This is a genomic window from Buttiauxella sp. B2 (assembly GCF_006376615.1).
Classification (GTDB): Bacteria; Pseudomonadota; Gammaproteobacteria; order Enterobacterales; family Enterobacteriaceae; genus Buttiauxella.
Genome location: NZ_VEXQ01000027.1, coordinates 1 through 41291, shown reverse-complemented (window position 1 = coordinate 41291; position 41291 = coordinate 1). Strand labels below are relative to the sequence as shown.

The 41291-nt window shown below is 51.1% G+C and carries 56 protein-coding genes and 1 pseudogene; 45 read left to right on the top strand and 12 right to left on the bottom strand.

The window, feature by feature from the left end; translation table 11 throughout:
- Positions 1 to 983 (top strand): DUF3732 domain-containing protein (locus FH968_RS20705; RefSeq protein WP_139882874.1); only part of this gene is annotated, 983 nt, incomplete at its 5' end.
- Positions 984 to 1430: 447 nt separating this feature from the next.
- Here the strand turns inward: FH968_RS20705 and FH968_RS20700 are convergent.
- The 11 genes from FH968_RS20700 to FH968_RS20650 form a co-directional block, all read right to left on the bottom strand.
- Entirely contained in the window at positions 1431 to 2672 is a 1242-nt protein-coding gene (locus FH968_RS20700; RefSeq protein ID WP_139882872.1) for an integrase, read from the bottom strand.
- Positions 2673 to 2981: 309 nt separating this feature from the next.
- Entirely contained in the window at positions 2982 to 4160 is a 1179-nt protein-coding gene (locus FH968_RS20695; protein WP_139882869.1) for an Arm DNA-binding domain-containing protein, read from the bottom strand.
- On the bottom strand, positions 4121 to 4327 hold the full coding sequence (locus tag FH968_RS20690; protein WP_139882867.1) for an excisionase: 207 nt from the start codon (positions 4325 to 4327) through the stop codon (positions 4121 to 4123). The genes FH968_RS20695 and FH968_RS20690 overlap by 40 nt, the downstream gene beginning before the upstream one ends.
- Positions 4328 to 4595: 268 nt before the next feature.
- On the bottom strand, positions 4596 to 4856 hold the full coding sequence (locus FH968_RS20685; protein ID WP_139882865.1) for a hypothetical protein: 261 nt from the start codon (positions 4854 to 4856) through the stop codon (positions 4596 to 4598).
- A gap of 205 nt (positions 4857 to 5061) precedes the next feature.
- On the bottom strand, positions 5062 to 5643 hold the full coding sequence (locus FH968_RS20680; protein ID WP_223271353.1) for an ead/Ea22-like family protein: 582 nt from the start codon (positions 5641 to 5643) through the stop codon (positions 5062 to 5064).
- Positions 5640 to 5825 carry a hypothetical protein gene (locus FH968_RS20675; RefSeq protein WP_139882863.1) on the bottom strand — a complete coding sequence of 62 codons (186 nt, stop codon included), beginning with the start codon at positions 5823 to 5825 and terminating at the stop codon, positions 5640 to 5642. The genes FH968_RS20680 and FH968_RS20675 overlap by 4 nt, the downstream gene beginning before the upstream one ends.
- A complete protein-coding gene (locus FH968_RS20670; RefSeq protein WP_139882860.1) occupies positions 5822 to 6232 on the bottom strand; it encodes a hypothetical protein in 411 nt (136 codons plus the stop codon). Before FH968_RS20670 ends, FH968_RS20675 begins: the two co-directional genes overlap by 4 nt.
- Positions 6220 to 6756, bottom strand: coding sequence for an HD family hydrolase (locus FH968_RS20665; RefSeq protein WP_139882858.1), 537 nt, complete (start codon positions 6754 to 6756; stop codon positions 6220 to 6222). Before FH968_RS20665 ends, FH968_RS20670 begins: the two co-directional genes overlap by 13 nt.
- A 134-nt stretch (positions 6757 to 6890) precedes the next feature.
- Positions 6891 to 7715 (bottom strand): YfdQ family protein, encoded by an 825-nt coding sequence (locus tag FH968_RS20660; protein ID WP_139882856.1) that lies wholly within the window; start codon positions 7713 to 7715, stop codon positions 6891 to 6893.
- A gap of 47 nt (positions 7716 to 7762) precedes the next feature.
- Positions 7763 to 8131 carry a hypothetical protein gene (locus FH968_RS20655; RefSeq protein WP_139882854.1) on the bottom strand — a complete coding sequence of 123 codons (369 nt, stop codon included), beginning with the start codon at positions 8129 to 8131 and terminating at the stop codon, positions 7763 to 7765.
- A gap of 550 nt (positions 8132 to 8681) precedes the next feature.
- Positions 8682 to 9395 carry a LexA family transcriptional regulator gene (locus FH968_RS20650; protein ID WP_139882852.1) on the bottom strand — a complete coding sequence of 238 codons (714 nt, stop codon included), beginning with the start codon at positions 9393 to 9395 and terminating at the stop codon, positions 8682 to 8684.
- A gap of 103 nt (positions 9396 to 9498) precedes the next feature.
- On the opposite strand from FH968_RS20650, the gene FH968_RS20645 reads away from it, so the two are divergent.
- The 18 genes from FH968_RS20645 to FH968_RS23955 all read left to right on the top strand — a co-directional run bounded on the left by FH968_RS20645 (position 9499) and on the right by FH968_RS23955 (position 20934).
- A complete protein-coding gene (locus tag FH968_RS20645; protein WP_139882850.1) occupies positions 9499 to 9729 on the top strand; it encodes a Cro/CI family transcriptional regulator in 231 nt (76 codons plus the stop codon).
- A 19-nt stretch (positions 9730 to 9748) separates the two neighbouring features.
- Positions 9749 to 10210 carry a YmfL family putative regulatory protein gene (locus tag FH968_RS20640; RefSeq protein ID WP_139882848.1) on the top strand — a complete coding sequence of 154 codons (462 nt, stop codon included), beginning with the start codon at positions 9749 to 9751 and terminating at the stop codon, positions 10208 to 10210.
- 239 nt (positions 10211 to 10449) lie between these two features.
- On the top strand, positions 10450 to 10617 hold the full coding sequence (locus FH968_RS20635; RefSeq protein ID WP_139882880.1) for a DUF4222 domain-containing protein: 168 nt from the start codon (positions 10450 to 10452) through the stop codon (positions 10615 to 10617).
- Positions 10614 to 11726, top strand: a complete 1113-nt coding sequence (locus FH968_RS20630) for a hypothetical protein (protein WP_139882846.1) — start codon at positions 10614 to 10616, stop codon at positions 11724 to 11726. Before FH968_RS20635 ends, FH968_RS20630 begins: the two co-directional genes overlap by 4 nt.
- Positions 11723 to 12607 (top strand): phage N-6-adenine-methyltransferase, encoded by an 885-nt coding sequence (locus FH968_RS20625; RefSeq protein WP_139882844.1) that lies wholly within the window; start codon positions 11723 to 11725, stop codon positions 12605 to 12607. The genes FH968_RS20630 and FH968_RS20625 overlap by 4 nt, the downstream gene beginning before the upstream one ends.
- Positions 12604 to 14367: a DNA cytosine methyltransferase gene (locus FH968_RS20620; RefSeq protein WP_139882843.1), complete on the top strand. Its 1764-nt coding sequence runs from the start codon at positions 12604 to 12606 to the stop codon at positions 14365 to 14367. The genes FH968_RS20625 and FH968_RS20620 overlap by 4 nt, the downstream gene beginning before the upstream one ends.
- Entirely contained in the window at positions 14364 to 14705 is a 342-nt protein-coding gene (locus FH968_RS20615; protein ID WP_139882841.1) for a LexA family transcriptional regulator, read from the top strand. The genes FH968_RS20620 and FH968_RS20615 overlap by 4 nt, the downstream gene beginning before the upstream one ends.
- Positions 14702 to 15103: a RusA family crossover junction endodeoxyribonuclease gene (locus tag FH968_RS20610; protein ID WP_139882839.1), complete on the top strand. Its 402-nt coding sequence runs from the start codon at positions 14702 to 14704 to the stop codon at positions 15101 to 15103. Before FH968_RS20615 ends, FH968_RS20610 begins: the two co-directional genes overlap by 4 nt.
- 80 nt (positions 15104 to 15183) lie before the next feature.
- Positions 15184 to 15837: a phage antirepressor KilAC domain-containing protein gene (locus FH968_RS20605; protein WP_139882878.1), complete on the top strand. Its 654-nt coding sequence runs from the start codon at positions 15184 to 15186 to the stop codon at positions 15835 to 15837.
- On the top strand, positions 15834 to 16823 hold the full coding sequence (locus tag FH968_RS20600; RefSeq protein WP_139882837.1) for a DUF968 domain-containing protein: 990 nt from the start codon (positions 15834 to 15836) through the stop codon (positions 16821 to 16823). Before FH968_RS20605 ends, FH968_RS20600 begins: the two co-directional genes overlap by 4 nt.
- A 17-nt stretch (positions 16824 to 16840) precedes the next feature.
- Positions 16841 to 17599 carry an antitermination protein gene (locus tag FH968_RS20595; RefSeq protein WP_139882835.1) on the top strand — a complete coding sequence of 253 codons (759 nt, stop codon included), beginning with the start codon at positions 16841 to 16843 and terminating at the stop codon, positions 17597 to 17599.
- 233 nt (positions 17600 to 17832) lie between these two features.
- Positions 17833 to 18033 (top strand): hypothetical protein, encoded by a 201-nt coding sequence (locus tag FH968_RS20590; RefSeq protein ID WP_139882833.1) that lies wholly within the window; start codon positions 17833 to 17835, stop codon positions 18031 to 18033.
- 149 nt (positions 18034 to 18182) lie between these two features.
- A complete protein-coding gene (locus FH968_RS20585) occupies positions 18183 to 19238 on the top strand; it encodes a site-specific DNA-methyltransferase (protein ID WP_139882831.1) in 1056 nt (351 codons plus the stop codon).
- Between the two features lie 79 nt (positions 19239 to 19317).
- Positions 19318 to 19722, top strand: a complete 405-nt coding sequence (locus FH968_RS20580) for a phage holin family protein (protein WP_139882828.1) — start codon at positions 19318 to 19320, stop codon at positions 19720 to 19722.
- Positions 19709 to 19990 carry a phage holin family protein gene (locus FH968_RS20575; RefSeq protein ID WP_139882826.1) on the top strand — a complete coding sequence of 94 codons (282 nt, stop codon included), beginning with the start codon at positions 19709 to 19711 and terminating at the stop codon, positions 19988 to 19990. The genes FH968_RS20580 and FH968_RS20575 overlap by 14 nt, the downstream gene beginning before the upstream one ends.
- Positions 19990 to 20532 (top strand): glycoside hydrolase family 108 protein, encoded by a 543-nt coding sequence (locus FH968_RS20570; protein WP_139882824.1) that lies wholly within the window; start codon positions 19990 to 19992, stop codon positions 20530 to 20532. The genes FH968_RS20575 and FH968_RS20570 overlap by 1 nt, the downstream gene beginning before the upstream one ends.
- On the top strand, positions 20529 to 20798 hold the full coding sequence (locus FH968_RS20565) for a hypothetical protein (RefSeq protein WP_139882822.1): 270 nt from the start codon (positions 20529 to 20531) through the stop codon (positions 20796 to 20798). Before FH968_RS20570 ends, FH968_RS20565 begins: the two co-directional genes overlap by 4 nt.
- Positions 20755 to 20934 carry a hypothetical protein gene (locus FH968_RS23955; RefSeq protein WP_139882876.1) on the top strand — a complete coding sequence of 60 codons (180 nt, stop codon included), beginning with the start codon at positions 20755 to 20757 and terminating at the stop codon, positions 20932 to 20934. The genes FH968_RS20565 and FH968_RS23955 overlap by 44 nt, the downstream gene beginning before the upstream one ends.
- 38 nt (positions 20935 to 20972) lie before the next feature.
- Here FH968_RS23955 and FH968_RS20555 read toward each other — a convergent pair whose 3' ends face one another.
- Positions 20973 to 21233: a hypothetical protein gene (locus FH968_RS20555; protein WP_139882820.1), complete on the bottom strand. Its 261-nt coding sequence runs from the start codon at positions 21231 to 21233 to the stop codon at positions 20973 to 20975.
- Positions 21234 to 21362: 129 nt separating this feature from the next.
- Between FH968_RS20555 and FH968_RS20550 the strand changes: the two genes are divergently transcribed.
- From FH968_RS20550 to FH968_RS23950, 26 genes and pseudogenes are all read left to right on the top strand, one after another.
- Positions 21363 to 21902 (top strand): hypothetical protein, encoded by a 540-nt coding sequence (locus tag FH968_RS20550; RefSeq protein WP_139882818.1) that lies wholly within the window; start codon positions 21363 to 21365, stop codon positions 21900 to 21902.
- Positions 21903 to 21914: 12 nt separating this feature from the next.
- Positions 21915 to 22778: a glycosyltransferase family 9 protein gene (locus FH968_RS20545; RefSeq protein WP_139882816.1), complete on the top strand. Its 864-nt coding sequence runs from the start codon at positions 21915 to 21917 to the stop codon at positions 22776 to 22778.
- Complete coding sequence (locus FH968_RS20540; RefSeq protein WP_139882814.1) at positions 22762 to 23376, top strand: methyltransferase domain-containing protein; 615 nt, start codon at positions 22762 to 22764, stop codon at positions 23374 to 23376. The genes FH968_RS20545 and FH968_RS20540 overlap by 17 nt, the downstream gene beginning before the upstream one ends.
- A 2-nt stretch (positions 23377 to 23378) precedes the next feature.
- Entirely contained in the window at positions 23379 to 23747 is a 369-nt protein-coding gene (locus tag FH968_RS20535) for an HNH endonuclease (protein WP_139882812.1), read from the top strand.
- A 105-nt stretch (positions 23748 to 23852) separates the two neighbouring features.
- Positions 23853 to 24287 (top strand): phage terminase small subunit P27 family, encoded by a 435-nt coding sequence (locus FH968_RS20530; protein WP_139882809.1) that lies wholly within the window; start codon positions 23853 to 23855, stop codon positions 24285 to 24287.
- Entirely contained in the window at positions 24287 to 26017 is a 1731-nt protein-coding gene (locus FH968_RS20525) for a terminase large subunit (RefSeq protein ID WP_139882807.1), read from the top strand. The genes FH968_RS20530 and FH968_RS20525 overlap by 1 nt, the downstream gene beginning before the upstream one ends.
- Positions 26014 to 26175, top strand: a complete 162-nt coding sequence (locus FH968_RS23730; RefSeq protein WP_189389271.1) for a hypothetical protein — start codon at positions 26014 to 26016, stop codon at positions 26173 to 26175. Before FH968_RS20525 ends, FH968_RS23730 begins: the two co-directional genes overlap by 4 nt.
- Complete coding sequence (locus tag FH968_RS20520; RefSeq protein WP_139882804.1) at positions 26165 to 27382, top strand: phage portal protein; 1218 nt, start codon at positions 26165 to 26167, stop codon at positions 27380 to 27382. The genes FH968_RS23730 and FH968_RS20520 overlap by 11 nt, the downstream gene beginning before the upstream one ends.
- Positions 27375 to 27974 carry an HK97 family phage prohead protease gene (locus tag FH968_RS20515; protein ID WP_139882802.1) on the top strand — a complete coding sequence of 200 codons (600 nt, stop codon included), beginning with the start codon at positions 27375 to 27377 and terminating at the stop codon, positions 27972 to 27974. Before FH968_RS20520 ends, FH968_RS20515 begins: the two co-directional genes overlap by 8 nt.
- A gap of 9 nt (positions 27975 to 27983) precedes the next feature.
- Positions 27984 to 29213: a phage major capsid protein gene (locus FH968_RS20510; protein ID WP_139882800.1), complete on the top strand. Its 1230-nt coding sequence runs from the start codon at positions 27984 to 27986 to the stop codon at positions 29211 to 29213.
- Positions 29214 to 29291: 78 nt separating this feature from the next.
- Positions 29292 to 29615 (top strand): head-tail connector protein, encoded by a 324-nt coding sequence (locus FH968_RS20505; RefSeq protein ID WP_139882798.1) that lies wholly within the window; start codon positions 29292 to 29294, stop codon positions 29613 to 29615.
- Complete coding sequence (locus FH968_RS20500; RefSeq protein WP_139882796.1) at positions 29612 to 30016, top strand: phage head closure protein; 405 nt, start codon at positions 29612 to 29614, stop codon at positions 30014 to 30016. Before FH968_RS20505 ends, FH968_RS20500 begins: the two co-directional genes overlap by 4 nt.
- On the top strand, positions 29988 to 30497 hold the full coding sequence (locus FH968_RS20495) for a hypothetical protein (protein WP_139882793.1): 510 nt from the start codon (positions 29988 to 29990) through the stop codon (positions 30495 to 30497). The genes FH968_RS20500 and FH968_RS20495 overlap by 29 nt, the downstream gene beginning before the upstream one ends.
- Positions 30497 to 31057, top strand: a complete 561-nt coding sequence (locus FH968_RS20490) for a hypothetical protein (RefSeq protein WP_139882791.1) — start codon at positions 30497 to 30499, stop codon at positions 31055 to 31057. Before FH968_RS20495 ends, FH968_RS20490 begins: the two co-directional genes overlap by 1 nt.
- A gap of 3 nt (positions 31058 to 31060) precedes the next feature.
- A complete protein-coding gene (locus tag FH968_RS20485) occupies positions 31061 to 31228 on the top strand; it encodes a DUF2635 domain-containing protein (RefSeq protein ID WP_139882789.1) in 168 nt (55 codons plus the stop codon).
- On the top strand, positions 31225 to 32739 hold the full coding sequence (locus FH968_RS20480) for a phage tail sheath subtilisin-like domain-containing protein (RefSeq protein WP_139882787.1): 1515 nt from the start codon (positions 31225 to 31227) through the stop codon (positions 32737 to 32739). The genes FH968_RS20485 and FH968_RS20480 overlap by 4 nt, the downstream gene beginning before the upstream one ends.
- Positions 32739 to 33095 (top strand): phage tail tube protein, encoded by a 357-nt coding sequence (locus tag FH968_RS20475; RefSeq protein WP_139882785.1) that lies wholly within the window; start codon positions 32739 to 32741, stop codon positions 33093 to 33095. Before FH968_RS20480 ends, FH968_RS20475 begins: the two co-directional genes overlap by 1 nt.
- Positions 33092 to 33412 (top strand): phage tail assembly protein, encoded by a 321-nt coding sequence (locus tag FH968_RS20470; RefSeq protein ID WP_139882783.1) that lies wholly within the window; start codon positions 33092 to 33094, stop codon positions 33410 to 33412. Before FH968_RS20475 ends, FH968_RS20470 begins: the two co-directional genes overlap by 4 nt.
- Before the next feature lie 84 nt (positions 33413 to 33496).
- Positions 33497 to 35428 carry a phage tail tape measure protein gene (locus FH968_RS20465; protein WP_139882781.1) on the top strand — a complete coding sequence of 644 codons (1932 nt, stop codon included), beginning with the start codon at positions 33497 to 33499 and terminating at the stop codon, positions 35426 to 35428.
- 35 nt (positions 35429 to 35463) lie between these two features.
- Entirely contained in the window at positions 35464 to 36819 is a 1356-nt protein-coding gene (locus FH968_RS20460) for a DNA circularization protein (protein ID WP_139882779.1), read from the top strand.
- The gene (locus tag FH968_RS20455; protein ID WP_139882776.1) at positions 36816 to 37880 is read left to right on the top strand and encodes a phage baseplate assembly protein; all 1065 of its coding nucleotides are present in this window, start codon (positions 36816 to 36818) and stop codon (positions 37878 to 37880) included. Before FH968_RS20460 ends, FH968_RS20455 begins: the two co-directional genes overlap by 4 nt.
- Entirely contained in the window at positions 37880 to 38419 is a 540-nt protein-coding gene (locus FH968_RS20450; RefSeq protein ID WP_139882774.1) for a phage baseplate assembly protein V, read from the top strand. Before FH968_RS20455 ends, FH968_RS20450 begins: the two co-directional genes overlap by 1 nt.
- Positions 38420 to 38423: 4 nt before the next feature.
- The gene (locus tag FH968_RS20445; RefSeq protein ID WP_139882772.1) at positions 38424 to 38837 is read left to right on the top strand and encodes a phage GP46 family protein; all 414 of its coding nucleotides are present in this window, start codon (positions 38424 to 38426) and stop codon (positions 38835 to 38837) included.
- Positions 38830 to 39912, top strand: coding sequence for a baseplate J/gp47 family protein (locus FH968_RS20440; RefSeq protein WP_139882770.1), 1083 nt, complete (start codon positions 38830 to 38832; stop codon positions 39910 to 39912). The genes FH968_RS20445 and FH968_RS20440 overlap by 8 nt, the downstream gene beginning before the upstream one ends.
- Positions 39912 to 40499, top strand: a complete 588-nt coding sequence (locus FH968_RS20435) for a YmfQ family protein (protein WP_139882768.1) — start codon at positions 39912 to 39914, stop codon at positions 40497 to 40499. The genes FH968_RS20440 and FH968_RS20435 overlap by 1 nt, the downstream gene beginning before the upstream one ends.
- Positions 40486 to 41291: pseudogene (locus FH968_RS23950) on the top strand (hypothetical protein); the annotation flags it as partial. The gene FH968_RS20435 and the pseudogene FH968_RS23950, both read left to right, overlap by 14 nt.

Genomic DNA, 41291 nt, shown 5'->3' with positions numbered 1-41291 from the left:
GTTCCACGAGCTTTGATCACACGTTCTGCCCCGTTTGTGAGTCGCACTCCGACATTCCCGAAGATCAGGCGAACAAACTCACTCAGGCGATTGAGTGGCTCAACACCGAGTTGAGGCTTTCCTCCTACGCCCGAGAGAGCTTGGGGCAGGAGAGTCGTGATCTGAGAAAGGAGATCAAGGAAATTCGGCTTAAGCTGAAGAGCGTTCAAACCTCGCTCAAACCTTTCGAGGAGCATGATAGGCGGGTTGCAGAAGCAAACTCGCTCGAAGATGCGCCGAAAAAGGCCAAGCTGTTGCTTGAGATCGCTATTGATGAGTTCATCGAGAATCCGCCATCTGACCTCAAGAAGATGAAGTCGTATTGGGCAGAGCAGGTCAAGAAGTACAAAGAGCTTCTGGATAAGTATGACGTTGATATCGAGCTGGATCGGTTATCTCGGGATATCAACAAAAAAATGAAGGAGATCGGTCAGCGGTTCCATTTCGAGGAGACCTACAGGAAGGGCTCCCTGCGATTTGATGTTAACACTTTTGACTTGTGGCACGAGAAAGAGGCGCACAAGAAAGTGTTTCTCCGCTCGATGGGCAGTGGTGCCAACTGGGTGTACTCACACCTCACCCTGTTCATGGCGCTACATTACCAGTTCGCTGCTTGGGGGGACAAATGTGCAATCCCCCCCATCCTATTTCTGGATCAACCCACTCAGGTGTACTTCCCATCCAAGGATGAGGGGGAGGAGTTCGAGGCCGAGAATTTGCGGGCCGAGGACACTCAGGGTGTAGAACTGCATGATGACATCGATGCTGTGTCGAACATGTTCACGCAGATGGCGAAGTTCTGTGATGATACAGCGCGTGAGACGGGCGTGATGCCACAGATCATCGTCTGCGATCACGCCGATGGGCTCAATCTCGGCCAGGACTACAACTTCAAGGATTTCGTGCGGGCGAAATGGCGCCACCGTGGGTTCATTGCGGACTGACTGATCGCTATGGAGCTAATCGGTGGCTATGGAAGGTAGCCGAAAGCTCCTGATCAAGAGAACAGCGTTACGTCCCGGTCCTGAGCCAGTCTGTATTTCTGGCTTTCGGATTCAGAGTGGTAGTGTGCACTGCTCATCGTCCAGAAATCAGCCCGGTATTAAGCGCATTAGGTTACACGGTAAAGTCTGCGGATGGTTTTTTCCCGGCGATGGCGAGCCGGTTTTCGAATAAGTAAAAACGGGTCGTCCTTCGACCCATTTTACTGTCTAACAACCTGATTTCAGAAACGATAACTGAATCTGGATAGCCACGGGTTTAGCAGGCATATCAATAAGCGTCTTTCAACTTGGCAAAAAATACCAACTTCCGTTTTTGGCACTTACGGGGATGAAATTTAAAGCCTCATTTAACACAGTATTAAAGCAGGAACTGTTATTAGTTATCCATCACCCTACTAACCTCATTCCTTTCATACCGCCCTCAATCATACTTCCACAATCAGCTGCCATCACAAAATCAGCCCACCACTGCATCATTGGCCGTCGCTGCTCAAGGTAATCGCTGCGGTTATAAGCACGGCGAACCTCATTCTTATCCACGTGGGCCAATGCAGTCTCAATCACATCTGGCGGAAAACCTTGCTCGTTGAGAGCTGTACTGGCAATAGATCGCAAACCGTGTGAAACGAGCACCCCACCAAAACCTGCGCGTTTCAGCGATGCGTTAACGGTTTGACTGTTCATCGGCTGGTTTGGCTTGATGCGGCTGGGAAAGATAAATTCTCGATTTCCACTTAACGGCTTCATCATCTCCAGTATCGCAATTGCTTCATCTGACAATGGAACAGTATGGTCGCGGTTCATTTTCATGCGTGATGCAGGAATCTTCCACTCTCGCGCTTCTATGTCTACCTCTTCCCAGCGAGCTTCAGCCGCTTCGGCAGGGCGGGTAATAGTAAGAAGTTGCCACATGAACAGGCAGCGTGTGGAAAGGCTAATGCTGGCTGTTCGCATTGTCTGCATCAGTTGAGGTAGCTGATCCGGTCGAATGCTGGGCATGTTCTTTTTCTGAGGCTTCTCGAAGGCTTTACCGATATTAACGCTGGGAACAGCATCAATCAGCCCTGTGTTTTGGGCATAGATCATGACCTCATTAATGCGTTGGCACAGGCGACGAACGGTTTCCAGTGCTCCTCTGGCCTGAACCGGTTGGACGGCCTGAACCAGTGTGTGAGCTTTAATATCTGTAACGCTAACGTCGCCAATTGCAGGAAAGACATCTCTTTCAAGAGAGCGCCAGATATCGTCGGCATAGTCCTCTGTCACGCTGGCTTTCTTCACATTCCACCAACGTTCAGCAACGAGCTGGAAAGTATTGGTTTTAGCTTCCAGCGAACTGCGAAGTTGTTCTTGCTGATGTTCCTGAGGGTCGATTTGTTTCGCCAGAAGAGAACGAGACTCTGCGCGATAGTTTCTGGCATCGGCAAGCGTAACTGACGGGTAGGGGCCTATGCTCTTCTTCGCACGTTTCTTGGTGACAGGGCGAATGTAGCGAAACTGCCAGATTTTACTCCCGCTGGATTTCATCAGTAGCTCAAGGCCATCGCCATCATAGAGAACGTAGTCCGCTTCCTTGGGTTTAGCAGATTCGATTTCTTTAACGGATAGAGGTTTGGTTTGTCTTGCCATTGCCGGGTTTCCATAGTTTTAGGCACCTCAAAAACAATAAAGCTTTATGAGGTGCCTAACAAGGTGCCTAAAAGGTTCGGATTTAATTAGTTGGCATCAGACTTCGCGGGACAAATTGAGGGCACAAAAAAGCCCGCAGGGCTTGTGCCATGCGGGCTCTTTAGACTTTATCGGATGACTCTGGTAATCATCGATTGAAGATTTTGGTGGAGCTGGCGGGAGTTGAACCCGTGTCCGAAACTCTTTAACCACATGATAAATAAAAGTATATTTCGCTATTATTTTCCTGCGGCTCCTTTGCGGCTCTTTTCACGTCCCACCACTGACCTGTTTGGGTCTTTTCTCCGTGTTCCCGTCATACTCTTTTAAGTACGATCCGTAGTGGCGGAAAAGCATCTCCGGCCCTTTATGTCCCATTTGCCCGGCCAGCCAAAAGAGGTTTGCCCCCTGGCTGATATGCCTGGTCGCGAACGTGTGCCTGGTCTGGTACGGATTGCGGTATCGGATCCCCGCTTTCTTTAACGCTGGTACCCACGCTTTCTTTCTGATTGCATCAGCACTAGCCCACGGCTTGTTAGTTTTAGGGTCTTCAAATATCGTATCATCCTTCAAGAACGTGAAAGGTTTCTGTTCTGCAAGCGCGGCCATTGCTTCAGCATCTAGTTCAACCTTACGCGTACCTGCCTTCGTTTTTGTTCCCTTAATCACGCCAACAACACTTGCGTTCTGAACGTGCGCCGTCTTACCAATGAAATCTATATCTCGCCAACGTAGGGCGCACAATTCCGAACTACGCATGCCGGTATGAATGGCGAATGCAAAAAGGTTTTCCCATTGCTTATAAACAGTCGCTGTTAAAAGGGCGCTTGTCTCAGCTGGTGAAAGCGGATCAACAATGTATTCGCTTTCACTGGTGGTTTTATCACTCTGGTATCTTGATGCTGTAACCAGTGAAACCGGGTTCAACTGCAAAATACCGTCAGTCACTGCTTCATCAAGAGCAGAACGCAGAAAAGAAAGCTGATTTCGAATCGTCTTAAGCGTTGTTGATTGCTCTTGGATCCATGTTTTTAGCGCCGCCGGGGTAAGTTCACTGGCGGGAAGTTTGTGCAATAAAGAAAGAGCACTACGGCATTTTTTGTAACCGCCAATAGTTGATGGCGATAACTTCCTTGTTTCGCAAATTATCAGATATTCATCCAGGTAATTTTGAACCGTCTTGCCGGCGGCTGCATTACCAAATAGTTTTAAACGAGAAGAACGCGGGAAATACTCAGAATAATTGAACATACCTCTTTCAATTTTATTATGAATTTCACCCAGAATACGCTCAGCATATTTTAGATTTTTTGTACTAACATCAAGATTAGAAAGGGGTTCACGGCATTTGACCCCTTTAAAAGTAAAAGTGATGTTTATGGTTTCACCCTGTCGGTGTATCCTGACGGTTACGCCGCGCGGTAGTTTAGACGGTTCTGCCTTGCCCATTTAGCAACCTCACTAAGATCAATCCATCTTTCTTTTACGCCTTCCACTTTGAGAACCTGCACACCGTCCTGCCATATACCGCGCTGAAGACGCTTGTTGATGGCTTCGGTGGTTTCACCTGTTTCTTTGCAATAAGACGAGATGGGAACACAATCGAGGTTCAGCATATTTTTCTCCACTAAAAGCCCGCTGCACACGGGCATAATGATTTAAATTTACTCGCTTGCTGGTGGAGCGAGGTGCTTCTGAATTGCAGAAACACAACTAGCCTGCAGCTTTGCGTTTATTCCCTATGATTTCTATATCAATCATTAAATAGCTCATAAAAAGACTTTTATTGATATTATTTTATATATTGGCTCACATGTAACCCATAATTCATTTTTTGGTTTATAAAAGATCTCCATTTGTAATAAATGACAGTATTCGGTTCGTTTATGGTCTATTTGGTACTACAGGAAGCTGAGGGGCTGCGAATAGTGGGCCAGGTGAAACATCGAAGCGTCGCCAGCGAATATCACATTTGCGCTCTTCGGTCGGGTGGCTCCATGCAACTACATCAGCCACAGCCTCACTACTGGCCTTGCGGTATGCAAGTAGTTCGCGAGCCATCTCCATTTGTTCACCACGGCTCAGGCCGTTATCCATAGGTTGGTTTACGAATAACTCCAGGCGCTCAGTGCTTAGGTTGGTCATACTCCACGCTCCCACATCACCATTTGATTTAAACGTCTCTTAGCTGCACGGTTTTGAGATGCGCTTGGTGATGAGTGATTAACAAACTCAACGTCAAATCTTCGCATTGCCAAAACTTTCCTGTTGCTAATACGAACTTCCATTCTCTGCATTAAAACAGCCATAGTTCTGCTGGCAGCTCTATTGCTTGTGCGATTAGCCATCTTCACTCACTCCCTTCAACGGATCCGCCAGCAGCGTGGATTTCATGGATTGCATTGTCATTGCCAGCGCACCAACCTTCAGCGTAGTCACGGCTAAATCCGCTCATATGCATAACTTCACCGACGCTGCGCTTATGTAGCTTCACGGGTTGCTTGCTGGTTTCCAGTTCTGCTATTTGGTCTACCGCCGCTACTAGGCTTTCCTCTGTTCCTCGGAGTGATTTTTCCAGTTCTGCTATGCGCTTATCTGCATCTTCAAGAATTGAGCGCTCAAGCTTGAGGCGCTTACGAAACTCTTCGCGCTCGGCCTGCGACTGCTCCAGCGCCGCTATCAGCGTCTGTACATTAACTGGATTAGCGGCAGCGATGAATTTCGCTAATTTAAGGTCGTCCAACTCATTACCTGAGTAGTCCGAAATCGACACATCTACAAATGCGCAAAGCTCACCATCGCCATTGAGCGTTCCGGCACGAGCAACTCCCAGACCTGGCACATCCTCAACACCCCATACATACTGGTAGCCGTTCACAATTGGCTCGATTACTGATTTCATGCTGGCGATCAGCGCTTCTAAGCTATTCATTTGGTCTCCTGGGCAACAAAGCGAGATGGCGACCAGTCACAGTAGGTATCAGATTCCGTATGACCGAAAATAGCTTTGCAACGGTGAATGTGGCGACAATCTCCGCAGCTCACCTTGGCTGGAAGCTTCATTTTGTCCGGGTCTGCCGGATCATAATTCAGTGCTTCGATGTTATTGCTCATTTGGCCTCCTTGCGCAGCTGTGCGGCTTCTTCCAATAGCTTTCTACCCGCAGCTTTAAGTAATTCAGCTTTTGCGGGACCATATTGTTTGGCAAAGTCACCCAGGCGATGAGCCGCACTTTCTAACCCTGATGCTTTTAATCCAGTCACTTGCCCTGAAATACTATCTACATCGCTGGTGCCGACTAGTTCCATTATTTGACCAATGGTCTGCATTGCACTGACGTGTTCCAGATTCAACTCATCATGTTCTTTAATTGCCTGGATAACTGCTGTGGTATTAGCAGACAACCGGGTAGCCAGTTCTTTCACCATTTCTGAATAGATGCCGATTTCCGTGATGCTCGATGCATAGTTCCGAGCCAATGAAACCAGTTCGCTGGTGGACATATCGATTAAGCGTTGCATGTGACCCCCGTTAGTTCTTCAAAGCGAGCCATGAAGAGTGCGTAGGCTTGTCCTGGACGCAGAGGATTGATAGGAAATAGATCTGTTGGCGGAATGCCTTCAAGGATGGGCCACGGTGTGCCGTCATCCAGTTCAAGTTCCTGCCTCTCAGTAGCCAACATAACGAGGTCGGCATATTTAACGCATGAGCTCGCCGCCGCCGGCAGCTCAAATTTATTGCGGATCGCGGAGTCCACGTATTCCTCAATGATCTGGTAATCCGGCAGCAATGCTTTCAGCGGAGAAGGGATGTCCTGACAATAAGCTTCTGCCGCGTCATGAAGTAGTGCCTCGAGGGCGAACTCAGGACGAACCAATCGACTGGCAAGAACGGAGTGCTGAGCCACGCTGTAGAACTCTGGCAAATGGCCGGCGAAACGGCAGATATTTGAAAGGGCGTTGGCAATATCCTCGATGCAAATATCTTCATGACGGACGTTACGATAATCGAAATGCTTTCCGGTGTAGGTTCTAATCCACGACATTTAGTTCTCCACTTAAATAATGCGCCACTGCACCGGCGCTGAATTTTGGTTGCACGAATCCCTTGCCCGAAGGCAACAATAAAAAGGATTACGCTTCACTAAGTACCCCCGAGAGGGCACTTAAGGCTGAGTAATCAGGCGTTGAACACACCGATAAAGGTTTCAACCTGGCTGTCTTTAAACTTCTCTACCAGTAGGTCGCGGAACTCGGTGGCCATAGCTTCTTGTGCGGCTTCCAACTGTGCAACGCGTAGAACCAGAACAGGACGATCGCCAGTGATAATGCTCAGGCGTAATTTGAATGGGCGATCTTGCAGACCTTCAAACGGTACGCAGCTGAATTCAAAAGCTACTGGCATAATATCTTTGGTTTTTGCTTCAACCGATTCCATCAATGAGCGCTTGCCGCTGAAATCGTTATCTTCGAAATCGGCAGACTGGTTCGATTCAATGGTGATTTTGCGTAATGCGGCCGCTGCTTTTTTTGCAGGAATAACTTCACCGTTAGCATCAAAACCCATCAGGAAATCAGCGTAGTCTTCGACCCATTCAGCCAATTCTTTCTGGCTTTTTCTGTCGCCATTAATTTCCAGGAGTGCGGCATAAGGTGCAGTTTTCTTTAATTGAACTGTTGCCGTGTTATCAGCGTGGCCTGGTTCCCCGAGTGTGCCGAGGTTCAGAACGGTCACAGCCTTCATATTGTCAGCATCAATAAAGCAGCGGGTACCAACCGTTGCAAAGCCGGTTGAATATCGGGTGAAGTCTTCAATGCTGGTTGTTTTCAGCGCGCCACGGAAGCGGTAACGACCGAGGTTAAGATTTTCAAGGCTATGAATGCTAAGGTCGTGAGGAATGGCAACTGCATCACATGGTTGATGAGACAATACAGAATTAACTTCTTGCCCCTGGACAAGATCACGAATTTGATTGATTGCAGTAGCGTCTACGGTTTGAGACATAATGTGAAATTCCTTAATAAGTTAATCGTCGGGTAAATTAATGGTTTTTACTTAGCGCGAAGCTTGCCGTCTGGTTCACCGGCCAAAGTTAATAGCTGGCCCTGATCTTCCTGCAGAATGGTTAGCTTGCCGCCGCGGTTCACGTACATTGGCGTTTCGGTGGTGTCTTCTTCAGAAGATTTACCGCGTGGAGTTGGTCGGACGTAAGCCAGTTTGTGCTTGATCATCACTCGCTTTTCGTCGACAGAGTTGCTCATACGATCTAATTCTAGGGTCAGCGTTACTTTTCCCTTCTGCCCGTTGTTAAGCACACCGAAAGCAACTTCACTGAGCGCCATAGAAATCTTGTTTTCGAAGACTCCGCCATCCAGTTCGCCGATAAAGTCCGGCACGTTAGTAGCTCGTTCACTGCTCATAGGTAATTCCTCATTTAAGCGGCTGCACCCGCCGCGGGTTAGTTCTCCACATAAAATGCTGCTGTGGTGCCGGGTGCCTCCCGGTGCTGTCTGGCGGCAAACCATTCAGCGATGACCTATACCGATAATGACTTGATATTTTGCCTTTCATCGCGAGCGCTGAGCCGCATTCACCACAACGAAGAGAGCACTGCCGGTGTCCGAGTTGAACGGACCTTTTCCCTGCCCAACCCTCCCAACTAAATGGGACTGTCTGGAATTGAACCAGCACTTATGCCTTGCTCGTCAATACTCTCATCGTTGTGCCCTGAAAAAGCTGGCGGTTACCGCGACATTAACGGGAAACAAACGGGCCGCCAGAACAGGGATGTAAGGCATTTTGTTTTCGATTGCGATGATGGTCGCCTTCGATGAAATTAGTATCACCAATAGTGATTATTCAGTCAACACCTGAGGTGATAAAAATATTACTGTAAGTGATAAGTGGCTGAGTTTAGAGGGGATTTAATTTTGGGGGATAGAAAAGAAAAAGGCCCGAAAGGGCCTCTTTTTAATGAAATATCTCTTCAGGCCATTGGGCCTTAACTACTTTGCCTATAACCCTGCAGTTTTCATTACATTCAATGCTTTGATATCGAGGATTTGGATTCAGTGGCTCTAGCCACGGCTTACCATCCTCTCGAACAAATCGTTTAAACGTCACTTCAGAATCATTGAATATGCCAGCCACACAAAAATCGCCGGGTTCAACATCTTCATCCGGATCAACCAGAATAAGCATTCCCTCAGGGAAGCTGGGTTTACTACCCGGTGGCGCTGTCATTGAATGACCGGCAACCTCAAGCCAGAAGGCATTGTTGCTGGCTTTAACAGTTGTAGCTACCCAATCTTTAGCATCTCTTTCAGTAAAGCAATTTACTGTTGAAAAAGCACCTGCCTGTACTTCAGTAAGCAAAGGATATTCAAACCTTCTCACTGCGGTATTGCTTATGGATATTGCATCGTACATAGACGATATCTCAGCAGCTAATGAGGGGCTGAAATCGTCAACTTTTACACCAAGAATTTTGGCGAACTGTGCTGCATGAGTGGCGTTAATAGCATTGGCGCCATTTAGTAATTGCGCTACCCCGCTTTGCCCCATCCCCATTTGCTCAGCAAGCAACTCTTGGGATAAACCAAGTTGTTTCTTTTTAGATTCAAAAATGGCTTTAAGCCTTACGGCGTCAGCCAATTGTTCTGATGTGAGAGGCTTCTTTTTCATACTGCTAATTTATCACCGCAAGGAATAATACCCAATCACCACTAGTGTTGACTTATTTATCACTAGAGGTGATACTTTCATTACCAATAACGAGGGGAAAGATATGCAGAAAGTTCCTTTATCTGATTACGTGCTTGCTAATGGCCAGTCGAAAACAGCAGCCGAGCTCGGGATGTATCAGAGCGCAATTAGCAAAGCGATTAAGCATGGCCGAAAGGTGAATGTTCTAATTCATGACAATGGGGAAATTGAAGCGGAGGAAATTCGCCCATTCCCTAGTTCAAGCAAACGTTCTGATTCCAGGAAAGATACAGACGTTTTAATTCAACAATAACTACCAAAGGGAAAACAAGATGGTAGAGCAAAGCCTTAAAGAAGTAGTGAAAGCAATGTGTAAAGCAATTCCTGGCGGACGTGAATCTATGGCTGGCGCACTTGGCATGACCATGACTCAGTTCAACAACAACCTGTATGAGAAGAACGGCTGTCGCTTTTTCGAAGTAGTAGAGCTGGAAGCGATGGAAGACATTTCAGGTACATCTGCCCTGGCGGATTACTTTGCCAAACGTCGCGGTGCGCTGCTGGTGGATGTTCCGAACCTAGAAGATCTGGATCGCGTTGATCTGTTCACCAAAGCAATGCGTACAGCAGCAGCCCGTGGACAGGTTGACCAGATTATTGAACAGGCATTGGAAGATGGAGTGATTGAAAAACATGAAGCTGAAGAAATTCTGGTGCATCACCGCCGCCATCTGGCAGCACGTGAAGAAGAGATCCGCGCCATTGTCGCGCTGTTTGGTCGCAAAAAGAAGTGACGCCCGCGAGTGTGCAGCTCCGGGCGTCTTGGCGTGTCGATTCGTGGAGAACTTTAACGCATGAACAGTTTAACCAGAAATCAGGGAACACCGCAAATCCGTTGCCGTTCAATAACTGGCGGTCGTGATGTTGCCCCGTTCTTGTATGAAGCCAATTTACTGGGTGAGTGGGTCGCCATCAACTACCAGTTCGCAGCGTGGTTGGTAGAAGACATGCGGATTAAACATGAGGCTGAGCAATGCAAGAGCTTGACCGTAAGTACCGTGACTGGCGAGGAAACATTGTCCTCGTTACAGGATACGACCGGGAAAAGCAGCAAGTCATATTCAGACGTGCAGGCTATGAGCATGAGTGTATGCAGCCAGTTGAGCGATTCAGGGAAAAGTTTAAGAGGGTCGACGGATGACTACCAGTAGCCGGATATTCGATGTTGTTCAGGCCATGTCAGGCCAGAAGAACGTCATCATTATCCCGCGCCCGTACCTGCAGTTTTTTGGTGAAGACCAGCAGGCTTACCAGCTTGCAGCTGTGTTGAATCAACTAGTGTTCTGGTCCGGGTGTGGCAGTCGTGAAGATGGCTGGTTCTATAAAACGCATGAAGAGCTTGGAGAAGAAATCGAGCTGAGCAAAGACCAGGTGCGCCGCATCGTGGGTAAGCTGGAAAGCAAATATTTGGCTGGTGTTCTTGATACTGCTACACGTCGTCTGAACAACGGTGATTCAGTAAAACACTATCGCCTTGATGGTAATCGGCTGGTTGAACTGCTTTTTCCTGCGGCTAATAACGCTGAATCTTCGCCATTCGGGAACGGCGAAGGTGCCGTTCCCGAACAGCATATGCGCCACTCGGGAATGGCAGAAGCGCCGTTTGATAGGAACGGCGGAAGTGCCGTTCCTATTCTCTATACAGATCTTAACTCAGATCATAACTCACAGATCATAAAACCTATTGGTCAACCGCAAGCGGCAGACCCACAGCAAGTTGATTCTCTGAAAATTGACTACAACGCCGTGCTTGAAGCATTCCACGCCACGCTGCCGGAAATGCCTGCGGTTCTCAAAATGACCGATAGCCGCCGTAAAACCCTGCGCAATCTCTGGAAAGACTACGACCTGACGATTGAAAAGTGGGGGGCATACCTGCGCTACATCGCTAAACATTGCCGCTGGATGCTGGAAGACCGCCCGGACAATAGCGCTGGCAAGACATGGCGCAAAAAGCACTTCGATTACCTGATCACCGAGAAATGCTACCTGTCCGTGAAAGAGTTCCGTGCTAACGATTTGCCGAAAGTAGCCCGAGTGGACAATACCGAGCGTGATACCGCATTTGTCCGTCTGGTTGCCCAGGGTAAAAAACCGAATGGTCGTATCGAAGAGCTGGCGAAAGCCTCAGCGGGTAAGGCGGGTCTGGGTCGTATGAGTGAGGTTATGGCGCGCGCATCGTGGAAATCAATCTGGATGCAGGCAGTAACACAGGCAAGCGAAGAAGACCTGGCGAGGATTGCATCATGACAGAGACAACTTCTCAAACCCCATACTGCCAGGCTCTGGCAGAGCTGCGTAACCGCAACGCTCATGAACTGAAAGAAGTCGGTGATCAGTGGCGTACTCCGGACAACATTTTCTGGGGTATCAATGCGATGTTTGGCCCGTTAGTCCTCGACTTGTTTAGTGATGGCGAGAACGCGAAGTGCAACGCTTTCTATACCGCAGAAGACAATGCGTTAACGCAGGACTGGTCAGAACGGCTGAAGGAACTTAACGGTGCAGCATTCGCCAATCCACCTTATAGCCGGGCGACAAAGTTCGATGATCAGTACATTACCGGCATGCGTTACATCATGGAGCATGTCAGTGCCATGCGTGAAAAGGGTGGGCGCTATGTGTTTCTGATTAAAGCGGCGACAAGTGAAGTCTGGTGGCCAGAAGATGCCGATCACATTGCGTTTATCCGTGGACGTATTGGTTTTGATCTGCCGGAGTGGTTTATCCCAGCTGATGAAAAACAGGTTCCCTCGGGAGCGTTCTTTGCTGGTGCAGTGGCCGTGTTCGATAAGAATTGGCGCGGACCTGCGATGAGTTACATCAGCCGTAAGGATTTGGAGGCACAGGGTGATGCATTTCTTGCGCAGATCCGTCGCGAAGCCATCCGCCTGGTACCACAAAGCCAACAACAAAATATTCCAGAAATTATTTCTGAGCAGATCGTTAGCGTTTGGCCTGCAGAAGTTGGGATGGTGTTTGAGCAGATTGATTTAGCTTCGAAATTACCAGCTGCCCACCAGCAAAAGTTAAAACAGCACATCAACAGAATGTGGCTTGAGCAAATGCCAGTGCCATCAATTATCACAGCTGCTCGTTCACTGGTCTTATCCATGGAGAAACACGCGTGAAAGAAATCATCGTAGATAACTTTGCTGGTGGTGGTGGGGCGAGCACCGGAATTGAGATGGCAATTGGTCGGAGTGTAGATATTGCAATCAACCATGACGTGAACGCAGTGGCAATGCACACCACCAACCATCCCGACACGCTGCACTATTGCGAATCTGTGTTCGATATCGATCCAAAGCAAGCAACCGCCGGCAATCCGGTTGGCCTGGCATGGTTCTCACCTGACTGCCGTCATTTCAGCAAGGCGAAAGGTTCAAAACCAGTAGCGAGAGAAATTCGTGGTCTTGCCTGGATTGTGCTTCGCTGGGCGCTGGCGGTTCGCCCTCGAGTGATGATGCTTGAGAACGTCGAAGAGTTCAAAACGTGGGGACCATTATTGGTTGATGAGAATGGCGACCAGCGTCCGGATCCTAAGCGCGCTGGGGAAACATTTTCAGCGTTCGTCGGAATGCTCGGTGCTGGCATTGATGCAGGACATCCAGCACTGAATGAAGCTTGTGACTTTCTCGGGATTGAGCCAAGCAGCAGCGATGCACTTCGCTTGATCAACGGTCTTGGGTATGAAGTAGATTCGCGTGAAATGCGTGCATGCGACTACGGTGCACCAACAATTCGAAAGCGCTTCTTCATGGTGATGCGTTGCGACGGGCAGTCGGTTACATGGCCTGAGCCATCACACGGTGACCCTAAATCACTGGGAGTGCTAAACGGTGTACTGAAACCATGGCGCACAGCTGCCGAATGTATCGACTGGTCACTTGATTGCCCGAGCATCTTTGAGCGCAAGCGACCGCTGGCTACGAATACGTTAAAAAGAATTGCCCGGGGCATTCAGCGCTTCGTTATCGATAATCCGTCACCGTTTATTGTGAAGTGCAACCACACCAGCACGCGGACAAAGTACGACTGCTTCCGTGGACAATCACTTGCCGAACCGATGCAGACAATCACCAAAACCCACGGATATGCCATTGCTGTTCCGAAGGTGGCACCCTTTGTAGCCCGACAGTTTGGCGCAAGCGTAGGGCATCGAGCCGATGAGCCGAGCGCTACTATAACAGCTGGTGGTGGTGGAAAAAGCCAACTCTGTGCTGCGACTCTAATCCAGATGGGATACGGAGAACGTCCAGGGCAGTCTCCTCGAGTGCTCCAGCTTGAAAAGCCGTTGGGGACAATAACCGCAGGTGGTGGAAAATTTGCTGTTGTTGCCGCAAACCTCGTTAAGCATTTTGGTGGCAATTATACCGGGCCGGGCGTGGCAATGGATGAGCCGGTGCATTCGGTAACGACAGTAGACCACCACGCACTTGTGACATCCCATCTCGTTATGTTGCGGGGAACGTGTAAAGACGGGCGAGTAGTTGACGCTCCGGCACCAGGTTTAACGGCTGGCGGTCTGCATGTTGGTAACGTCGAGACGTATCTGGCCGTTGATGAATATGATGAGCAGCGCGCAGAACAGGTATCTGCTTTCTTGCGCGAATACTGTGGCGATGATTATCGTGAGTTTGTGACCGTCGAAGGTGTTACTTATCGGATAGTCGACATTGGCATGCGCATGCTGCAGCCGCATGAACTCTACCGCGCTCAGGGCTTCCCTGATTGGTACATCATCGACCAGGATTACCGCGGTGTGAAATATGCGAAGGACAAGCAAGTCGCCCGCTGTGGCAATGCGGTACCGCCGCCATTTGCAGAAGCGCTGGTTCGGGCAAACCTTCCTGAAATGTGCATTTTCAAAGAGGAGATTGCAGCATGAAGCAACTCACACCACGCCAGCAAGAAGTGCTCGCTTTTATTACCAACCATCAAAACAGCATTGGCTTTCCTCCGACTAATAGTGAGATTGCCTATGCCATGGAGTTCCATTCTCCTAACGCCGCGACATTCCACCTGAAAGCCCTACAGCGCAAGGGCTATATCACCATGATCCCGGGCAAGGCCAGGGGTATCCAGCTAAATGGAACCCAAAGCCCGGTTGCCCAGCGTGATGAAGCACTGACGGTATTGCGTGAATTACTGGCCTGTTCTGTAGATTCAGCTGAACGTGCTGCAGCGTTGTTAAAACGCTACGACTTAAAGGAAGAGACGGTATGAAGCTGACACTGCCATTCCCACCGAGTGTAAACACCTACTGGCGTTCTCCGAACTCCGGTCCGCTGGCAGGTCGCCACCTGATTAGTGCCAAAGGTCGCCAGTACCGAAGCGATACAACGGCTGCGGTCATAGAGCAATTACGCAAAATCCCGAAGCCATTCAGCGCGGAGCTATCCGTAAATGTCGTTTTGTATCCGCCCGAAAACCGTCGTCGGGATCTGGATAATTATCTGAAGGCACTCTTTGACTCGCTGACACACGCAAATGTCTGGGAGGACGACAGTCAGATAAAACACATGGAAGTGAGCTGGGGGCCATTAATACCAAAGGGCAGTACAGAAATAACAATTCGTGAATTTATCAATGAAACCGTAACGGGTGCAGCCGCCGGTCAATGAATAGTGGAGAACGTATGCAACAGTTAATGAATGTTGTTCAGGTATGTCCGAAGGATCATGCTGCGATGATGGGAACGCTGATGTCATCGCGTGAGGTTGCGAAGCTAGTTCAAAGTAAGCATGGGGATGTAAAACGCTCAGCTGAACGCCTGGCTGCTGGTGGCGTTTTAAGCGCGCCGTTGGCGCACACCCCCTACCAGCATGAACAAAACGGTCAGTGGTACGAGGAATACTGGTTTAAAAAGCGTGATTGCCTTGTGCTGGTAGCCCGCTTATCTCCTGAATTTACCGCCGCAGTGGTAGACCGTTGGCAGGAACTGGAACAGGGAAGTGTTATTCCTCAGTCTTTGCCGGAAGCATTACGCCTTGCCGCGGATCTCGCTGAGCAAAAGCAGCAACTGGAAAATCAGCTTCTCATTGCAGCCCCAAAGGTTGAATTTGTCGATCAGTATGTAGAGGCCAAAGGCTCGATGACATTCCGGCAGGTAGCAAAGCTGCTTAATGCAAAAGAAGCTCAATTCCGCCTCTTTCTGCTCGATAAGCACATCATGTATCGCCTGAATAACATGCTTTCACCGCATCATCGCCATACTGAGGCGGGCCGCTTCGAAATAAAGACCGGCACAACCAACGCAAACCGCTATGCATTCACTCAGGCTCGTTTTACGGCAAAAGGCGTCAAATGGGTGGCCGGCTTGTGGGCTGAGCACCTGCAAAATGGCGCATCAATATGAGAGCGCTGCTGAAACCCGTGGTTGTTAGCGAACTGGGCATGGTGATATTCAGGCCGGGCACTGAATTGCTGTCCCTGTTCGGAGGTCGGGTCATTATCGATCTCGCCCCGGAATATCTTTCAGATGTGGCATCCGGAGAACTACCCGCAGCGCGTCAGGCGCTCGGTGATGATCCGGTACTGCTGCCATTTTTCACTAACGAGAAAGTGGTTGATGTTGCTGGTGGTCTGGATGGTCTTGAAGCCTGGCTGATGCGGCAGGGCAAACAATGTCAGTGGCCACACTCCGATTATCACCATCACGAACGGGTTACGACGCGATTCCATCCGGGCGCATTACGCCTTTGTTGGGGTTGTGATAACCAGCTGCGTGACCACTACACCGAGCAACTTTCCTCTATGGCAACCGCTAACGTTGTGGCGTGGATAATTGACAGAGCACGCGCAACGCTTGGCTTTGACGAAAGTCATGTGCTGACTCTGCCAGAACTGTGCTGGTGGGCGACGAAGATGGATGTTGTTGACTCGCTACCAGAAGGCATGGCTCGTCGTGCGCTCCGTATGCCACAAGATGTTATTCCATCAGTGAGCCGTGAATGCGACATCGTCCATGAGTTGCCGGCCACCAGCATTGTGCAGGAAAAGGCGAAGCGAGTGCTGGCGCTCAAAGTTGATCCTGAAAGCCCCGAGTCTTTCATGCTTCGACCTAAACGCCGCCGCTGGGAGTCAATGAAGTACACCCGGTGGGCGAAATCAGAGAAGTGCGCCTGCTGTGACAATCCTGCGGACGATCCGCATCACCTGATAGGGTATGGGCAGGGTGGCATGGCTACTAAAGCGCATGACTTGTTTGTGATCCCTTTGTGCAGAAGGCATCACGACGAGCTACATGCGGACGTAAGTGCATTTGAAAAAAAATACGGTACGCAGCCTGAGCTGGTACTGAAAACCTTAGATCGTGCGCTGGCAATTGGCGTGCTGGCGTAAGTGGAGTGGAGATCGCAATGAACCTTGAATCATTACCTAAATTTTATTCCCCAAAATCACCAAAGCTGAATGATGTTTCCCCAGCCACTGGTGGTGATGCACTGAATATCACTGATGTTATGGCCGCACAAGGGATGGTGCAGTCAAAAGCGCCATTGGGCTTTGATCTGTTCCTGGCGAAGATGGGGATTCAGCCGCCAGATGCAGCCGTTAATGCACTGAAGAAATACGCCATGGCGTTAAATAATCCTGCATTGAAAAAGCTGAGTGACGATTCCCGTCAGGAAATAATTTCTTGCCTGGTGCAGTTTGCGTTTGCTGATTACTCGCGATCAGCAGCAAGTAAAGTGGTATGCGTGCACTGTTCTGGCGCTGGAGTTCGCCGCGTCGTACAGGATGTGATTAAACACCCTGGAGTGAAGGGTGTCGCTGCCAATATCAAACGGGAAGATGTAGATGAGTTATGCCTTCACTGCAATGGCAAAGGCGAGGTAAGCACTGCGTGCCGTGGTTGTAAAGGAAAGGGTACCGTTCTTGATGAGAAGCGAACCCGACTTCATGGTGTGCCTGTAGTGAAAATTTGCGGACGTTGTAATGGCAATCGATACAGCCGGGTGCCGACAACACTGGCGCGTGCAGCTGTGAATAAAATCGTCCCCGACCTGACTGACTATCAATGGTATAGCGGCTATGCCGACATCATAAATCGCCTGGTGACAAAATGCTGGCAGGAAGAGGCTTTTGCAGAAACGCAATTGCGTAATGTCACAAGATAGCAACGTAGTTATGAATTATGTCGACACGATACTTGCAAAGTTCAAAAAAACTGGTTAGGATTTACCTAACGATGGGCTTTGTATGTCTAACGTTAATAAACCCGCTTCGGCGGGTTTTTTTATGTGCCGAGTTTATTAATTACCCTCCCAGCACGACTAACAAACCTTTCTTCTTGCTGCTTTATCGAACCAGAGTTATCTGTGTGTCACGCTAATAAACAAGGGTAAAAGACATGCTAAATCAGCAGGATATGACATATACCGCAAAAATTCTTTATAGCTGCCTGAGTAACAAAAACTGGAAGTCGGTTGAATACCTGGCAAACCTGATGCGTATAAGCGTGGGGCGCTGTCAATTGATACTGACGCAGTTGGTTATGGCGGGGTTAGCGGTAGAGGGTGCTGGTGGTGAGAACTTCAAACGCTGCCATTAATTGGCACTTCTGGCTGTGAAAATGGGCGGCTGGTGGGTGTTGATAGCACTCACCAGCCATTCGCTCATGCTGAAAGGTCACAAGCGAACCATGGCCCACTGCTTTTGCGCAAAGCCCAGTGAGCCTATCAGAGTCCAGCTTAACGATCTATGAAAAATACTGTAAATTTAAACAGTGTTGATTTATACAACGCTGATTGCCTTCACGTTCTTCCTTCTCTTCCTGATAATTCCATTGATCTGATAGTGACGGATCCGCCTTACTTCAAGGTGAAACCTGACGGCTGGGACAACCAGTGGCGGGGTGATGCGGATTATCTGGCATGGCTTGATAAGTGCCTGGCTGAGTTCTGGCGCGTGCTGAAACCTAACGGGAGTATTTATCTGTTCAGTGGTCACCGGCTGGCTGCTGACATTGAGCTGCTGATGCGAAATCGCTTCAACATCCTGAACCATATTATCTGGGCAAAACCCAGTGGGCGTTGGAACGGATGCCATAAAGAGGATTTGCGCAGTTACTTTCCGGCAACTGAACGCGTGCTGTTCGCTGAGCATTATCCCGGACCATACCGCGGGAAGGATGATGGATATTCGGCAAAGTGCGACGATTTAAAACGCCACATTATGACGCCGCTTATCCATTATTTCCGCGATGCGCGAGAAGCCCTCGGGATAACGTCAAAACAGATAGCGGATGCCACGGGTAAGAAAAACATGGTTTCGCACTGGTTTGGTGCCAGCCAGTGGCAATTACCCGGTGAGGACGATTACCGTAAGTTGCAGGCACTGTTTGATGATGTTGCACGGGGAGCATGCCTGAAAGCTGGGCTGGATACGCCGCGCCACCAGCTCAAAGAGAACTACCAGACACTAAATCGTCAATACCTGGAACTGGCCGAAGAGTTTAAAAACTTGCGGCGTCCATTCTCTGTGTCGGCTGCTGTGCCGTATACCGATGTCTGGACACACAAGCCCGTTCAGTTTTATCCGGGAAAACATCCGTGTGAAAAACCCGCAGAGATGCTGCAGCAGGTTATCAACGCAAGCAGCAGACCGGGTGATGTTGTTGCTGATTTCTTTATGGGGTCGGGTTCGACAATTAAGGCTGCCATGCAACTGGGGCGGCGCACCATTGGTGTGGAGCTTGAAGAAGAGCGCTTTAACCAGACCGTAGAAGAAATTAAGGGAATGGAAGTTAAAACATAAACGCACATGGGCTCGCTTCGGCGGGCCTTTTTAATTTCCCCTCAATACTGAGAGGATTCACAGCATAAGAGGGGGCTTAATGTCCGATCCTGTAACTGTAACCGGAACGGGTTATGTCATTGGCGGCGGGCTTTTCAGCGCTACGCTGTATGGAATACTGACGCAAACTGATTTTGGCGTGGTGTTTGGGGCGTTTGCGGGTGCCGTGTTTTACGTGGCCACGACGGCTGATTTAACACGTACCCGCCTGGCTGCATATTTCCTGACTTCGTTTATCGTCGGGGTATTAGGGGCTGGCTTGCTAGGTACAAAGCTTGCAGGTTGGCTGGGATACTCTGACCGGCCACTCGACGCACTCGGTGCAGTCCTGATTTCTGCGCTAATTATCAAAGTGCTCACGTTCCTCAACAGCCAGGATCTGAACAGCCTGTTTGGCATGCTTTCCCGATTCCGTGGAGGAGGGACAAACAATGGTAATAAGTGATCCGACTGCCCTGGTTAATGCGGTCATCTGTGCGGTGATTGTTGTTGTCCTGATGTTTTACCGCCGTGCAGGCTCTCGTCACCGTCCGATAGTGTCAGCCATGGCGTACCTGGTCGTGTTGGTTTATGCCAGCATCCCCTTCCGGTTTGCTTTTGGCCTCTATAGCGAATCGCACTGGTTGGTGGTCATTGTCAACGTAACAATCTGCGCTGCCGTGCTATGGGCTCGGGGTAATGTGGCGCGCCTGGTAGATATTCTGAGGCACTGATGAATAAAGACGAAATCTTTAATGCCATTCTTGGCAAAGAGGGTGGCTACGTTAATCATCCTGATGATAAAGGCGGCCCGACGTGTTGGGGTATTACGCAGGTGGTGGCCCGGGCACATGGTTATACCGGCAGTATGAAAGATTTACCACGCGAAACGGCGCTAGCGATCCTGACTGCTGACTACTGGACTGGCCCGCGCTTTGACTTAATTGCGGAACTCTCTCCGATTATTGCCGCTGAGTTGTGCGATACCGGCGTGAATATGGGGCCATCAGTACAGAGCAAATGGTTTCAGCGCTGGCTTAACGCATACAACCAGCAAGGCAAACTCTATCCAGACCTGATTGCAGACGGGCAAATCGGCCCGCGTACTTTCAGTGCTTTGAAATCTTTCCTTGGGGCGCGTAGTAAAGAAGGAGAGCTGGTTATGTTGAAATCTCTCAATTGCAGCCAAGGTCAGCGGTATCTGGAACTGACGGAACAACGTGCAGCGAACGAATCGTTCATTTACGGTTGGATGAAAGAAAGGGTGAGTTTATGAGTATGGAAATGATTCTTGGCGCTATAGGTCTGTTGGTTGCAGCCATTGCCGGTGCATTTGGTCTTGGTCACTCTCGCGGTACCACTAAGGCAGAATCGGCAGCTGATAAACAGCGAACTGAAGAAGTCGTAGCGGCAACTAATGCGGTGGCAGAACGCCGGGTAGAAGCAACAAAAGGAGCCAGTGATGTACAACAGAATATTAGCCATATGCCTGGCAACGTTGTTGATCGCGAGCTGCGGAACAACTGGACCCGTAAAACCTGAAGTTATCGATACGGCCTGTGACTGGGTTCGCCCCATTTATCTGAATGCCCATGATATTGACGTTATGGACATGCAGACGAAACGCGCAGTACTGGTGCATAACCAGACATGGCAGAATAATTGCCAAAAACTGTAAAATAATTGAGAGCCACAACCGATAGTGGCTCGGCATAATTAATTTTGTTTTGATAACAGAGCAAGTACCTTTGCATTCAATTTGGTTTCGTAATCCTTCTCGACCGGAAAATCAAACTGCATGGGACCTGATAAAGCCATTCCATCTTCAATAACTTCGGCAAGATGCCCCGGCTTTCCTGAAATACTATTTAAAGCGCTGGACAAAACTGTGATTGCAATGCGAGAGGCGTGTGCATCTAACTGCAATTCTTTTATGCATAACTGAAGTTCATCGATTTTTTGTTCAAGTCCTGACATGATTATTCTCTCTTTCAATGTCTGTTTAAAGGCAAGTGATAATAACAGTTTTCAATCAGCTGATGGCATTTGAAGTTTGTAGATATTCCACTGCAATTGAACAAATGCTCACACTTTGAGGTTGTTCAAATGGTTACATTTGCATGTGTGGCCAGCGGACCTTCTTTGTCTTCATCTGATTGCCAGAAACTCCTTGAAGCTAACATCCCCATCATTGCGGTAAACAATTCATGGCGCGCTGCACCGTTCTGTTCTGCCATTTACGCAGCGGATTGCTGCTGGTGGGAGGAATACATCGAAGAGATAACGAGTCCGGCGACTCGGTGGTGTGGTGACAGTTTCACGGCTAACCGGTTTGGTATCAATCATCACGAAAGCAAAGTGCCTGGCTCATTCAATTCAGGCCAACGCGCTATTGAACTGGCAATACATCTCGGTGCCCAGCGGGTGTTGCTGGTGGGCTATGACTGCTCAATTCGCCATGGTGCGCACTGGCACGGAAGACACAGTACGCTGGCTAACCCAGATAACTTCAGCGTGAACCACTGGCACGAAGAATTTAAACGCCTGCAGCAGGAGTATCCGTCAATCGAGGTACTGAACTGCTCACGTCGGACCCGGATGAACTGCTTTCCTATAATGTCGCTTGAAGCGGCACTCTCGCTTTAAAAGGTTTCCTTCATGGCAAAATCAAAAGTCTGCATCCGTGGGATGTACGGGCTGGGTGACTCTATTTATCAGCGCGCCTTTGTGCGCCAAATCGCTGGTGCGTATCTCCGGACGCCGTGGCCTGAACTGTATTCAGATCTGGATGTGAAATTTGTCCGATCCAATACCACATTGCGCACCCAGCGTAAGAACGAAGAGAACACGGACTTTGAGTTTGTACGGGAGCCGGTACGACCATCAGAAGTGCTGACCATCTTCTACGGCCCCGACGAATTAAAGAAAGGCTCCATCATCGATGCTATGACCTGGCAGTTCGGCAGGGCGGCAACCATCTTTGATTTGCCATCGTTTGGCGCTTCACCGGTGAAGTCTGATAAGCCGATTGCAGTCATACGCCCGGCTACGGTACGTACTGAATGGGCAAACCCTGCCCGCAATCCGGACCCGAAATACATCGCTGCCGCCGCACGTGAACTGCGCAAACATTTCTACGTGGTCAGCCTGGCGGATCTGGAAGAGGGTGAAGAGTGGCTTGTCGGTGAACAGCCTGAAGCTGATTTGCATCTGCACGCAGGCGAGCTATCTGTAACTGAAATGCTGGCGCTGGTGGAACATGCAGCCGTTGTTGTATCTGGGGTTGGCTGGGCGCTGCCTGCTGCCGTTTGCTACAAAACGCCGGTATTTATCATTCAGGGTGGCTGCGGTGCGCATAATGCGCCGCATATTGTTACCGATCCTGATATGGACTTGTCCCGCGTGGGTTGGGCGCAACCCGATGACTACTGCATGTGTGCCAGCATGGACCACGATTGCAGCAAGCACATCACGGGCTTCACTGACATATTCAAAGGCTGGCTAAATGAAATCGTTCTCTGATGAATTGCAGACCGGCCTTGTCTGGCTGCCTGAACTGGGAATGGGTCGCTACCCTGTGGCGGGGAGCCGTCCTTATGATGCGGATTACTTCACCCGCTATCAGGATATGGCCGAAACTTCAATGGGGCAGCAGCTCACCGCCGCCCGTATTCAGTTAGTGTCACGCCACTATCAGGGATCGGTGCTGGATGTGGGGATCGGCTCAGGCCAGTTCGTTAACTGTTATCCAGGTGCGTTAGGTTTTGATGTCAATCCAGCGGGTGTGGCATGGCTTCATGAGCGCAATGCTTATGCTGACCTGTACGCAAACCGCTGGCGGGCACTGACCATGTGGGATGTTTTGGAACACATCGACGAGCCTGAGCTGGCAGTACAGCAGGCGACTGAGTTCATTTTTGTTTCGCTCCCTGTCTTTGATAGCGCTGAGCACATTGTCTCCTCGCGCCACTACCGCAAAGATGAACACATCTGGTACTGGACGCATGATGGCCTGATTAAATGGTTTGCTGAGCAAGGCTTCAGCATGGTGGAGCACAACACTTGCGAAAGCATGTTAGGTCGGGAAGGTATTGGTAGTTACGCATTCAAAAGGAACTAGCCATGCCACCCAGAATACCAAAGGCCTGCCGCAAACGAGGTTGTAAGAATACAACTATCGACCGCAGCGGGTTCTGTGATGAGCATAAGGGCGAAGGCTGGAAGCAATACAAGCCCGGGCAGACCCGCCACCAGCGTGGTTATGGGACTGGATGGGACAAGACACGGCTTCGTATTCTTCAGAGGGATAAAGGGTTGTGTCAGGAATGTTTACGAAGAGGTGCCATTACTGAGGCAACTTGCGTTGACCACATAGACCCTCTGGCGAACGGAGGAAGCCACAGTGATGACAACCTTCAAAGCTTATGCACCCCATGTCACCGCGTGAAGACGGCCAGAGAGAGGCTACCAGACAGGCGGGGGGGAGGGTAAATCCCTACAGCCCTTGCCCTTCCGGACTGCCCGCCCCGCCGTATTTTTACATGCCCGAAATAAGAAATTTTTTTTGGAAAGGTTTTGCCTATCGGAGGACGGTGAATGGCAGGAGGAATTAGATCGTCCGGTGGGGGCCGAAAGCCAAATTTACCCGTTGGGCAGAAAAGCAAACTTACCCGGATTGCACCACCAGATGAATTAATGAGCGAGGTTGCAGTAAAGCTCTGGAAAACGCAGAGCAAAATATTAATCGACCGCGGATTGTTTGAACTTGAAGACGCTCCCATCCTTTTGGCCTACTGCAACGCTTTCCATTTAATGCTTGAGGCGGAAAAACTTCTCGTAACAAGCCTTACCGTTGATAGCGAAATGGGGGGCCTGAAAAAACACCCCGCCGTAAACGTCCGCAACGATTCGGTTTCACAGCTTGCCCGTCTGGGATCACTTCTGGGACTTGACCCTTTAAGCCGCGTTCGTATGACTGGCGGCAGAAAAGAATCAGAAGATGAAGGGAACGAATTTGATGAGTTTGGCTGATGGCTACCTATCCGAACGTCAATGCGGCGAACCAGTATGCGCGGGACGTAGTGAGCGGAAAGATTCTGGCCTGTCAGCTAGCACGACAGGCATGCCAGCGTCACCTTGATGACCTTGAGCGGGCGAAAGATCCTGGCTGGCCGTATCGTTTTGACAAGAACAAGGCAGAACGTTTTCTCCGTTTCTCCCAGAAAATGCCCCACACGTCTGGTGAGTGGGCTCGTCGAAAGCTCCGTATCACATTTGAACCCTGGCAAAAATTCTCACTTGGTGTGCCATTCGGCTGGGTTCGAAAGGACAGCGGCCTGCGCCGTTTCACCGAAATTTATATTGAGGTCCCGAGGAAAAACGGCAAGTCAGCGATCGCCGCGGCAGTAGGCAACTATATGTTTTGTGCTGATGGTGAGCACGGTGCAGAAGTTTATTGCGGTGCGACAACGGAGAAACAGGCCTGGAAGGTATTTTCCCCGGCTTTGCAAATGGTCAAGAAGCTGCCCGAGATGCGGCGGGCATTTTCCATAAAGCCCTGGGCCAAGAAAATGACCCGCCCGGATGGTTCAGTATTTGCACCGGTCATTGGCGATCCGGGTGATGGCGATTCACCGTCCTGCGCAATTATTGATGAATACCACGAACATCCGACTGATGCGCTTTACACGACGATGACGACAGGTATGGGTGCTCGCGAGCAACCCATGACGCTTATCATCACCACAGCAGGCTATGACATTGCTTCACCTTGTTATGAGAAGCGTGCGCAGGTGGTCGAAATCCTGGAGCGTATCCGTGAAGGAGGGGAAAACGAAGCCATCTTCGGGATCATCTTCACTCTTGATGATGATGATGACTGGACGAAGCCAGAAGCGCTGATTAAAGCGAACCCGAATTATGGTGTTTCACTCAAAGAGGGCTTTCTTCGCGCCAAGCAATTGTTGGCGATATCAACACCCAGCCAGACCAACAAAATACTCACCAAGCATTTCAATAAATGGGTGAGTGCTAAAGCGGCTTATTACAACCTGCAAAAGTGGATTGCCGCCGCTGACAAGACGCTGAAACTATCGGATTTTGTGGATGATGAGTGTTATCTGGGGATTGACCTTGCTTCGAAACTCGATTTAAACGCCGTTATTCCTGTGTTCTGTCGAGAGATTAATGGGCTTAAACATTTTTACTGTGTCAGCCCTTTCTTCTGGGTACCGGAAGATACGGTGTATTCAACCGATCCCGCACTGAAGCGAACTGCTGAGCGTTACCAGACGTTCGTTAATCAGGGCGTTCTGATCCCCACCGATGGGGCGGAGGTTGATTACCGTCTCATTTTCGAAACCATTCTGGCATTGCGTGCTGGCGTCAAAATCGCTTCATGTCCGATCGACCCCTATGGTGCGGTCTCTATCTCTCACATGCTTATGGATGAGGGGCTGGAGCCGATAACTATCACCCAGAACTTCACCAACATGAGCGACCCCATGCGTGAAATTGAGGCGGCACTTGCCGCTGGTCGCTTTCATCATGACGGTAATCCGATTTTGACCTGGTGCATTGCCAACGTGGTGGGGCGTCACCCTCCCGGCAGTGATGACATTGTTCGTCCAGTTAAAGAGGGTAACGAGAACAAAATTGATGGCGCCGTGGGTCTGATGATGGGCGTCGGTCGTGCCATGTTGAATGAACCTAAAGACTTCCTTTCTAATCTGGACCCTGATGAGGACCTGTTAATCCTGTGAAATCACTGATTATCGATATTGCCGGGCTGGTGGGCTTTGGTGCGCTGATGGCGGGTATTTACCTGCAATATGGCACAGCCGTTGCGCTGATGTCCGGCGGTTCAGGTCTGTTGATCTGGGCCTTAATGGCGGCATGGAGGGCGAAACATGCTTATTGATGCCATTTTCAGAAGTAATTCACTGGAGAATCCCGCGGTTCCTTTGACGGCTGAGGCCGCCGATAGCGACGGTATCTTCCAGAGTGACGTTATCGTCAGCCCAAAAACAGCCATGAAGCTGGCGGCGGTTTACTCCTGTATTTACGTCATCTCCTCAAACGTTGCGCAGATGCCGCTACACGTCATGCGCCGTACCGGGAAAACAGTGGAGGTTGCAAGTGATCATCCTGTTTTTTACCTGGTACACGATGAACCTAACGACTGGCAAACCAGTTACAAGTGGCGGGAATTAAAACAGCGGCATGTCCTCGGCTGGGGCAATGGTTATACGCGCATCCTGCGTAACCGGCGCGGCGAGGTGAGTGGGCTGGATGCCTGTATGCCGTGGCAAACCACGCTGGTGAATACCGGTGGACGCTATACCTACGGCGTCTATAACGAACAGGGCAGTTTTGCCATCAGCCCGGATGACATGATCCACATTCGTGCCTTAGGTAATGATCAGAAAATGGGGCTCAGTCCAGTCATGCAGCATGCTGAAACAATCGGAATGGGCATGAGTGGGCAGAAGTACACTTCCAGTTTCTTCAATGGCAACGCCCGACCCGCAGGGATTATTTCCGTTAAAAATGAGTTGAATGACAACAGCTGGGAACGGCTGAAAAAGCAGTGGCAGAAAGCTACGGCAGCTTTACGACAGCAGGAAAATAAAACCATGCTGCTTCCCGCTCAACTGGATTACAAAGCACTGACTGTTTCACCTGTTGATTCACAGATCATCGATATGATGAAACTGAATCGCTCAATGATAGCGGGTATTTTCAACGTTCCGGCGCACATGATTAATGACCTGGATAAAGCCACGTTCTCCAACATCTCAGAGCAAGCCATCCAGTTTGTGCGTTACACCATGATGCCCTGGGTAACTAACTGGGAGCAGGAGCTCAATCGTCGTCTGTTTACGCGTGCAGAAAGGCAGGCTGGGTACTACGTTCGCTTTAACCTTGCCGGTTTACTGCGCGGTACTGCAAAAGAACGAGCAGAGTTCTATCACTACGCCATAACCGATGGCTGGATGAGTCGTAATGAAGTTCGTGCTTTTGAAGACATGAACCCTGTTGACGGACTGGATCAGATGTTAGTCAGCGTCAATGCTTCACAACCGGCAAAAACCAAAACAGAACAGGAGAACATTACCGATGAGTGATCGCGAAATGCGGTGTTACAGCGGTGAAGTCCGGGCTGAGTTACAGAGTGAACAACCGACGAGAATCATCGGCTATGGCTCTGTGTTCAACTCCCGTTCCGAACCGCTCTGGGGATTCCGCGAGATCATTAAACCTGGTTCCTTTGACGATGTGCTGACCAATGATGTGCGCGGCCTGTTTAACCATGATCCGAACTTTATTCTCGGGCGCAGTACATCAGGAACGCTGGCACTGAGTGTTGATGAGCGAGGGCTGCAATACAACATCACTGCTCCTGATACGCAAACAATCCGGGATCTGGTGATCGCCCCCATGATGCGCGGGGACATCAGTCAGTCCTCGTTTGCGTTCCAGGTCGCCCGGGATGGTGAAAACTGGTACGAGGACGAGGAAGGCATCGTTATCAGGGAGATATCTCGATTTTCTCGCCTCTACGACGTGAGCCCAGTGACGTATCCGGCTTATCAGGAAGCTGACTCCAGCGTCCGTTCAATGAAAGCCTGGCAGGAAGCGCGAGACAGCGGCGCGCTTAAGAACGCCATTAACCAACGAATGGCGCGTGAGCGCCTGCTGACCCTTCTGAATGCGTAAGGAAAAAACATGAAATTGCATGAACTGAAGCAAAAACGTAACACCATCGCCACTGATATGCGTGCCCTGCACGACAAAATTGGCGACGGCTCCTGGAGTGAGGAGCAACGAACCGAGTGGAATGAGGCAAGAGCCGAGCTGGATAAACTTGATGCGCAAATTGCCCGTGAAGACGAGCTGCGCAACCTCGACCAGACGTTTATTGACGATCAGAAAGAAGAGCAACGCCAGAATCTGGATAAAGAAAACGGCAATCAGCCGGAAGAAAAGCGCTTCCAGATTTTTGACAAATGGATGCGCCACGGCGCCAGTGAACTGAGTTCAGAAGAACGCAAAGAGCTTCGCGAACTGCGTGCTCAGGGTGTGGCGCCGGATGAAAAGGGCGGCTATACCGTGCCTGATACCTTCCTGGCAAAAGTGGTTGAGCAGATGAAAGCCTACGGTGGTATTGCTGGCGTGGCACAGATCCTCACGACCTCAGACGGTCGCACTATGGAATGGGCAACGGCTGATGGCACTGCTGAAGTCGGCGTGTTACTGGGTGAAAATGAAGAAGCCGGCGAAGAAGATACTGACTTCGGGATGGACAGTCTGGGCGCATTAAAAATGACGTCCAAAATTATCCGCGTGTCGAACGAACTGCTGCAGGACAGCGCCATTGATATGGAGGCGTATTTGTCACGCCGTATCGCTGAGCGAATTGGTCGTGGTGAGGCCCGATATCTTATCCAGGGTACCGGCGCCGGCACACCAAAACAGCCGAAAGGGCTGGCGGCATCTGTCACGGGAACCACACCGACAGCATCTGCAACGGCAGTGAAATGGCAGGAAATTCTGGCACTGAAGCACAGCATTGATCCGGCGTACCGCCGTGGGCCGAAATTCCGCCTGGCATTCAATGACAACACGCTGAAATCCATCAGCGAAATCGTTGACAGCCAGGGCCGTCCATTATGGCTGCCGGATATTGTTGGCGTAGCGCCTGCATCGGTGCTGAATACGCCTTACGTTATCGATCAAGAAATTGACGACATCGGCGCGGGCAAGAAATTCATGTACTGCGGTGACTTCGATCGCTTCATTATCCGTCGCGTGCGCTACATGATCCTGAAGCGTCTGGTTGAGCGCTATGCTGAATTTGACCAGACCGGATTCCTGGCCTTCCACCGCTTTGATTGTATTCTGGAAGATACCTCTGCAATTAAGGCGCTGGTGGGTAAAGGGAGTGCCAGCAGCTAACAGACAATCCAGCAATGAACACTGACGCCGCGTAAGCGGTTTTTTTGTGCCCGTCATCCGGCGGGCACCGGAGGATTTATGTTGCTGACGCTGAAAGAAATCAAAGGCCAGTTACGGCTGGATGATGATTTTAGTGATGAAGATACCCTGCTAACACTGTTGGGCAATGCTGTACAAACCCGCACGGAAACCTTTCTGAACAGAACGCTGTATGCAACCGACGACGATATTCCGGATACCGACACGGATGGTTTGCACCTTCCTGACGATATCAAATTGGGGATGTTGCTGCTGGTGACGCATTTCTATGAGAACCGCTCATCTGTATCAGAAGTGGAAAAAGTTGAATTGCCGATGAGCTTTAACTGGCTTGTTGGCCCGTACCGGTACATCCCGTTATGAAACTCAGACAGAGCCAGACCAGTGCCACGTATTTGTTACCCGACCCTGGTGAACTGGACCAGCGTGTGACTATCCGACGGCGTGTAGACGAGCCGTCCGATGATTTTGGTGTAGAGCCCACATATCCGGACTCGTTTGAAACCTGGGCGAAGAAAGCTCAGCCCGGAGCAGCGGCGTATCAGGGATCCGTACAAACGGAAACCACGGTAACCCACTATTTCACCCTTCGCTTTCGCAAAGGGATCACCGCCGATCATGAAGTGGTTTGTGGTGAACAGCTCTATCGCGTCAGGCGAGTGCGTGACCTGAACAGTAAGCGCCGGTTCCTGCTGCTGGAATGTGAAGAGCTGGGAACAGACAGAGGCGTAAACAATGCAGAGCAAAGCCTTTTTACACGTTGATTTTGAGCAACCGGATGAGCTGGTTTTTAACCGTGCCCGGCTGCGGCGTGCGTTTGTAAAAATCGGCCAGGTTCATATGCGTGACGCCCGTCGGCTGGTGATGAATAGGGGGAAATCGAAAGAAGGGGAAAACCCCTCTTATCGAACCGGGAAACTGGCTCGCTCAATTGGCTACTACGTCCCGCGAGCATCGAAGCGGCGTGCAGGGCTGATGGTGAAGATTGCACCAAACCAGAAAAATGGAGAGGGAAACCGGCATATCAACGGAGCATTTTACCCGGCATTTCTGTTCTATGGCGTTAAACGCGGTGCGAAACGTAAAAAAGGGCACCATCGGGGCGCTTCCGGTGGTCGTGGCTGGCGTATTGCGCCACGCAACAACTATATGACCGAGGTACTGGAACGTCGACGCAGCTGGACTCGCTACATCCTGTCCCGTGAACTGCGGAAATCTCTGCGTCCCCAGAAGAGGAAAAAATAATGAAGCTCATTCCCATTGTGGCTGCTTTGCGTGCTCGTTGTCCGCGTTTTGAAAATCGGATCGGAGGGGCTGCGCAGTTTAAAGCGATCCCTGAATCCGGAAAAATGAAGTTGCCAGCAGCGTATGTGGTACCGGCAGAAGATGTTGTTGGTGAGCAGAGATCGCAAACTGACTACTGGCAGGATCTGACGGAGGGGTTTTCCGTCATCGTTGTTCTGAGTAATGAGCGTGACGAAAAAGGTCAGTGGGCATCTTACGATGCCGTTCACGATGTCCGGGCAGAGGTCTGGAAGGCATTGCTGGGATGGGAGCCTGACTCGCAGGCGCATGAAATTAACTATGCTGGCGGCATGTTGCTGGATCTTAATCGTTACGAACTTTACTACCAGTTCGATTTCACCGTGAAGTATGAAATCACGGAAGAAGATACGCGACAGCAGGACGATCTGGATGCTCTGGATGAGCTGAAAACGATAAGTATTGATGTTGATTTCATCGAACCTGGCAACGGGCCAGATGGGATTATTGAACACCACACCGAAATCAACTTCAGCGAGTAACCCATGTTTATTAAGCCTAAAAAAGGGCGGTCCGTGCCGGACCCCGCCCGCGGTGATGTATTGCCTGATGAAGGCAGAAATGTTGAGCCATCCGCCTACTGGTACCGCCGTATTGCGGATGGGGACGTTGTTAAATTCCCACTTTCAAACAAAGAGGCAGGTAAAAAATGACCGTAAGCTTCAACACCATTCCGGGTGAAAACCGGGTGCCGCTGTTTTATGCCGAAATGGATAACAGTGCTGCTAACACGGCTCAGGACAGTGCGCCTTCCCTGCTGATTGGCATGGCGCTATCTGATGCAGATCTTCCACTTAATCAGCTGGTCATCATGCCCTCCGCCGACATGGCGAAGAAACTGGCCGGACGCGGGAGCCAACTGGCCCGCATGGTTGCTGCTTATCGTCAGGTTGATCCGTTTGGTGAACTCTGGGTTGTTGCCGTGGAAGATAACGGTGAGGTGGCAAGTGGAACGTTGACGGTGACAGGTACTGCAACAGATGCCGGCTCGGTTAATCTGTACATCGGAACGACCCGGGTACAAACAACTGTGGCCACAGATGACACTGGACGGCAGGTAGTCCAATCTCTGATGGCAGCCATTAATAAAAATGTCGATCTGCCTGTCACTGCGGCATATGTAGCGACCTCTGGTGGCGACACACAAGGGACCATTACGCTGACGGCAGTGAACGGTGGCACAGTGGGAAACAGTCTGCCGCTGACGCTGAACTATTACGGCACGGCCAGTGGAGAAAGTGCGCCTGCGGGTCTCAGTATTCAGATCGGGAAAATGTCCGGTGGTGCTGGTGATTCTGATTTGTCACAGACCATTGCGGCAATGGGCGATGAGCCCTTTGATTATATTGGCCTGCCATTTAGCGATGCGGCGTCATTACAAATGATGGCGACGGAAATGAACGACAGTTCTGGCCGCTGGAGCTACATTCGCCAGCTTTACGGTCATGTTTATACGGCGAAAACAGGTTCACTGTCCGAGCTTGTGGCTTTTGGTGATTTGCTGAATAACCAGCACATTACTGTTGCCGGGTATGAAACCACGATTCAGACCCCCATTGATGAGCTGGTGGGTTATCGCCTGGCACGTGATGCCGTCTTTTTACGTATTGACCCCGCCCGCCCAACTCAGACCGGGGAATTGACTGGTGCATTACCTGCGCCGACCGGAAAACGTTTCACCGTCACCGAACAGCAGTCCCTTCTGACGCATGGGATCGCCACGGCTTACACCGAAACGGGCATTTTGCGTATTCAACGTGATATCACCACGTATAAAACGAATGCCTATGGCGTTGCTGATAACAGCTATCTGGACAGCGAAACGCTGCATACCAGCGCATATGTACTGCGTCGTCTGAAATCGGTGATTACGAGTAAATACGGGCGCCACAAACTGGCGAACGACGGTACGCGTTTTGGTCCGGGGCAGGCCATTGTCACACCTGCGGTTATCAGAGGGGAGCTGAGTGCTATTTATCGGAGCCTTGAACGTGAAGGCATTGTGGAGAACTTCGATCTTTTCCAGAAGTACCTGATTGTGGAACGTAATGCGACCGACCCGAACCGCCTGGATGTGCTGTTCCCGCCGGATTATGTCAACCAGCTGCGCGTGTTCGCTGTGCTTAATCAGTTCCGCCTGCAGTATAACGAGGAGGCCGCGTAATGGGAAAAATTGCGGGTACAACCTATTTCAAAGTTGATGGCCAGCAGCTGTCGATCACCGGCGGCATTGAGGTACCGATGAATACCCGGGTTCGTGATGATGTTATTGGCCTGGATGGTTCTGTTGATTACAAAGAAACGTCCCGTGCACCGTACACGAAGGTGACGGCGAAGGTGCCGAAAGCGTTTCCTGTCGACAAAATTACCACATCTGATCAGATGACCATCACCTCCGAACTGGCAAACGGTCAGGTGTATGTTCTGTCAAACGCCTGGCTTCATGGTGAAGCCAATCACAACCCGGAAGAGGGCACAGTGGATCTGGAATTCCACGGTGAAGAAGGGTTCTATCAATGAAAGAACTGCCGCTGAAAAAGCCCATCATGGCGCATAACGAAAAGGTCCATGTACTTGAACTGCGCGAACCAACATTTGATGAAATTGAACGTATTGGTTTTCCGTTCACAATCAATACGGAAGGCAGTGTTCGACCAGACAGTTCGGTCATGCTGAAGTATCTCCCGATACTGGCGGGCATTCCCCGCTCTTCGGCAGCCGACATGGCGCTTATCGATATCTTCAAAGCCTCAATGATGATCCTGAGTTTTTTTACCAGCTCAACGGAGACAACCTCCGAAAGCGACTCTTCAACGTTGCCCACTACTGGCGATTAAACCCCCTTGAACTCAGACGGTCGCCTGTCTCTGAATTTCTGGAACTGGAGGCAGAGGCCGTTCGCATCAATGAGGAAATAAAAAATGGCTGACAGTTTTCAGTTAAAGGCCATTATCACTGCCGTTGATCAGCTCACCGGTCCGATGAAAGGCATGCAGCGGGAGCTCAAAGGATTCCAGAAGGAGATGGCTGGGCTGGCAATAGGCGCGGCAGCCGCGGGAACGGCCATCCTTGGCGCACTGATCATGCCTATTGGCTCGGCTATCACCTTTGAATCAAAGATGGCCGATATTCGCAAGGTGGTTGATGGCCTGGATGATAAAACCGTCTTCCAGGGGATGAGTGACGATATTCTGGAGTTATCGACTCAGTTGCCGATGGCTGCAGAAGGGATAGCTGAAATTGTCGCTGCGGGTGGGCAGGCGGGGATTGCCAGACAGGATCTGATGCAGTTTGCCAGCGATGCAGTAAAAATGGGCGTGGCGTTTGACCAGACGGCAGAAGAGTCCGGGCAGATGATGGCGCAGTGGAGAACGGCGTTTAAACTGACTCAGGATGACGTGGTTGTTCTGGCGGATAAGATTAACTACCTGGGCAATACGGGGCCTGCAAACGCGGCGAAAATATCGGAAATTGTGACCCGGATCGGTCCGCTGGGCAGTGTCGCCGGGGTGGCTTCGGGGGAAATTGCTGCGATGGGGGCTACCATCGCGGGGATGGGCGTAGAGTCTGAGATCGCTTCTACTGGCATCAAGAACTTTATGTTGTCACTGACGGCAGGAAAATCAGCGACATCAGCCCAGAAAAAGGCGCTCAGCTTCCTCAAGATTGACCCCGGGCAGCTGGCTGCGGAAATGCAGAAGGATTCCAAAGGCGCAATTCTGAAGGTACTGGATTCACTGGCTAAGGTCCCGAAAGCTAAGCAGGCTGCTGTGATGAACTCTCTGTTCGGGAAGGAATCACTTTCCGCTATTGCACCGTTGCTCACCAACATGGATTTGTTGCGAACCAACTTTAACCGTGTTGCCGACGCTCAGCAGTACGGTGGCTCGATGCAGAAGGAGTACGCCAGCCGTGCGGCAACGACGGAAAACCAGCTAACGCTGCTGAAAAATAGCGTGAATGCGATATCGATAACGCTCGGTGATACCTTTCTTCCTGCCATAAACGATGCCACAAAGGCGGTCATGCCTTACCTCGAAGAACTCAGGAGCTTCGTGCGCGCCAATCCCGAAATGGTCCAGTCGGTTGCCAGGTTTGGTGCCGCCTTACTGGGAGTAGGGGTAGCCATCGGCACGTTATCACGCGCATTTAAAATCCTGAACAGCGTCATGAACCTGTCTCCGGCAAAAGTGGCTATCGCGGCCCTGGCTGCTGGTGCAATGCTCATCATCGAAAACTGGGATACGGTTGGGCCGGTGATTAAAGAGGTCTGGCAGGAAGTGGATAAAGTGGCGCAGGCCATGGGGGGATGGGAAACCGTTATCGAGGGGGTTGGATTGGTAATGGCCGGCGCTTTTACGGTGAAAACTATAGGGGCGCTTCAGCAGGCAGTAGTGCTTGCACGCTCCCTGTCGGGACTGCTGGGAAGCATTGGTAAAATGGGTGCCATGACTATCACAATTGGCATCGCAATCTCTCTTCTTAAACAACTCCAGGATCTGGAAACGGATTCAAAAGACGCGGGTATGGATAAGGGAGGGTTCATCGTTAATAAGATGCAGACGAAGGAAAGAGAGCGTGGGTATAACGGATTCTTACCTCGTCTGCGCGAACTTATCGGCATGGATAACCCTATCCCTGAAGAGCGTTACTTACCCGCAGTGCCGGTTAACAGATCGGCGGCAACAGGGCTGACAACTGCGGCTCCTTCTCAACTGCAGCGCAGTGAACTGAAAGTGACATTTGATAATGCACCGCAGGGAATGCGTGTAATTGATGTACCCAAAACGGGTAGCGCATCGATGACGATAAATCATGATGTGGGTTATTCCCCGTTCCGCAATCAACCTTAACCCGCTTCGGCGGGTTTTTACTTTCAGGTGGCGTTATGGCTCTTTTCTCAAGCGCACCCGACTGGCGCACGCGTTTGCGCGAAGCCTCTTTTCGGGGGGTGGGCTTTTCTGTAGAGGATGATGAAGGCTCATTCGGGCGGCGTGTTCAGGTTCACGAATACCCCAACCGGGATAAACCCTTTACTGAGGATTTAGGTCGGGCAACAAGGCGGCTGACGATAAACGCTTACCTCATCGGCGATGGGTATGCCGTTCAGCGTGACAGGCTTATTGTTGCTATAGAAACGGCGGGGCCGGGTACGCTGGTTCATCCTCAGTACGGAGAAATGCAGGGCAGCATTGACGGGCAGGTCAGGGTTTCTCACAGCAACGCCGAAGGGCGCATGTGTCGCGTATCTTTTCAGTTCGTTGAAAGCGGTGAGTTGTCATTTCCGACGGCGGGCATTGCCACGGCCAACCGACTGAATGAAACAGGCAGCCTGTATGATGATGCAATCGACGGCATGTTTGGGGCGTTCTCACTCTCAGGCATACCTGATTTTATTCAGAGTGATGTTCTGGCCGACGCGGCGGATATGCTGGGAACCGTTGCCGATGCCTTTCAGATGGTGGACTCCGGCGTGTCTGCTGCCATGCGTCTCCTGCAGGGGGATTTGTCCGTCATTCTTATGCCGCCGAGTACTGCCAATGATTTTGTGCGTGCCCTCCAGAAAGCATGGCGGGCAGGGGACCGACTGAGCGGGGATACTTCCGATCTGGTCACGATGGTAAAAACCATGTCCGGCGTTACGCTTGATTCTGGGCTGGCACCTCGCGGCACGTGGCCGACCGATTCCGGATCAGTGAAGGTACAGAGAACACAGAGCAATCTTGTGGCCTCAGCCATACGCACTACAGCTATCAGCACATCGGTTAACGTTGTTACTGATTTACCTCAGCCCCGCACTGCACCATCGCAATCACTCCAGGCTGGTGCCATGTCCGGCGCCGCAGGCGCACAGGCGGCGACCGATATTATTAATGTGCCTCACCCTTCTCTTGATAGTGCCGTTGCGAACAACACAGTAAATCCACCGCCGACGTGGGATGCTCTGACAGACATCCGCAGCGCCATTAACACCGCGATAGACCAGGAGCAGTTGCGCATTACGGATGACGATCTGTTCCTGCAAATTTCCTCGCTAAGAACGGATTTAAACCGCGACATTTCCGGTCGGCTGGCGCAGGCCGAAAAAACGGCTGAAATAACACCATCCGAAGTTCAGCCCGCCCTTGTACTGGCTGCGAGCTGGTATGACGACGCGGATCGGGAGTCAGATATTCTCGACCGCAATACAATACGCCATCCCGGCTTTGTGCCAGTGATGCCGCTGAGGGTGCCGGTCCGATGAACAATATCGTGTTTCTGCGTGTGAACGGGCGGGAATGGGGCGGCTGGACGTCAGTGCGTATCAGCGCCGGGATTGACCGTGTCGCCCGGGATTTTAATGTGACCATCACCCGTCAGTGGCCTGGACAGGCTGAGGGCTCTGCTCAGATTAAAAATGGCGACCGGGTAGAAGTGCTGATTGGTGACGACCTGGTGATTACCGGCTGGGTTGAGGCCACGCCCGTTCGTTATGATGCAAACGCCATCACGACGGGGATCGTAGGGCGCAGTAAAACGGCAGATTTAATCGACTGCACCGCAGCTCCGGTCCAGCACAGCGGTAAGAGTCTGGTGCGAATTGCTGAGGCCCTGGCACAGCCTTTCGGTATTTCTGTTATTGATTCCGGGGCACCGGCATCCGCCGTTATTGATGCGCAGCCAGAGCATGGTGAAACGGTGATTGAATGCCTGAACCGTTTACTGGGGCAGGTGCAGGCGCTTGCGTATGACGATGAGCGCGGAAATCTGGTTCTCGGCACCCCCGGCAGCGTGAAGGCGGCGACTGCGCTGGTGCTGGGAGAAAATATCCTCTCCTGCGATACCGAACGCAGCGTACGTGAGCGTTTTTCTGACTATCTCATCACTGGCCAGCGGCCTGGCACCGATGATGATTTTGGTGAAGCAACCATTTCTGCTATTCGGCAGGCCACACGGGACGCTGGGGTGACGCGTTACCGTCCGATGACGGCACAGCAATCCGGAACGGCGACAACGGACAGCTGCAAGGCGCGTTGTGAGTTCGAAGCGCGCCAGCGCGCAGCCAGAACTCTGGAAACCACGTACACCGTGCAGGGCTGGCGCCAGGGTAACGGAGAGTTATGGAAGCCGAATCAGCGCGTGATTGTATTCGATCCGCTGGTGGGTTTTGACAATGATGAACTGGTGATTGCCGAAGTCACTTACAGCCAGGACGGCAACGGCACCATCACTGAACTGCGGGTGGGACCGGCAGATGCTTATCTTCCTGAACCGACAACCCAGAAGAAAAAGAAGAAAACATCCGGAGGGGGCGGTGATTTCTGATGGCTGCAAATTTAAAAGCGCTTGCCAACCTGTTTACCCGGGCGGTGATCACATCACTCGATGCCGGGAAAAAATGCCAGGCCGTCGGCCTTAAACTGATAGCCGGAGACATCAAAGAAAACATGGAACACCTCGAGCCCTATGGGTTTACTTCGGCTGCGCAAAACGGTGCGGAAGCTGCGGTGCTGTTTTCTGCCGGCGACCGTTCCCATGGCGTGGTGATAATGGTGGCAGATCGTCGCTACCGGCTTAAAGGGCTCAAGCGGGGTGAGGTTGCCGTTTACGACGACATGGGCCAGTCCGTGACGCTGACCCGGGCAGGGATTGTGGTTAATGGCGGTGGCAAGCCGATTACGCTAACCAATGCGCCAAAGGCCCGATTCGAAATGGATATTGAGGCGACCGGCCAGATTAAAGATCTCTGCGATGGCGCCGGGAAAACAATGGCTGCTATGCGTTCGACATACAACGGCCACACTCACAAAGAAAACGGCGACGGCGGCGGAACGACGAACGCGCCAGACCAACCAATGGGCTGACAGCATGATCCTATACGTTAACGGGCTCCTGAAGGAGTCCTCGGACCCGCTCGACCTTTTAACGCGTGCCGTAGTGATTTCTTTATTTTCATGGCGGCGTGCCGGAAGCGATGACAACACAACGCAGCCGTATGGCTGGTGGGGTGACACCTGGCCCACAGTGCAGAACGACCGCACTGGCTCGCGCCTGTATCTGCTTAAGCGAAGCAAGCTCACAAACAAAACACCGCAGGCCGCACGGGAATATATTCAACAGGCGCTGGACTGGCTGACTGAAGACGGCGTGGCGGCGCAGATTGATGTGACTGCGGAACGAACTGGCATTGATACCCTGGCGGCTGGTGTCACTGTCTGGCAGCAGAATGGCAGCCAGCACAACATAACTTTTGATGATATATGGAGCGAGCTTGATGGCTGAAAGTCAATTTACGCGACCTGAACTGCCGCAGCTTATCGCTACGATCCGCAGCGATCTGCTTACGCGTTTTGAACAGGACGTGCTGCTTCGCCGCATGGATGCGGAAGTGTACGCCCGTGTACAGGCTGCAGCTGTTCATACCCTTTATGGCTACATCGATTATCTGGCCCGTAATATGTTGCCGGATTTATGCGATGAGGACTGGCTATACAGGCATGCGCGTATCAAACGTTGCCCCCGCAAAGATGCTGTCTCTGCTGCGGGCTTCGTGCGCTGGGATGGCTTGAGCGGTACCCCGACGTTGCCTGCCGGGACGCAAATCCAGCGTGATGACCAGGTGACTTTTACCACTACAGCATCTGTTACGGCCTCCGGCGGGGTTTTGCGCGTGCCGGTGACCGCTGATGAAGCAGGAACGGCAGGAAATACCGATGATGGCATTGCGCTGCGTCTTGGTACGCCGGTTAGTGGCATTTCCTCCACCGGGTACGCCGATACCATAACAGACGGTGCTGATGTGGAAGATCTCGAAGTCTGGCGTGCGCGCGTAATGGAACGGTTCTACTACATCCCGCAGGGAGGTGCAGATCCGGATTACATCATCTGGGCGAAAGAAATTGCCGGGATCACTCGCGCCTGGACACTCCGACATTACCAGGGGATTGGCACCGTCGGGGTCATGGTAGCAACCGGGGAATCGACCAGCCCGGCACCCGATGATGAACTGGTTCAGCGTGTCCGTGAACACATTTTACCGCTGGCTCCCGTGGCAGGTGGCGGTCTGTTTGTCTTTGCAGCAGGTGAAAAGGTTATCCCGATGACGATTGCGCTTGCGAAAGACACGACTGAAATCAGGACGTCGGTCACAGCGGAGCTTAATTCGTTAATGCTGCGCGATGGTGCGCCATCTGGAAAAGTATACGTCTCGCGTATCAGCGAAGCGATCAGCTTGGCTTCCGGGGAAGTGGCGCACAAACTTACCGTTCCTGCTGCCGATATAACGTTGGGCGAAACTGAATTACCGGTACTGGGAACGATCACCTGGGCCACTTACGTCAGCAGCGGAGGAGCCTGATGGCATCAGAAGACGACTACACCCGACTTCTTTATCAGCTGCTCCCACCGGGTCCTGCATGGGAAGGGGATAACCCTTTGCTTGAGGGGCTTTCGCCGTCCCTGGCTCGCGTACAGCAGCGCGCCGATGCGCTGATGAAGGAAATCGACCCGGCACAAACCACAGAACTGATTGGGCGCTATGAACCGCTTTATGGTCTGCCGGATTCCTGCGCGCCTGACGGTGTTCAGACGTTACGGCAGCGCCAGCAGCGTCTGGATGCTAAGGCAAACGTGACGGGAGGGATTAACGAACAATTCTACCGTGAGCAGCTCGACGCGCTCGGCTATTACACGGCCACCATTGAACAGTTTCAGAACCAGGACGTTTCACCCGATCCTGAGTGGGGAGCGTTCTGGCGGTATTACTGGCGGGTAAACATCCCGGCAGACGCCAATGTCAGCTGGCAGACCTGCACCAGCGCGTGCAACTCAGCAATCAGAACCTGGGGAGACACCGTGGCGGAATGCGTGATTGAAAAGTTAAGCCCCTCTCATACCGTCGTTGTTTTCGCATACCCAGAAGGAGCAGAAGATGCATCGAATTGATACACCTACCGCCCAGACAGATAAGTTTGGCGCGGGTAAAAATGGTTTTACTAACGGCGATCCCGGCACAGGACGCCGTGCTACAGACCTGAACAGCGATATGTGGGATGCAGTGCAGGAGGAGGTCTGTAATGCGATTGAGAAATCTGGCGCAGTGCTGAACAAGGGCCAGCACGACCAGCTTTATACTGCCATCGTTAAGCTCATCACTGACCGCGTACCTGATGCACTTTTGCGAAAAAATAATCTTTCAGATTTAATCGATAAAGCGATAGCGCGTACAAATATGGGGCTTGGAACAGCGGCCACGCGTAACGTTGTCGATAACAGTAATACCGGCGGGCTTGTGCCGGTTGGCTACAAAGGCAATTTTAGCTCTGACTGCAATCATGGCGGAATTGATTTTGCGACGTATCCTTTTGTTGTCGGGGAATCATTTTTTATTGATGTACGCGCATGTACTAACAGTCCCACGTTTCTTGCCCAGGACTATTATTACATTGACGTCATCGCTGCGACTAATCCGGCAGCCGGTGCGCGAGTTAATAGGCCATTAATTCAATTCATCCGTTACTCTAATTCGACACTTATTCTTGCAGTGCGTGAAGATGACGGTACAACCATAAACTGGCGTTATTTTCGGGCTGTACAATATGACGCTAACAACAGTAATGTAACTATCCCAGGCGGTTTAAAAGCTTTAAATGGCTCAACAGAGTTAGCTCAAAACGCTATCTATATACGTGGCGGTGGGAATAAACATTTATGGTTTCATAACGCATCAGGCGAGGA

Coding starts and splice junctions, on each gene's coding strand:
- FH968_RS20670 (WP_139882860.1), bottom strand. CDS start 6,232: ATGCAACGCTTAATCGATATGTCCACCAGCGAACTGGTTTCATTGGCT.
- FH968_RS20600 (WP_139882837.1), top strand. CDS start 15,834: ATGAGAGCGCTGCTGAAACCCGTGGTTGTTAGCGAACTGGGCATGGTG.
- FH968_RS20700 (WP_139882872.1), bottom strand. CDS start 2,672: ATGGCAAGACAAACCAAACCTCTATCCGTTAAAGAAATCGAATCTGCT.
- FH968_RS20565 (WP_139882822.1), top strand. CDS start 20,529: ATGAGTATGGAAATGATTCTTGGCGCTATAGGTCTGTTGGTTGCAGCC.
- FH968_RS20435 (WP_139882768.1), top strand. CDS start 39,912: ATGGCATCAGAAGACGACTACACCCGACTTCTTTATCAGCTGCTCCCA.
- FH968_RS20645 (WP_139882850.1), top strand. CDS start 9,499: ATGCAGAAAGTTCCTTTATCTGATTACGTGCTTGCTAATGGCCAGTCG.
- FH968_RS20590 (WP_139882833.1), top strand. CDS start 17,833: ATGCTAAATCAGCAGGATATGACATATACCGCAAAAATTCTTTATAGC.
- FH968_RS20480 (WP_139882787.1), top strand. CDS start 31,225: ATGACCGTAAGCTTCAACACCATTCCGGGTGAAAACCGGGTGCCGCTG.
- FH968_RS20450 (WP_139882774.1), top strand. CDS start 37,880: ATGGCTGCAAATTTAAAAGCGCTTGCCAACCTGTTTACCCGGGCGGTG.
- FH968_RS20610 (WP_139882839.1), top strand. CDS start 14,702: ATGAAGCTGACACTGCCATTCCCACCGAGTGTAAACACCTACTGGCGT.
- FH968_RS20675 (WP_139882863.1), bottom strand. CDS start 5,825: ATGAGCAATAACATCGAAGCACTGAATTATGATCCGGCAGACCCGGAC.
- FH968_RS20655 (WP_139882854.1), bottom strand. CDS start 8,131: ATGAGCAGTGAACGAGCTACTAACGTGCCGGACTTTATCGGCGAACTG.
- FH968_RS20625 (WP_139882844.1), top strand. CDS start 11,723: ATGACAGAGACAACTTCTCAAACCCCATACTGCCAGGCTCTGGCAGAG.
- FH968_RS20440 (WP_139882770.1), top strand. CDS start 38,830: ATGGCTGAAAGTCAATTTACGCGACCTGAACTGCCGCAGCTTATCGCT.
- FH968_RS20605 (WP_139882878.1), top strand. CDS start 15,184: ATGTCATCGCGTGAGGTTGCGAAGCTAGTTCAAAGTAAGCATGGGGAT.
- FH968_RS20520 (WP_139882804.1), top strand. CDS start 26,165: ATGCTTATTGATGCCATTTTCAGAAGTAATTCACTGGAGAATCCCGCG.
- FH968_RS20455 (WP_139882776.1), top strand. CDS start 36,816: ATGAACAATATCGTGTTTCTGCGTGTGAACGGGCGGGAATGGGGCGGC.
- FH968_RS20635 (WP_139882880.1), top strand. CDS start 10,450: ATGCAAGAGCTTGACCGTAAGTACCGTGACTGGCGAGGAAACATTGTC.
- FH968_RS20575 (WP_139882826.1), top strand. CDS start 19,709: ATGGTAATAAGTGATCCGACTGCCCTGGTTAATGCGGTCATCTGTGCG.
- FH968_RS20665 (WP_139882858.1), bottom strand. CDS start 6,756: ATGTCGTGGATTAGAACCTACACCGGAAAGCATTTCGATTATCGTAAC.
- FH968_RS20660 (WP_139882856.1), bottom strand. CDS start 7,715: ATGTCTCAAACCGTAGACGCTACTGCAATCAATCAAATTCGTGATCTT.
- FH968_RS20580 (WP_139882828.1), top strand. CDS start 19,318: ATGTCCGATCCTGTAACTGTAACCGGAACGGGTTATGTCATTGGCGGC.
- FH968_RS20615 (WP_139882841.1), top strand. CDS start 14,364: ATGAAGCAACTCACACCACGCCAGCAAGAAGTGCTCGCTTTTATTACC.
- FH968_RS20535 (WP_139882812.1), top strand. CDS start 23,379: ATGCCACCCAGAATACCAAAGGCCTGCCGCAAACGAGGTTGTAAGAAT.
- FH968_RS20500 (WP_139882796.1), top strand. CDS start 29,612: ATGAAACTCAGACAGAGCCAGACCAGTGCCACGTATTTGTTACCCGAC.
- FH968_RS20490 (WP_139882791.1), top strand. CDS start 30,497: ATGAAGCTCATTCCCATTGTGGCTGCTTTGCGTGCTCGTTGTCCGCGT.
- FH968_RS20505 (WP_139882798.1), top strand. CDS start 29,292: ATGTTGCTGACGCTGAAAGAAATCAAAGGCCAGTTACGGCTGGATGAT.
- FH968_RS20695 (WP_139882869.1), bottom strand. CDS start 4,160: ATGGGCAAGGCAGAACCGTCTAAACTACCGCGCGGCGTAACCGTCAGG.
- FH968_RS20640 (WP_139882848.1), top strand. CDS start 9,749: ATGGTAGAGCAAAGCCTTAAAGAAGTAGTGAAAGCAATGTGTAAAGCA.
- FH968_RS20570 (WP_139882824.1), top strand. CDS start 19,990: ATGAATAAAGACGAAATCTTTAATGCCATTCTTGGCAAAGAGGGTGGC.
- FH968_RS20515 (WP_139882802.1), top strand. CDS start 27,375: ATGAGTGATCGCGAAATGCGGTGTTACAGCGGTGAAGTCCGGGCTGAG.
- FH968_RS20650 (WP_139882852.1), bottom strand. CDS start 9,395: ATGAAAAAGAAGCCTCTCACATCAGAACAATTGGCTGACGCCGTAAGG.
- FH968_RS20485 (WP_139882789.1), top strand. CDS start 31,061: ATGTTTATTAAGCCTAAAAAAGGGCGGTCCGTGCCGGACCCCGCCCGC.
- FH968_RS20540 (WP_139882814.1), top strand. CDS start 22,762: ATGAAATCGTTCTCTGATGAATTGCAGACCGGCCTTGTCTGGCTGCCT.
- FH968_RS20475 (WP_139882785.1), top strand. CDS start 32,739: ATGGGAAAAATTGCGGGTACAACCTATTTCAAAGTTGATGGCCAGCAG.
- FH968_RS20685 (WP_139882865.1), bottom strand. CDS start 4,856: ATGACCAACCTAAGCACTGAGCGCCTGGAGTTATTCGTAAACCAACCT.
- FH968_RS20555 (WP_139882820.1), bottom strand. CDS start 21,233: ATGTCAGGACTTGAACAAAAAATCGATGAACTTCAGTTATGCATAAAA.
- FH968_RS20460 (WP_139882779.1), top strand. CDS start 35,464: ATGGCTCTTTTCTCAAGCGCACCCGACTGGCGCACGCGTTTGCGCGAA.
- FH968_RS20690 (WP_139882867.1), bottom strand. CDS start 4,327: ATGCTGAACCTCGATTGTGTTCCCATCTCGTCTTATTGCAAAGAAACA.
- FH968_RS20530 (WP_139882809.1), top strand. CDS start 23,853: ATGGCAGGAGGAATTAGATCGTCCGGTGGGGGCCGAAAGCCAAATTTA.
- FH968_RS20495 (WP_139882793.1), top strand. CDS start 29,988: ATGCAGAGCAAAGCCTTTTTACACGTTGATTTTGAGCAACCGGATGAG.
- FH968_RS20510 (WP_139882800.1), top strand. CDS start 27,984: ATGAAATTGCATGAACTGAAGCAAAAACGTAACACCATCGCCACTGAT.
- FH968_RS20630 (WP_139882846.1), top strand. CDS start 10,614: ATGACTACCAGTAGCCGGATATTCGATGTTGTTCAGGCCATGTCAGGC.
- FH968_RS20465 (WP_139882781.1), top strand. CDS start 33,497: ATGGCTGACAGTTTTCAGTTAAAGGCCATTATCACTGCCGTTGATCAG.
- FH968_RS20585 (WP_139882831.1), top strand. CDS start 18,183: ATGAAAAATACTGTAAATTTAAACAGTGTTGATTTATACAACGCTGAT.
- FH968_RS20550 (WP_139882818.1), top strand. CDS start 21,363: ATGGTTACATTTGCATGTGTGGCCAGCGGACCTTCTTTGTCTTCATCT.
- FH968_RS20445 (WP_139882772.1), top strand. CDS start 38,424: ATGATCCTATACGTTAACGGGCTCCTGAAGGAGTCCTCGGACCCGCTC.
- FH968_RS20470 (WP_139882783.1), top strand. CDS start 33,092: ATGAAAGAACTGCCGCTGAAAAAGCCCATCATGGCGCATAACGAAAAG.
- FH968_RS20525 (WP_139882807.1), top strand. CDS start 24,287: ATGGCTACCTATCCGAACGTCAATGCGGCGAACCAGTATGCGCGGGAC.
- FH968_RS20595 (WP_139882835.1), top strand. CDS start 16,841: ATGAACCTTGAATCATTACCTAAATTTTATTCCCCAAAATCACCAAAG.
- FH968_RS20545 (WP_139882816.1), top strand. CDS start 21,915: ATGGCAAAATCAAAAGTCTGCATCCGTGGGATGTACGGGCTGGGTGAC.
- FH968_RS20680 (WP_223271353.1), bottom strand. CDS start 5,643: ATGAATAGCTTAGAAGCGCTGATCGCCAGCATGAAATCAGTAATCGAG.